The organism is Streptomyces sp. VTCC 41912 (genome assembly GCF_045799175.1).
In the GTDB taxonomy this organism is placed as follows: Bacteria; Actinomycetota; Actinomycetes; order Streptomycetales; family Streptomycetaceae; genus Streptomyces; species Streptomyces albulus_C.
The window spans coordinates 56,426-111,610 of sequence record NZ_JBJMAB010000013.1 but is presented as its reverse complement, the minus strand read 5'-3'; the positions used below and the strand labels follow the sequence as shown (position 1 = coordinate 111,610).

The window sequence follows — 55,185 nt, the reverse complement described above, 5'->3', positions numbered from 1 at the left end:
CAGGAGGGCCCGTGCGCGGTGGGGGACCTCGCCGCCGCCGTCGGCATGGAGCAGTCAGCCTGCTCCCACCAGCTCCGGCTGCTGCGCAACCTCGGCCTGGTCACCGGCGAACGCAACGGCCGCTCGATCGTCTACGCCCTCTACGACCACCACGTCGCGGAACTCCTCGACCAGGCCCTCTACCACGTCGAGCACCTCCGCCTCGGCCTGCGCGACGCGCCGTCGCCCAGCGCGGAGCCGCTGGCCGGATGAACGCCGCGGGCCCCGGCCGGAAGCTCCGACCGGGGCCCGTGCCGCCCGCTCACATCCGCCGGTTGTCCAACACGGCCACCGCCTGCCGGATCCGCTCGGTCTCCGCCGTGTCCACCTCGACCACCAGCAGCTCCGGCGCGTCGCCCAGCCGCGCCCGCACCGTGCCGTCCGGCCCGATCAGCGCGCTGTGCCCCACGCCGGTCGGTGCCTTGGTGGGGGCCTCAGGATCGGCGTCCTGGTCCGGTGCCGCCTGGTCCACCGCCGCCAACCAGACCGTCGCGTCCAGCGCCCGCGCCCGCACCAGCAGGTCCCACTGGTCCCGCTTGCCCGGGCCGGCGGCCCAGGACGCGGCCAGCACGGACACCGTCGCCCCGGCGTCCGCGTGCGCCCGGAAGAGCTCCGGGAACCGCAGGTCGTAGCAGGTCGCCAGGCCCACCCGGACGCCGTCCACGTCGACCGTCACCACCTGCTCGCCCGGCGCGACGGTCTCCGACTCGCGGAATCCGAAGGCGTCATAGAGGTGGATCTTGTCGTACGAGGTCTCCACGCCGGGCCCGGTGACCAGCAGGGTGTTGGCCACCCGGCCGTTCGGAGCCGGCGTGAACATCCCCACGACCACGGTCACCCCGGCCTCCCGGGCCACCGCCCGCACGCCCTCGGCCCACGGTCCGTCCAGCGGTTCGGCCAGCGGCCCCAGCGGCGCTCCGAAGCACACCATCGCCGCCTCCGGCAGCACCACCAGCCGTGCGCCCTCGGCGGCGGCCCGGCGCACCAGGTCCGCGACCTGCGCGAGGTTCTCCTTCGGCTCGGTCGAAGAGGTCATCTGGCACAGCGCGATACGCATCGGAGCCTTCTCCCGTCGTGTCCGGTCCCGCGGCCCGCGCGGGGATCGTGCGGGCCGCCCTGATCAGGACGGTACGCCGTACCGCGGCCGGACCACACCTTTCCTCCGCCGCGGACGCGGACCGGGGCCGTCGGGGCCGGTTCCGCCGGGGCCGGGGCGACGGACGGCCGCCCCGGCCCGCCCGGATCAGGCCGGTGCGCCGCCCGCGCCGGCGATCTCCTCCGGGCGCAGCAGCGCGGCGAGCCGCTCCTGGGGCAACAGCCCCCGCTCCAGGACCAGTTCGGCGACCCCGCGCCCGGTGGCCAGGGCTTCCTTGGCGATCGCGGTCGCCGCGGTGTAGCCGATGTGCGGATTGAGGGCGGTGACCAGGCCGATGGAGTTCTGCACGTTCGCCCGCAGGGCCTCGGTGTTGGCGGTGATGCCCCGGACGCAGCGTTCGGCGAGGGTGCGGCAGGCCGCCCCGAGGTGGGTGATGCTCTCCGACAGCGCGTGCAGGATGATCGGTTCGAAGGCGTTGAGTTGGAGCTGACCGGCCTCCGCGGCCATGGTGATGGTGACGTCGTTGCCGATCACCTCGAAGGCGACCTGGTTGACGACCTCCGGGATCACCGGGTTGACCTTCCCCGGCATGATGCTCGAACCGGCCTGCACCGGCGGCAGGTTGATCTCCGCGAGCCCGGCGCGCGGCCCGGAGGAGAGCAGCCGCAGGTCGTTGCAGCTCTTGGAGAGCTTGACCGCGATCCGCTTGAGGACACCGGACAGGTGGACGAACGCCCCGCAGTCCTGGGTGGCCTCCACGAGGTTGGCGGCGGTCACCAGCGGCAGTCCGGTGATCCGTGCCAGATGGCCGCGGGCCGCCTCGGCGTAGCCCTTCGGCGCGTTGAGGCCGGTCCCGATGGCGGTGGCCCCGAGGTTGATCTCGTGGATCAGGGTGACCGCCTCGGCCAGCCGGCTCTGGTCCTCCTCCAACATCACCGCGTACGCCGAGAACTCCTGGCCCAACGTCATCGGCACCGCGTCCTGGAGCTGGGTGCGGCCCATCTTCAGGACGTCCCGGAACTCCTCCGCCTTGTCGGCGAAGGCCTCGCGCAGCACCGTCATCGCGTCCAGCAGCTCGCGCACCGCGCTCACCGTCGCCACCTTGACCGCCGTCGGGTAGACGTCGTTGGTGGACTGGCTGAGGTTGACGTGCTCGTTGGGGTGCAGCCGGGCGTAGTCGCCCTTGGCGTGCCCCAGCAGCTCCAACGCCCGGTTGGCGATCACCTCGTTGGCGTTCATGTTGGTCGATGTGCCGGCGCCGCCCTGGATCACGTCGACGACGAACTGGTCGTGCAGGCGGCCGGCTTGGATCTCCCGGCAGGCGGCGACGATCGCGTCGGCCGACTCCGGGGCGAGCAGGCCCAGGCCCGCGTTGGCGCGGGCGGCGGCCTCCTTGACGGCGGCGAGCGCGTCGATCAGGTGCGGGTAGCCCGCGATCGAGGCGCCGGTGATCGGGAAGTTCTCCGTGGCGCGCAGGGTGTGCACGCCCCAGTAGGCGTCGGAGGGTATCTCGCGGTCGCCGAGCAGGTCGTGTTCGCGGCGGTGGCCGGACGTCATGACGGGAGGTTCCTTCGTGCGGTGGGATGCGGAGAGGGGTGCGGCGGGTGCCCCTGCGGTGGGGCGCCGGGGCCGGGGCGGTCGGCTACGGGCGGTCCGGCGGGGCCGCCGCCCGTGCCGGTCCGACGATGGTCGACAGCGTCGACTCGACCCGCGCGAGGTGGTGCTTCATCGCTTCGACGGCGTCGTGCTCGGACCGGTCCACGAGGGCCTCCACGATCGCCCGGTGTTCCCGGTTCGCCTGCTCGCGGCGGCCGCCGACGTCGTTGAGGAAGGCCGACTGGCGGGCCAGCGCGTCCCGGATCTCCTCGATCACCCGTCGGAAGACCGGGTTCCGGGCGGCCTCGGCGACCGCCAGGTGGAAGAGCGTGTCCATGGCGACCCAGGCGGTGGTGTCGGCCTCCCGCTCCATCCGTTCCAGCAGGTGTGCCAGGCGGTCGAGGTCCTCCGGCGTCCGGCGCAGCGCCGCGTACCCGGCGACCGGGACCTCGACGTGCCGCCGGACCTCCAGCAGGTCGCTGGCCGCGTAGTCGCCGAAGGTCGGGTCGGCGACCGCCCCGTCCGAGACGACGAAGGTGCCCTTGCCGGTGCGGGAGACGGTGAGCCCCATCGTCTGGAGCGCGCGCAGCGCCTCGCGGAGCACCGGCCGGCTGACTTCGAGGCGGCGGCACAGCTCGGCCTCGGAGGGGAGCTTGTCGCCGACGGCGTAGTCGCCCCGCTCGATGGCCCCGCGCAGATGGCTCAGCACCGCCTCCATCGCGCTCACGCGGCGCGGGACGGGGGAGAGCGGCGGGACACCGGCTGTCTGGCTGTCTGACAGGTTCACCTGGGGATCGTCGACCGACGGTGGGGGAGCTGTCAAGCGCGGGGCGCGTGGGGGCGCGGACGCCGGGTGTCGAGTGTTCTGCGCCACACCCGCTTCCCGGTCGCCGGCGTGCCGGGCGGACGTCGAGGTGCTGCCAACGGCCCTTGCTTTCCAGTGAGTTGAGGTGAAGGAGGATGTGGTGCGGGCCGCTCGGGACACCCCCTGAACGGCCGAAATCGGGTGGGGTTAGCATATGAGCACCGCCTAGCTCGATCGAGAGATAAGCCTGTGACTGTCAACGACGACTCGTTCACTAACTGGAAGAACCGCGAGGAGATCGCGGAGTCGATGATCCCGATCATCGGGAAGCTGCACCGGGAGCGGGACGTCACCGTTCTCCTCCACAGCCGCTCCTTGGTGAACAAGTCGGTGGTCAGCATCCTCAAGACGCACCGGTTCGCCCGGCAGATCGCAGGCGAGGAGCTGTCGGTCACCGAGACGCTGCCGTTCCTGGAGGCCCTCACCACGCTCGACCTCGGCCCCTCCCAGATCGACCTCGGGATGCTGGCCGCGACGTACCGGGCCGACGACCGCGGGCTCTCGATCGCGGACTTCACCGCCGAGGCCGTCGCCGGCGCCACCGGCGCCAACAAGATCGAGTGCCGCGAGGGGCGCGACGTCGTCCTCTACGGCTTCGGCCGGATCGGCCGCCTCGTGGCCCGCCTCCTCATAGAGAAGGCCGGCTCCGGCAACGGCCTGCGGCTGCGCGCCATCGTGGTCCGCGGCGGCGGCGAGCAGGACATCGTCAAGCGCGCCTCGCTGCTGCGCCGGGACTCCATCCACGGCCAGTTCCAGGGCACGATCACGGTCGACGAGGCGAACAGCACGATCGTCGCCAACGGCAACGAGATCAAGGTGATCTACGCCAACGACCCGAGCGAGGTCGACTACACGGCGTACGGGATCAAGAACGCCATCCTGATCGACAACACCGGCAAGTGGCGCGACCGCGAGGGCCTGTCGAAGCACCTCCGCCCCGGTGTCGACAAGGTGGTGCTGACCGCCCCGGGCAAGGGCGACGTGCCCAACATCGTGCACGGCGTCAACCACGACATGATCAAGCCGGACGAGCAGATCCTGTCCTGCGCCTCCTGCACCACCAACGCGATCGTCCCGCCGCTGAAGGCGATGGACGACGAGTACGGCGTCCTGCGCGGTCACGTGGAGACCGTCCACTCGTTCACCAACGACCAGAACCTGCTGGACAATTACCACAAGTCCGAGCGTCGCGGCCGTTCGGCGCCGCTCAACATGGTCATCACCGAGACCGGTGCCGCGTCCGCCGTCGCCAAGGCGCTGCCCGACCTCCAGGCGAAGATCACCGGCAGCTCGATCCGGGTGCCGGTGCCGGACGTCTCGATCGCCATCCTCAACCTCCAGCTGGCGCGCGAGACCAGCCGCGAGGAGGTCCTCGACTACCTGCGTGACGTGTCGCTGACCTCGCCGCTCAAGCGCCAGATCGACTTCACCAGCGCCCCCGACGCGGTCTCCAACGACTTCATCGGCTCGCGCCACGCGTCGATCGTCGACGCCGGCGCCACCAAGGTCGACGGGGACAACGCGATCCTCTACCTCTGGTACGACAACGAGTTCGGCTACTCCTGCCAGGTCATCCGGGTCGTCCAGTACGTCTCCGGCGTGGAGTACCCGACCTACCCGGCGCCGGTGGCCTGACCCCGGCGGTCCGCCGGGCCGTGGCCCGGCGGGGCCCGAGCGCCCGAGGGGCTGTCATCGATCCGATCGGGATCGGCGGCCGCCCCTTCGCCGTTCAGCTGTCGAGGAGCGGCGGGGGGTGGTCGAGGAGGGCGTCCGTGGGCTCCTCTGGGTCAGGCGGGACCGTGCCGACGAACCGCTCTCGAAGACGTCCGAGAAGCCGTCCGGCAGCTGGGGACGCCGAGCACGGTGCGAAACCGGCCAGCGTCCGGGCGATCGACGGCGTCGTGCCGGTCCTTCCCCCAACGGGTCGGCCGCCGGCAGTCGCCACTGCGCACCAGCCGCGGCCGGCGCCGCCGCCGGTGCCCATGGGCACCGGCGGCAACACCTGACGAAGGCCGCCCTCAAGGCCGCCCGGCCCGAAGGGAATTGAGGCGCGGCCGATCCGCACACGGTGCCGGACGGTCCCCGTCCGGGGGAATTGCCGAAAAGTGCCTCGCCAGAACTTTGCCGGACGGTGACGATGCGAACGTGAATCGTGATCATCGTCGTGCCACGCACCGTCGCCGGGTCCTCCGGACCGGTCTGGCCACCCTCAGCATGCTGTCGTTGATGTCCGCCCTGCCGGCCGCCGCGCAGTCACCCCGTACCCCCGCTCCCGCGTCGCCGTCGGCCCGTCCGCTGACCGCGGCCGAAACCCGCACCGCCGCCTACTTGGACTCCGTCCGCAAGGACCCGGCGCAACTGCGCGGCTTCTTCCGGCAGTTGCCCAAGGGCGGCGACCTGCACAACCACCTCTCCGGCGCGGTGCCGACCGAGTACCTGATCACCCTCGCCGCCGAGGACGACCTGTGCGTCGACGTGCAGACGATGACGGCCGTCCCGGGGCCGTGCGGACCGGGCAAGCGGCCGGCGGCGGACGCCCGGACCGACCGCGCCTTCCACGACGCGCTGGTGCGTGCCTGGTCGATGGAGGACTTCCCGTCGGGCACCTCGGGCCACGACCACTTCTTCGACACCTTCGGCAAGTTCGGCGAGGTGACCTGGCGCCACCGCGGCAAGCTGCTGTCGCGGGTCGCCGACGACATCGTCGGACAGAACCAGTTCTACCTGGAGACGCTGGTCACCCCCGCCTCCGAGGAGACCAAGAAGGTCGCCGACCAGGTCGGTTGGCTCGGCGACTTCGACCGCATGCACCGGGCGCTGGTCGCCGACGGCAAGCTGGACCGCCTGGTGGCCACCGCGCGCAAGGAAGCGGACGACGCCGACGCCGAGTTCCGCAAGACCTCCCGCTGCGGCACCGCCCGACCCGCGCCCGCCTGCCGGCTCACCGTGCGGTGGAACTCCCAGGTGTCCCGGGGCAGCAGCCCCGAGCGGGTGTTCGCGCAGATGGAGGTCGGACTGCGGCTGGCCGAACGGGACCCGCGCTTCACCGCCGTCAACCTCGTCCAGCCCGAGGACGGCGAGAGCGCGCTGCGCAACTACGGCCTCCAGATGAAGATGCTCGACTACCTGCACCGCACCTACCCGCGGGCCCACATCACCCTGCACGCCGGTGAGCTGTGGCCGGGCCTGGCCAAGCCGGAAGACCTGAAGTTCCACGTCAACGAGGCCGTCAACGTCGCGCACGCGGAACGCATCGGCCACGGCGTCGACCTCGTCCACGAGGACGGCTGGCAGCAGTTGGCCCGCACCATGGCCGCCCGCCAGGTCGCCGTCGAGGTCCCCTTCACCAGCAACGCCCAGATCCTCGGCGTCAAGGGCGCCGAGCACCCCTTCGCCACCTACCGGGCGTACGGCGTGCCGATCGTGCTGGCCACCGATGACCCGGGCGTCTCCCGCATCGACATCAGCCACGAGTACCAGTACGCGTCCACGACGTACCGCCTCGGCTACGGCGAGCTGAAGGACCTGGCCCGGGCCTCCCTCCAGTACTCCTTCCTCTCCGGCCGCAGCCTGTGGCAGGGCAACCCGACCCGGTCCGGCTACCACCCGGTCGCCGCCTGCCGCGGCCAGCTCCCCGGCAGCGGCACCCCCGGCGCCGCCTGCCGGCTGCTGCTCGCGTCCAGCCCCAAGGCGGCCGTCGAGTGGCGGCAGGAGGCGGCGTTCGCCGCCTTCGAGAAGAAGTTCGCCGCCCGACGCTGAGCGCGGACCGGCCCTCCCGGGCCCCGGGCCCCGTCCACGACGGAGCTCGGGGCCCGGCGCCGTCCGCTCAGCCGGCCGTTCCGGTGGGCTGCGCGCGGAAGTCCAGCAGGTAGAAGACCTTGTCCCAGCGGCGGTCGCCGAGCGCGACGAAGTCCGGGATCCGGCCGTACTCCCGGAAGCCCAACGACCGGTACATCCGCAGGGCGTGGGCGTTGTCGCCCCGGGCGTCCAGGGTGAGCACCTCGACGCCGGCCCGCCGGGCGTCGTCGACCAGCGCGCCGGTCAGCGCCCGTCCGATGCCGCGACCGTGCGCGGCGCCAGCCACCGCCAGCTTCTCCAGGTCGGCGTGCGGGCGGTGCGTCGGCCGGGTGTAGCGCAGCCAGTAGCCCAGGCCGAGCAGGGTCCGTCCGACGTACGCGGCCCGCAGCGCCCCGTCGCCGACAGTGGCCGCGGCCCACACCCGCTCGACGAGTTCGGCCACCTCCGCCCGCTCCGGGGGGTCCACCCAGCCCAGTGCCGCGCCCCCGGCGACCAGGTCGGCGAGGATCCGGTGCGCCGCCCCGACGAACCCGGCGGCGCGTTCGGGGTCGGCCAGCACCGCGCGGGCGTCGAGGAGGACGGGCTCCGAGGCGTCGTGGGGCTCGTCGGTCGTGAGGGGTCGCATGGGCGGCAGCCTAGCGCCGCATCAGACAACCTCTGCCGTGTAGTTGTGGTGCCGTGCCGGATCCTGGTCAGGGCAGTGTCGTGTCGCCGGGTGCGGTGCTCAGGTGCGTGGCGGGACGCTGGCGATCTCTCTCCTGGCACGGCGGCGGACCCCGATCGGCAGTTGCGGGGCCGACTGCTCGATCTCCTCCCACTCGGACGACGTGACGTCGACGTCTGTCTCGGTCATCTGGTCCCCGTTCGCCAACCGCAGTTCCACCTTCCGACGGAGGGCCGCGTAGCGCACAGCGGCGGCTCGGTGGCGCGAGGCGAGTTCCGGGTAGTTCCAGACGAGTTGGCCGGCACTGAGCGCGGCCGTCAGCAGGCTGGCGGCGCCGGCCACCACACGAACACCGGTGAGGCCGGAGGTCGAGAGCGAGGCGAAGAGCGTGGTGCCGACGACGGCGGACAGCATGGCTGTGGTGATGCCGCTGACGCGGTTCCAATGATCGAATCGCTCCGAGGCGATGTTGTGCGCCACATGGAGCATCTGTAAGCCCCGGCTCCAACGCTCCAGTATCTTGACGCAGTCCAGAGCGCCGCCATCTGCCACCGTCTGTACCCCCGACTCGACCACCACGCCCCCTGCGCAGGCACCATCTCGCCCGACTGTGAAGTCCCTGTCAAGTGCGCACCGTGATAGGGCACCAGGGGGGCGGTGGGGGGCCGGCGGCCGGTTAGTGGGCGGGCCGTGCGCGCACCGCCTCCTCCAGGGCCGCGGCGATCCGCCGGACGTCCTCGGCGGTGGTCCGCCAGTTGCTGAACGCGGCCCGCAGGGCGGGCAGTCCGGCATACACGGTGGGGGTCAGGAAGACCTCGCCGGCCAGTGCGTCGGCCAGCGCGGCGAGCCGGTCCGCGGTGGGGGCGTCGGCGAGGGTGAAGCAGACGACGTTCAGGCGGACCGGCGCGAGCAGCCGCAGTCCGTCGAGGGCGGCGATCGCCTCGCCCAGGGCGCGGGCGCCTTCCGCACACCGTTCCACGATCTCGCGGTGGCCCTCGCGCCCGTAGGCGCGCAGCGTGAACCAGGTGGACAGGGCTCGCAGCCGGCGGGAGTTCTCCGGGGTGAGGTGCACCAGGTCCGGGGCGTCGCCCAACGGACCCAGGTAGGCGGCGGCGTTCTGGAAGACCCGGGCCTGGAGGTCGCGGCGGCGGGTGAACTGGACCGCGCTGTCGTACGGGACGTTCAGCCACTTGTGCAGGTCGATGCAGAGCGAGTCGGCCAGGTCGAGGCCGTCGACCAGGTGGGCGTGGTCCGGGGAGAGCGCGGCGAAGGCGCCGAACGCGGCGTCCACGTGCAGCCAGCAGCCGTAGCGGTCGCGGAGCGCGGCGAGGGCGGGCAGGTCGTCGAAGTCGACGGTGTTGACGGTGCCGGCGTTGGCGACGATGACGCACGGCCCGTCCGCTTCCTGGAGGGCGCGCTCCAGGGCCGCCGGGTCCACCGCCTCCCGGTCGGGGAGGGTGGGGACGGTGACCAGCGCGGACCGGCCGAGGCCCAGCACCGACAGGGCCTTGGCCACGCTGGAGTGCGCGGCGCCGGACAGCACCCGCACCGGGCCCAGTGCCGCCACGCCGTCCTGCGCCGGCGAGACGCCCCGACGCTCCCCGAGCCATTCCCGGGCGATCGCCAGACCCACCGTGTTGGACATCGTCGCGCCGCTGACCAGCGTGCCGTCATGGGCGTCGGAGAGCCCGAAGAGCGTGCGCAGCCAGCGCACGGTCTCGTGTTCCAGGTGCTGTCCGGTGGCGTCCAGGGACGACATGGAGTTCTGGTCGACGGTGGCCGTCAGCCAGTCGCCCGCGAGGGCCGCCGGCGTCACGCCGCCGGTGACGAAGCCGAGGTAGCGCGGCCCGGCGCTCGCCGACAGCCCGGGCTGCCACCGCGCGGCGAACTCCCCGAGGGCGTCGCGCAGTCCGGTGCCGCGCTCGGGCAGCGGGGCCGGTTCCGGGGCCGGTCGGGCGGGGACGACCGGCGCCGCGGCGAGCCCGTCGAGGTGCGCGACGGCCTGCCGCCGGGTGGTGTCCAACAGGTCGGGCAGGGCGGCGAGGTCGGCGGCGAGCTGGGGGTGCACGGTGCGCTCCGTTCGTCGGTTCGAGCAGCGTTCCCGCCGACGCTAGCCGGGAGGGCCTCCCCGCCTCCTGGTCCAATGCGCGACAAGTGGACTGGAAAACGGGCCGGGTGAGCGCAGCGGCCGTGCCGGGCGGAGCGGCCGCCGGCGCGGGCCCTACGCCCGCGCCGCGACGGCCGGCCCGTCCGGGGCGCCCTGCGCGTCCCCCGTGGCGGACGCGTCCGCGGCGCGGCGCTCGTCCAGGAACCCGGCGATCAGCGCCGCGAATCCGGCCGGGTCCTCGCCCGGGGCCCCGTGCCCGGCGTCGATCTCCTGGTAGCGGCTGTCGCGGATGCCGGCGAGCAGCGCCCGCTGCTGGTCGGCGCCGATGATCTGGTCGTGGGCGCTGGCCAGCACCAGCGTCGGTGCCGTGATCCGACCGAGCACCGGGCGCAGGTCCACGGAGAGGTCCACCTCGGTCTGGCGGGCGGTCCCGGGCGCCAGCGTCGTGGCCAGTGCCTGCACCAACTCCTCGTTCGCCGCGGTGTCGGTGCGCTGCCAGTACCGCGGGCCCAGTGCGGCCAGCGGCAGCATCCGGGCGAAGTGCGCGGTGCCGTGCGCGGCGTCGGTGCGCAGCAGGTCGAGCCAGTGGGTGAACTCGGCCCGCATCCGGGTGTCGGTGTGCACCCATCCGGCGTGCAGCAGCAGTGAGCGGACCCGCTCGGGCCGGTGCGCGGCGAGGTGGGTGGCGATCGCGGCGCCCAGCGAGTGGCCGACCAGGTGGAAGCGGTCCAGCCCGGCGTGGTCGGCGGCGGCCAGCACCTCGTCGGCGAGGTCGGCCAGGGTGAGCGGTCCGCCGTGGTCGGTGGTGCCGCCGGAACCCGAGTAGTCCGGCGCGACCACCGTGAAGCGGTCGGCGACGGCGTCGGTCAGCGGCAGCCACTGTTCGCGGGTGGCGCCGGTGCCGTGCACCAGCACCACTCCGGGGCCGGTCCCGGTGCGGTCGTACTCGACGGCGGCCGGGCCGGCGCTGAGGGGGACGTGGACGACGGGCATGGAAGTCTCCTTGCTGGGTGGGAACGTGGCGGGAAGGGGCGCACGGCCGTGCGCCGGCCGGCCGGGTCGGCGGGCGGGCGTTTTCAGGCGGTGGCGCGGGCGGCCGGCACCATCCGGGCCAGGGCGGCGCGCAGTGCGGCGTTGAACTCGGCGGGCCGCTCCTGCTGCGGCATGTGGCCCGCGCCGGCGATCATGCTGAGCCCTGCGCCGGGCGTGAGCGCGGCGCAGCTCCGGGGCACCTCCAGCGGGATCTCGGTGTCCAACGCGCCGTGCAGGTAGTGGATCGGCACCCGGAGCGCGGGCAGGACCGGCCGCGGGTCGTAGGCGGCGGCCGCGGCGAAGTGCTCGTCGATGTGGACCCCGGAGTCCAGGATCTGCCGGACCGTCCAGTCGACCAGCGCGGGCGAGGTGCCCGGTGCGTACCACTGCGGTACCCACGCGGCCAGGGTGCCGGCCCGGTCGCGGCGCAGGCCGTCGGTCAGTTCGGCCAGCGGCATCCCGCTGGACGGCCAGTACGCCGGTCCGTCCACCGCGATCACCCCACTGGTCAACTCCGGTCGCCTGACGCCCAGTTCGGTGGCGAAGGTCGCGCCGATCGACGAGCCGACGACCACCGGCCGGTCCAGCCGCAGCGCGCCGATCAGCGCCACCAGGTCGCTGACGACCCCGGCGGTGGTGTTGCCCCGGAGGGGTCGGGCCGACCGCCCGCAGCCCCGCCAGTCGACGGTGACCACCCGGTGGTCCCGGGTGAGGTCGGCCAGCTGCGCGCCCCAGGTCCGGGCGCTGGTGCCCCAGCCGTGCAGGAGCAGCAGCGCGGGGCCGGTGCCCTCGTCCTCGTAGTAGAGGGTGGTGTCGTTGACGTCCAGCTGGGGCACGGCGGCTCCTCCTCGCTTCGTCGGGCCCCTGCGGGCCTGCGGTTCGTGGTGCCCTCAGCCAACCGCGATCACGTCCGCCGACCAATGGGTGATCCGCGCTTACACTGATCGCGAACGGTGATCAATGAGGGTCACGGCGAACGGGGGACCATGGAGATCCGACAGCTGCGCTACTTCCTCACCGTGGCGGAGGAACTGCACTTCGGCCGGGCCGCCGAACGGCTGCACATCGTGCAGTCCGCGGTGAGCCAGCAGCTCCGCCGGCTCGAACGCGAGCTGGGCACCGAACTGTTCACCCGCACCACCCGCACGGTCCGCCTCACCGAGGCCGGCGACCGGCTCCTGCCGTACGCCAGGGAGATGCTCGCCCTCCAGGCCCGCGCCCGCGAAGCGGTCGACGCACTGCGCGCCGAGCAGGCGGCGCGGGTGCGGCTCGGCACCAGCTCCGGACTGGGTGAGCGGCTGGACACCCTGCTGGCCGCGTTCGCCCGGTCCGCCGGCCACGCCCCGCTGGAACTCGTCACCGGCAGCACCGAGGAGCGCCTGGCGAAGGTGCGCACCGGCGAACTGGACGCCACCCTGCTGCGCGGCGAACGGATCCAACAGGGGCTGGAGTTCCTGCCCCTGTGGCAGGACGCGCTGCGGGTCGCGCTGCCCGCGCACCACCCGCTCGCGGCCCGGGAGGCCGTCGAACTGGCCCACCTCGCCGAGCTGCCGCTGCGGCTCTCCCCGCCCGCGCGCAACCCCGCGCTCCACGACCTGGTCCTGCGCTCCTGCCGGGAGGCCGGCTTCGAACCGGTCATGGGCCCGGAGTTCACCAACGCCCAGGACACCCTCGCCGCCATCGGCTACGGCACCCCGTCCTGGACGGTCTTCTACGCCCCGCACGCCGAACAACTCCCGATGCCGGGCGTGGTGTTCCGCCCCCTGTGCGAGCCCGAGCCGACCCTGCGGACCTACCTCGCGGTGCGGCCCGGACCGCCGCGGGCCGGCCTGCGCGCGCTGATCGACGCCTGCAACGCCGCGGCCGACGACGCCCCCGGTGCCCCGGCGGCAGCCCCGGACCCGCACCGCGCACCGAGTTCCGGATGAGCGGTGCTCACGCTCCGCCCGCCGTGGCGGACGGCTGGGCCGGGACCGCGGCGGCGACGAACTCCGCCACGTGGGAGGGAAGTTCCCGGTGCCGGTACCACGCCAGGCGCACCGGGACGGGCGGCAGGTCGGGGACGGGCACGACCCGGATGGCCGGCGGCGCCAGGTCCGCCAACGACGCGACCGAGAGGTGCACGGCGTCGGACTGCACCACCACGGCCATCATCTCCGCGATGTCGTCCACCCGGTGCCGCCGGTGGATCGGCCGGCCCTGCGGGGTCCGGTGGGGCACCAACTCGTCCCACAGGTAGGCGGGGAAGTCCCCCGGGCGGTCGAAGGCGTCGTACGCGGCGACCTCCTCGATGGAGACGGCGTCGCGCCCGGCCAACGGATGCCGCGCGCCCACCACGACGGCGCGGGATTCGAAGTGCAGCACCTCACTGGTGACGAGGTCCGGCTCCTGGATGCCGAACTTGACCACCAGCACGTCGAGTTCGTCGCGGCGCAGCGCGGAGAACGGGTCGGTGAGGTCGTAGGGGGCGAGCACGGCCCGGTCCTCGCCCCATCCCGCGGCGGCCAGGATCTCCCGGGCCGTCCGCGGCGAGCTGGGGTAGCCGAAGCGGATCGGACGGTCCGCGGGGGAGCGGGGCGGTTCAGGCATCGTGGATCTCCTCGGTGAGGGCGGTGTAGGCGCGGAGGTGGTCCGGGCGCTCGGACGTGCCGTCGATCCGCAGCGCGGCGAAGGGGCCGGCCGAGGCCGGCAGCCAGGGTGCCTGGCGGACCACCAACTCGTCCCCGGGGCCGACGATGCCGTCCGCCACGGCTTCGACCAACAAGTGGTTGAGGTGGACCAGGCAGTTGGCGATGGTCACCCCGGCCGTGGCCACGTGCAGCTCCCGCCGGACCGGGGCGCGGCCTCGCCGGTCCCGGTCGGCCAGCACCCGCACCACCGTGGAGGGACGGGTCGGCAGTTCGGCCGCCCCGTCGAAGAGCTTCAGCAGCCGGCGCAGTGCGGTGCTGGCCCCGGCGTCGGCCGGGCCCTGCCAGGCGGCCGAGCCGTCGTCGGCCACGTGGTCGAAGGCGAACCGGTCCGTGAGGTTGACCGGGTTCCCCGCGAGGAAGACCGTGCGGGTGAAGTCGCGGCGCCAGTTCGCGGCCGCGGACGGCTCGACCCGGGCGGCGAACGCGCACGTGGCCCGCACCCAGGCCGGCAGGTCGAAGTCGCGCAGCACGCAGACCGCCAACACCTTGGCGTCCGACGCGGCTCGGGTGATCTCCCGCCGCGCCGACAGCAGCCCGTCGGCGGTCAGCAGGTCGAAGCGCGCCGCCAGTTCGGGCCGGGCGGTCCGGATGCGCCGGGCCACCTGCGCACGGAACAGTTCCTGGGACGTCGTCATAGGTAGACCGCCGAGAGCAGTTCGGGACTCGGTGCCGGCCGGTGCCTGGCCAGCAGAGCGGAGGTCAGCCGGTAGGGGTTGACGTGGAGGTGGGCACCGCGGTGCCGGGAGAGGACCTCCGGCAGCGGCGCCGGATCGGTGGCCCTGTCGTGGGACAGCAGCCGGGCGGCACGCGCCAGGCTCTGCCGCAGCGCCTCATGGCGGAAGGACTGCTGTTGGCCCGGCCCCAGCCCGGCGATGAAGTACAGGCGCATGCCCAGCCGCAGCACCGCGTCGTCGAACTCGGCCCCGGCCCCGCGCAGCAGCGCGCCGGTGGTGTGGTCGTGCCAGTCACCGTGGCGCGCGGAGCGGATCTCCCCGTCGATGGGCACCCGGCCGAGGGTGACCCGGCGGACGGTCGCTCCGCATACGGACAGCGTGCGCTCCAGGAGCAGGTAGTCGGGTTCCAGCTCACGGTCGTACAGCAGCACCGTCTCGTCGAACCGCGGTGCCAGCGCCACGAGTTCCCGCAGGACGCAGGCCAGGTAGTTGGGCCGTCCCCCGGCGTCGACGATCTGGCGCAGCGGCAGCCCGTACCGGGTGGCGTCGAGGAAGACCGGGCCGCCGTAGGCGCGCTGGTCGAGACACATGCCGGCGGCGCCGAGGCGGTCGATCACCTCCTCCAGCCCCAGTTCCGGCGGCTGGTGCGCGAGCAGTCCGGCGTCGTGCATGCCGAGGCGCGCGTAGTGCGCCGCCCACATGTGCAGGATCCGGGCGCTCGCCGGGTGAACCCAGCCGTGCAGTTCGACCGCCTCCGCGTAGGGACGCAGCGCGGCCGGTCCGGCCCGTCGTCCTTCGGACCGGTAGCCGACGTAGAGCTCGCCGATGTCCTCCTCCGTGAGACCGGAGTAGTCGGTGTCCCCGACGGTGCGGTCGAGGTGTTCCCAGAACCCGAGGGTCTGCTCCGTGAGGTGGTAGGTGGTGGGGCTGTACCGGTAGGTCACCTCGGCCAGTTGCGCGGTGGCCCGGTACATCACGTCGGTCCACAGCAGCCCCTTGAGGTGGCTCGGCGTCAGGGGCTTGGACGGGGTCACGGTGATCGGGGCCAGCAGCACCCGGGGGCGCGCCGCTCCGGGGGGCACGGCGTCGGCGTGCGAGCGCCGTGCCGGGTCGGGAGCCGAGGCGGTGTGGAGACTGGTCTGCACTATGCCCCTTCCGCCGCTGCGATCAGGTGCAGGAACGCGTCCCGGTCCGGCGCCGCGGGCAGCAGCGCCGGATCGATCGGGGGTGCCTGTTCCACCCGGGCCCGGAACTTCTCGTCGCCGAACGCCGCGGCCGGCGTGCTCAGCCCCATCACCACGCGGACGACGGAACGCCAGACCAACCCGTCGGTCAGGGACGCCGCGCGCACCCGTGCGGGGCTGGGCCCGTTGCCGTGCTGCGGCTGCGGCTGCGGCTGCGGCTGCGGCTGCGCGGGCGCCCGGCCGACACCGGTCGCCGCCTGCCACTGGGCGGCCCGCTGCGCGTCCTCGGACGCCGCGAACGCGTACCAGGGCGCGTAGCACTGCTCCGCGAGCCGGCCGGCCGCCTGACCGAGCGCCAGGTCGGGGACCGCGTCGGTGAGCAGGTCGGCGAGCCGGAAGGCGTGGTCCAGCGCGAGCGAGAGACCGCGGCCGTACAGCGGGTTGGTGACGCAGGCCGCGTCTCCGACCGCGAACAGCCCTGCCACCGGCCGCTGCCGGGTCGTCACCGTGCCGCGCAGCGTGTTCGGCGGGCAGGTGATGACGTTGACCGGGGTGAGCGGGTCGCTGACACCGGGGGCGAGCCAGGCACCGATGCCGGGCGTGGCCCGGGCCGCGGCGGCGAACGCACCCGGTTCGCGCAGCCGTGCCGTCGCGCGGTCGCCGGTGGGCACCATCACCGCGACGGCGAAGGTGCGGTTGTCCGCCGGGTGCAGCGCGGCGGCGTAGTGGTCCCACACCCCGGCCGCCGCGTTGCCGCGGTTGAGCGGTCCGGGGCGCCCGCCGCCGCGCAACCGGTACTGGCGGCTGTAGCCGGTGAGGGCGGAGGGCCCCACCAGGTCCTCGGCGACCGGGACCCCTGCGGATGCCAGCCAGTCGCGCGAGGCGGCGCGCCGGCCGGTGGCGTCGATCACGACCGACGCCGGCAGCACCTCGCCGTCCGCGGTGTGCACCCCTCGGACCCGCTCGCCGGCGGAGTCGAGCGCCAGCCCGCGGACCACCGTCCCGTGCTCCAACCGGACCTGCGGCAGGTCCCGCACGAACCGGTACAGGAGCAGTTCGAGAACGGTGCGGCGGCAGGCCAGCGCCACGAGATCGTCGTCGCCGACCTCCCGGGCCCGGTCCTCGACCAGCGGCGGCAACGCCTCGATGAGGTCCAGTAGTTCGGCTCCGGCCGCCAGAAGCGCGTCGAAGAGCCGCGGGGCCCGGCGGCGCAGCGTCCGCACGCCGATCGAGGTCAGGGAGTGCGAGTGCACCGCCTGCGGAACGGTGGGCCGGTGCCAGGCCCGCACGGCCTGCTCGACGGGCCCCTCCGGAGGTGCGGCCGAGCGCTCCAGCACCCGCACCTCGTAGCCGGCGCCGCTGAGGGCGAGTGCGGTGGCCAGTCCGGCGACGCTCCCGCCGACTACTATCGCGGGCACCGTCTCAGCTCCGTCGTCCGTGGACGAAGAACACCCGGCGCACACCGGTCTCGGAACGGTCCGGCACCGGATCGGGCCACCGCCCGTAGTCGGCGGCCGGCTCGCCCGGCTGCGTGGCCTCGACGGTGAAGCCGTGGGCGTCGAACAGCGCTTCCGGCTCGTCGGTGCCGAACAGCCACGGGCAGCCCCAGCCGGCGAACACGTCGAGCAGGTCCCGCATGTTCGGCAGGGTCAGTGCGGCCGCGTTGACGATGTCCGCGGCGATCCGGCTGCCCGGTGTCATGAGCGCGGCCACCCGGTCGAGGATGCGGTGCGTGTCGTCGCCGGGAATGTAGTAGAGCAGCCCCTCCAGCAGCCAGGTGGACGGCTGCTCCGGATCGTAGCCGGCGGCCGTCAACTCGCGCTCCCAGTCGGGCGACGTGAGGTCGAGGGCGATCGAGCGGTGGTCGACCCGGGGCGGTACCCCCCGCAGCCGCTCCTCCTTGTAGGCCAGGACCGCGGGCCGGTCGGCCTCGAAGTAGCGCAGGTGCGCGGGCCAGTCGAGCCGGTAGGCGCGTGAGTCCATCCCGGCGGGTGCCAGCACGATCTGGTGCATCTCCGGGTCCTGGGCGGCCGACTGGAGGAAGTCGTCGAAGAACCGGGTGCGGATGGCGTTGTAGTCGGGGGTGCTCGGGACGGCGCTCCGCACCTTCTTGGGGAAGGTGACCTCGTGGATCTCGCGGAGCAGCTCCTTGCCGTCCTCGCCGGCCAGCCGGACGGCGTAGGGGTCGGTGTAGAGCCGGTCCTCGCGCGCGGTCTCCGCCGCGCGCAGCGCCGCCGTCAGAAGTGCGGTCCGCTCGACGGCGTCCAGTTGCTCGGTCATGCCGTGCCTTCCTCGCTGACGGGGTCAGCGCCGGTCAGCTGCCCCCAGAGTGTGTGGTCCTGTCGGAACATCCGGTCCTTGACCTGGGTCGGCCGGATGCCGGTGGCGACGCTGGTGTGCCAGTCCCGCAGGAAGGCGTCACCGTCCAGGCGCCGCACGGTCGCGGCGGTCAGCCGGCCGGCCGCACGCGCCGTCCGGTAGCCCGCGGCCTCCCGGCCGATGGCTGCGTCCAGTTCGACCGCGAAGCGCCGCGTCTCCTGCGCGCTCCACGCGTCGCGGGCCGCCACGGCGAACTCGTAGTGCGCGACGGCGCCTTCGGGCCGGTCCGCGACCCGGCAGGCGGCGTTGCGGACGTCGAAGCCGGTGGCCTGCGCGGCCGCCGCGAGCGCCCGGATGACCTGTGCGTCGCGCAGCCGCTCGCCGACCGCGTCCGACCGGGTGCTGCGGCCCGCGTACGCCACCCGCGGCACGCCGGCGACCCGGTCGACGACCCGGACCACGTCGCCGACCGCGTAGCGGTACAGACCGCCGAGGTGGCTGAAGATCACGTGGTAGTCCCGGCCCGGCTCCAGTTCGTGCAGGGTCAGGGTCGGGGAGTCGGGGCGGATGTCGGACTCGGCGTCCAGGAACTCGTAGGCCGACGCGGTCACCACCAGGGAGCCGGCGGAGCCGTGTCGGTCGAGCGCGACACCGGTGGGCCCCTCGGACGCGGCGACGGGCGCCGGGAGCGTGGCCACGCCGGGGCCGAACTCCTCGCTCAGCCGCGGCAGGTAGAGCGTCGCCATGCCTGTCGTCCAGAGGAACAGCGCCCGCATGTGCGGCCAGACGTGGGCCGGCCGGATCGTCCCGAAATGGTCGGCCAGTCGCTCCAGGGTGGCCGCCCGTTTCGGATGGGGACTGCCGTACGGCACCCCGCCGAGTGTGCCGTCGCGGATCTCCTTGACCAGCCGGGGCCACCAGAGGTTCAACTGGTAGGGCAGCGCGGCCACCATCGCCGGGTTGATCCCGATGACGCAACGGACGTCGCTCTCCACCGCGAGGCGCAGCCGCAGGTAGGTCTTCTCCAGGTGGTCGTCCTCGTCGACCGGCACCGGCAGGGTGCCCCACGGCGCGAACGTGCCGGGTTCGGCGGACAGCGGCTCGCCGAACCGCGTACCGAGGTCCACCTGACTGGCACCGACGTGGGGCCGGCCCGAGGCCGTGGTCGGGGGCGCGGGACGCGGGTCGTGCTTGAGGTTCAGCACCGCGTCCGGCCGGTCGAGCACGTCGGGGAAGTGCTCGATCAGCGGGGCCCAGGCGGCGAAGTAGAACGGGAAGAAGGCCCGGCGCATGAAGCCCTCGGTGACCGGGATCTTCTTGTGGGCGCCGGTGGTGCCGCTGCTGGTGAAGTACACCGCGGGGTCGTCGGCGCTCAGCAGGTTGCTCTCGCCCGCCGCCATCCGCTCGATCCAGGGCGCCAGCGCCGCGTAGTCGTTGATCGGCACCGCTTTGCGGAAGTCGGCCAGGGAACGGATCGCGCCGAAGGAGTGGGCGCGGCCGTACTCGGTACCCGCGTTGTGCTCCAACAGCTCGCTCAGCACGCGGTGTTGGTGACCGTCCGCGTCCGCGAGCGCGTCGTGGAGGCGTTCTCGTTCGCCGAGGACCCGCTCCCGGTAGCTGCGCATCCGGGCCGGATCAGCCCATGGATCAACCGATGTCACGGCCCATCACCTCTCCTAGTAACTGCACGGTCCGGGAGACCTCGTCCGGCTCCTCGACGACGGTGACCGGCAGGTGCCGGACCTCGTCCAGAAGGGCTTCGCGCAGGTCGGACTGGTACTTCTCGAACGACGCCCGGTCGGGCCGGTCGCCGTAGTGCTCAAGGGGGTTGGCCTCGGCTCCTTCGCCGCTGCGCTCCCAGGCGGAAGCCGTCGACACCTCGAGGAAGACCACCTGCCGAGGCTGGGGAAAACTGCGCCACCAGTCGAACAGGGGGTGACTGTCGACGCCGGCCAGCCGGCACTTGGCGAGGATCTTGTAGTAGTAGGAGTCCACCAGCACCGGTGCTCCGTGCGGACTGCGCTCGATGCTGTCGCGCAGATGGACCGTCGCCGTCTGCAGCAGGGTGACCATGAAGTCGAGGGAGTAGCCGTCGTGCAGATCCGGCAGGACGTCGGCGACCAGGTTGCGGCGCAGCCTTCCGATCAGGGAGTGGCCGGGCGCCAGGAACGCGTCGTCGAGGGAGACCATGTGCCAGGAGGGCGCCCGCTCGGCGAGTTCCGTCAACGCGGAGGACTTGCCGGCGTAGTCGGTGCCGAGGAGCACGACGAACGGGGGTGCGCTGCGCGGCGCACCGGTCTCGGTGCGGCCAGGGGCGGTCAGGCTCGTGGTGTCCCCGGTCATCGGAGTTTCTCCGCGCCGGGACGGGAATCCCCGGTGTCCCGGAAACCGCGCGGTGGCGGGCACTCGGACGCACTCACCGGCCGACGGGTCCGATGCCGGCGCCGTTTTCGTCCGGCGCCGCTCAACGGATCAGTGGGCCCGAAACCGTAACCTGCCGAAGTCGACACGCTTTTCCCTCGTTCCTGAAGTGCCCTGGCCCCCGGAAACGGTTCTTACTCGGGTTTCTGGGGTATATCGCCGCGAGAGGTAATGGCAGCACCGTAGTGGCCGTTATCTATGAATATCCGGAGTCTTTCGGTGGGGCGTCGGAGGCCCGCGCCTGGCTGAATCTGCGCCTGTTCAGCGTGCGTTGTGCACCTCATCGTGGGACGGGAAAGTAAGCTGCCAGGCCCCGCCCCGTCTCCACCGCAGAGAATTCGGAAGACGTAATTCCATATTCCTCGCCGCCCGGATTTCGCGTGGGGCGCGGGCGGCGTGGACCGTAAGCCGGAAATTCTTGGAACGGCCGGCATCATGGGCGTACTCCGCGGAAGCTGCCGCCACCGGCGCAGCCGACACCGCATCACCGCCCGGCCCGCCCCCGCCTAAGGAGAAGCAGCTCAGGCAGCGTTTTCTCGCCGGAATATCAGCTCGCCCGCGCCCAGGCGTACCGGTGTTCCGGGCGCCCGGTGTCGCCGTACTTCAGGGTGAGGCTGATGTGGCCGGCGCGTTCGAGGTGCTTGAGGTAGCGCTGCGCGGTGGAGCGGCTGACCCCGGCGCGCTCGGCGACCTCGTGGGCGGAGAGCGGCAGCCCGGCCTCGTCCAGGATGCGGCGGATCAGGTCCACGGTGGCCGCTGAGTGCCCCTTGGGCAGTTCGCGGTGCGGGGAGTCCGGGGTGCGGAGCGCCGCGAAGATCCGGTCCACCTGCTCCTGACCGGCCTCGCCCCGCCCGCCGACGCCCTCGACGGTGCGACGGAGCGCGGCATAGCCGTCCAGTTTGGCCCGCAGCCCCGAGAAGCCGAACGGCTTGACCAGGTACTGCAGGGCGCCGTACCGCATCGCCGCCTGCACCGTGGCCACGTCCCGGGCCGCGGTCACCATGATCACGTCGGAGTGGTGCCCCATCTGCCGCAGCCGCCGCACCAACGTCAGACCCGTCTCGTCCGGCAGGTAGTGGTCGAGCAGCACCAGGTCGACGTGGTGGCGCTCCAACGTGGCCAGCGCCTGGGCCGCGGTGTGCGCGCGCCCCACGACCCGGAAGCCGGGCACCTGCGACACGTAGGCGGCATTGATCTCCGCGACGCGGAAGTCGTCGTCCACGACAAGGACATCGATCACGGTGACTCTCCTGTGGCCGTGAGCTGACGGGGGGCGGACGACGGGAGGGCGGCGGGCGGGCCGCCGCGGCCCACGCGGTCGGGCGTCAGGGCTTCGGGCAGGACGACCGTGAAGACCGCGCCGCCGCCCGCGCGGGCGGTGACCCGGGCCATCCCGCCGTAGCGCTCGGACAGCCGCCGCACCAGCGCCAGACCGATGCCCCGGCCCCGGGACGCGACGGTGGCGGGCTTGGTGGACCAGCCCTCGGCGAAGATCCGCTCGCGCATCTCGGGCGGCACGCCGGGCCCGGTGTCGCTGACCCGGACGACCGCGGTGGTGCCCTCGGCGCGCAGCTCCACCTCGACGAACGGTTCGCCGTCGCGCCGCTCGACGGTGGCGTCCAGCGCGTTGTCGATGAGGTTGCCCAGGACGGTGACCAGGTCGCGCGGGTCCACCACCGCGTCCGGCAGCAACGTCGCGGGCGACATCCGCAGCGACACACCGCGTTCGGCCGCGATCGCCGCCTTGCCGACCAACAGCGCGGACAGCAGCGGGTCGTGCACCCGCTCGGCGATCTGTTCCGCGGACGCCCGGTGGGCGCTGGCCACCTCGGCGACGAACTCCACCGCCATGTCGTACCGGCCCAGTTCGAGCAGTCCGCGCACCGTGTGCAGCTGGTTGGCGTGCTCGTGGTCCTGGGCGCGCAGCGCGTCCAGCAGGCCCTGGGTGCTGTCCAGTTCCCGGCCCAACAGCTCCAGTTCGGTACGGTCCCGCAGGGTCACCACCGCACCGCCGTCCCGGGTCGGCACGCGGTTGGCGACCAGCACCCGGCCGCCGCTGACCGCCAGCAGGTCGCCGCCGGCGACCCGACCGGCCAGCACGTCGGTGGTGCGGCCCGGCGGCAGCACCTCGTCGAGATCGCGGCCCGCAGCACCCGGGCCGAGGCCCAGCAAACGCCCCGCCTCGTCGTTGACCAGCCGGATCCGGCCCCGCCCGTCGAAGGCCACCACGCCTTCCCGGATGCCGTGCAGCATCGCCTCCCGCTCGTCCAGCAGCGCCGAGATGTCGGCGGTGGCGACGCCGTGCGTGCGGCGCCGCAGGCTGCGGGCGACCACCACGGCCGCCAACACCCCGGCCGCCAGCGCCGCGCCCGCGTACCGCAGCAGGCCCGGGATGGCGCGCAGCAGCAGCCCGTGGACGCTGTCGTAGGCGATGCCGACCGAGACGGCCCCGACGATCGCGCCGCTGTCGTCGCGCAGCGGCACCTTCGCGCGGGCCGACCGGCCCAGCGTGCCGGTGTCGATCTGGCGGACCTCCGCACCGGCCAGGGTCCGGCTGGGGTCGGTGGAGACGTGGTGGCCGATCTCGGCGACGTTGGTGTGCGACCAGCGGACCCCGCGGGTGTCCATCACGACGATGTACAGCGCCCCCGTGGCCCGCCGGATCCGCTCCGCGGTGGACTGCACCGGGCCGCGGGCGGCCGGCGCGGTGGCCGTCACGTCGCGGGCCAGCTCGGGGTCGGCGGCGGCGGTCTCCGCGATGGCCAGGGCCCGGCGCATCGCCTGGTCGTCCAGGGAGTGGCTGAGCGGGGCCAGGAACAGGCCGGTGGCCAGCACCGTCACCCCGGTGGTGATGACCAGTTGCGCGGTGAGCACCTGCGCGAAGACACGACGGGGCCAGTGGATCCGCATGCGGTCCCCCTTGTCTCGGCCGCCCTCCGCACGCTGCGGAACCGACACTGCTGTGTGCTGACGTTCGTTGTTCATGACGCTCTTTGTTGATCTCGGGTAAACGCAACGTAAGCCGCCATGGCCCGGCTGCCCAGACCCCGTGGAACTTTTGTTGTTCTAGCGTGAGCAAAATGGGCACAACAGGGTTTGCGCGCAGAACGACTGCTTGCGCCCACAAGGCTGCCGCCCGGGCCCGGCTCGCTCCTAGCCTCCCGGTCCATGAACAGCCACACCAGCCCCGCCATCGAGCTACGGGGCGCGAGCAAAACCTTCCGCACCCCCTCGGGCGGACTGCACACCGCCGTCCGGGACCTGGACCTGACGGTCGGCCGCGGCGAGTTCGTCGCCGTGGTCGGGCCCACCGGATGCGGTAAGTCCACGACCCTGACCCTGGTCAGCGGCCTGGAGGAGCCCACCGAGGGCGATGTGCTGGTGGCCGGCGAGCCGGTCCGCGGCATCGGCGACAAGGTCGGCTTCGTCTTCCAGCAGGACGCCGTCTTCCCGTGGCGCACCGTGCTCTCCAACGTCATGGCCGGCCCCCGCTTCCGCGGCGTGCCCAAGGCCGAGGCCAAGGAGCGGGCCCGCGAATGGCTCGCCCGGGTCGGCCTGGCCGCGTTCGAGGACCGCTACCCGCACCAGCTCTCCGGCGGCCAGCGCAAGCGCGTCGCGCTCGCCGCGACCTTCGTCAACGACCCCGAGATCCTGCTGATGGACGAGCCGTTCTCCGCGCTCGACGTGCAGACCCGGGCGCTGATGTCCGACGAACTCCTCGACCTGTGGTCCGGCACCGGCGCCTCGGTCGTCTTCGTCACCCACGACCTGGAGGAGTCCATCGCGCTGGCCGACAAGGTCGTGGTGATGACCGCCGGCCCCGCCACCGTCAAGGAGGTCTTCACGATCGACCTCCCGCGGCCCCGCCGGGTCGAGTCGGTGCGGCTGGAGCCGCAGTTCATCGAGATCTACCGGGAGATCTGGTCCTCGCTCGGCGAAGAGGTCCGGATCACCCGCGAAAGGGGTGCCGCCGATGTCGCCTGAGACCGTCACCGCACCGGCCGCGACCACGTCCGGCACCACGGGGGAGCGCAGCGAGGCCCGCGCCCGCGCCGCCCGCAACCACAAGCTCCTCGTCTACGGGACCCGGGCCGCGCTCCTGGTCGGACTGCTCGGCCTGTGGGAGTGGCTGGCCCGCGCCGCGGTCATCGATCCGTTCAACTTCTCCATGCCGTCGAAGATCTGGGACCAGATCACCCAGTGGGCCGTCAACGGCACGCCGCAGGGCACCCTGTGGGAGCAGGTCTGGTACACGCTCTACGAGGCGCTGCTCGGCTGGGTCATCGGCGTCATCGGCGGCGTCGTCCTGGGCATCGCGCTCGGCCGGATCCGGTTCCTGGCCGATGTGCTCGGCCCGTACATCAAGGTGCTCAACGCGCTGCCGCGGATCGTGCTCGCGCCGATCTTCCTGATCTGGTTCGGTCTCGGTCCGGCCTCGAAGGTGGCCTCCGCCGTCGTCCTGGTCTTCTTCCCGGTGTTCTTCAACGCCTTCCAGGGCGCCCGCGAGGTCGACCGCAACCTGGTGGCCAACTCCCGGATCCTGGGCGCCAGCAACCGTCAGGTCACCCTCCAGGTCGTCATCCCCTCCGCCACGTCCTGGATCTTCACCAGCCTGCACGTCAGCTTCGGCTTCGCGCTGATCGGCGCCATCGTCGGCGAGTACATCGGCGCGACCAAGGGGCTGGGCCTGCTGGTCTCGGCCTCCCAGGGCACCTTCAACGCCGCCGGCGTCTACGCCGCCATGGTGATCCTCGCGGTCGTCGCCCTGCTCGCCGAAGGACTGCTGGCCTTCCTGGAGAGGCGCCTCTTCCGCTGGAAGCCGGCCGACGCCGGCGACGCCCGCTGACCCCACCGCCGCCCCCCCGCACCCGCACCGCCCCACCTCACAAGGACGTGACCATGCGCACCCACTTCAAGACCACGGCCGCGGCCGCCGCCGCGGTGCTCGCCCTGACCGCCCTGACCGGCTGCGGCGGCGGTTCCGCCGGCGGTTCCGCGGGCGCTGACGACGGCCGGATCCAGATCATGGTGGGCGGTCTGGACAAGGTCATCTACCTGCCGGCCCGCCTCACCCAACAGCTCGGCTACTTCAAGGCCGAGGGCCTCAACGTGACCCTGCTGACCGAACCCGCCGGCGTCCAGGCCACCACCTCCCTGGTCTCCGGCGACGTCCAGGGCGTCGTCGGCTTCTACGACCACACCCTCGACCTCCAGGCGAAGAACAAGCAGGTCGAGTCGGTGGTGCAGCTCGCCCACGCGCCCGGCGAGGTGGAGGTGGTCGCCAACAAGGCCGCGTCCGAGCTGACGTCGGCCAAGGACTTCAAGGGCAAGAAGCTGGGCGTCACCGGGCTGGGCTCGTCCACCGACTTCCTCACCAAGTACCTGGCGGTCAAGAACGGCGTCCAGGTCAACGAGTTCACCCCGGTCGCCGTCGGTGCCGGCCAGACCTTCCTGTCGGCGCTGGAGCAGGGCTCCATCCAGGGCGGCATGACGACCGACCCGACCGTCGCCCAGGTCGTCAACAAGAAGATCGGCAAGGTGCTCATCGACATGCGCACCCCGGAGGGCTCCAAGGAGGCGCTGGGCGGCCCCTACCCGTCCTCCAGCCTCTACATGAACACGGACTGGGTGAACAGCCACAAGGACACCGTCCAGAAGCTCGCCAACGCCTTCGTCAAGACCCTCAAGTGGATGTCCACGCACACCCCCGAGCAGATCGCGGAGAAGATGCCGGCGGACTACGCGCAGGGCGGCAAGGAGCTCTACGTGCAGGCCATCAAGGACACCCTGCCGATGTTCACCAAGGACGGGGTGATGCCGGCGGACGGCCCGGCCACCGTCGAGCGCGTCCTCAAGGCGTTCAACCCCACCCTCAAGAACGCCACCATCGACCTGAACAAGACCTACACCACCGAGTTCGTCAAGAAGTGACGGGGCATCAGGCAACGCCGTCGGGCTGACCCCCGCCGGGACCGGGCGCGCAGCGACGCACCCGGTCCCGGCGGCCCGTCGACGGCGCTCACACGAAGTTGACCCCGCCCCGCACCAACAGCGGATCCTCCACCAACTGCCACAGCGGCACCGCGTAGTTGCCCCGCCCGTAGCGACCGCCGCAGTGCAGCCCCAGCACGCGGTGGTCGACGAGGTCGATGACCGGCGCACCGCTGGTGTCGCCCAACGTGGAGCAGTCGTGCCGCAGCACGCTCCCGTCCGCCGCCAGACCGGTCGCCGTCCCCGGCTGGAGCCGCTTGACGCCGTAGACGTCCAGGAAGATCCGCCGCATGGGCTCCGGTTCGTTGCGGCGCCCGTCCCAGGCCGGATAGCCGACGCAGTACACCGGCCGCCCCGGCAGGTCCGGCGGCGCGTCCGCGGCGACCGCCAGGGGCGGGGGCAGCGCACTGCCGCCGAGGTACGGGGCGATCCGCAACAGGGCCAGATCGACCTCCTCGTGGATCCCCAGGACCTCGACGACCTCGTACGACGGACCGCCGTCGAGCGGCTCCGGACCGCCCGCGCACTCCTCGCCCACGTCGAGGGCGGCACCCAGGCCCTGCCGGAAGACCCAACTCCCGCCCGCGCGGCGGGCGAACTCCACGGCCACGTGCCGGTTGGTCATCACCGTCTCCGGCCCGACCAGGAAGCCCGTCCCCAGCCAGTCCAGACTCAGGTGCCCGGAGACCTCCACCCGGCCGACCCGGACCAGTGACTGCCGGATCGCCGCCCGGTGGACCTCCAGCACCGCCCAGTCACCCTCCTGCGGGGCGAAGTCCTGCCGCCGCACGGGGAGCGCCGGGCGCCCTTCGAGCAGGACCAGCGCCGCCATCCCGAACGACTCGTCGTCGCCGATGTCGTCGGCCCGTCCCCGGGCGAGCTTCTCCAGGCCGCCGGCGCCGGCCAACAGCACCCGGGTGCGCTCCTGCCGGGCGCACTGGGCGATCCGCCCGGCCGCCCGCTCCTCGGCGGGCAGCGCCACCGCGGACTCGGGCTCCTCCCAGGACAGCCGGTCCCGTACCCGCGCCGCCACCGCGCGCAGATCGGAGAAGACCCGCTCGGGCCCGGTCGCCACCGGTGAACGGCTGGGCTGGTCCATCTCGTCCTCCTCCGTCGCGTCGGCGGCGCGGTCAGCCCTCCGGGAGCCCGGCCGCCCCGCGGCACCGCTCGTCCCGGACCGGTTCCACCGTCGCGCACACAGGAGGCCCGGCGGGTCCCGTGCCCACCGGGACGGGACCGCGCCGGGCGACCGCTCACTGCGACGGGTAGATGTCGCCGCTCCGCATGGCGCTCTCCTGCTCGCTCCGGCTCTCCAGGCGGCGGGACTTCTCCTGGAGCCGCTGCCGTTCCTTGGGGTCACTGGTGCGCTCCGCGGCGTCGGCCAGTTCCCGGGCCTTCTCGCGCATGTGCTGAAGGCGTTCGCGTGTCTCGTCCGATCCCATGACCGTTCCTTCTCGTCCCGTGCCGATCCCCGGCGTCCCCGGTGGCGCGTCGAACCCGCCCGCCCGGTGAGCCGCTGCTACCAGCGAAACAGGGCCCGCGGCGGTCGGCACCTCGAAGCGCGTCGCGCTGCGCCGCCGGCCCGGAGAGGGTCCGGCGGCGGAAGCGCATAATGGGGGCCAGGTAGGGAACCAGCCCGTCCGGAGGTGGATCCCCGATGGCCCCTCTGCTCCTCGTCCTGCTCCTCGTGCTGCTCCTCGCGGGCGCCGGCCTGGCCGTGAAACTGCTCTGGCTCGTCGTGCTCGCCCTGGCGGCCGTCGCGCTGATCGGCTTCCTCCTCCGCCCGTCGGGCCCGCGCGGCACCCGGGGCCGCCGCCACCCCCGGTAGGGGCGCTCCGATGCCCGCCATCAAGGCCCGCAAAGCCCGCGACACCACCGCGACCATCGGTGGTGCACCGTGCTGGGTGAGCCTGATGACGCACGACGTGGCGGGCGCACAGGACTTCTACGGCAAGGTCCTGGGCTGGCAGTTCCGGCCCGGCAGCCTGGGGGCCGAATTCTGTTCCATCGCCCTGGCCGCGGGCCAGCCGGTCGCCGGGATCGGCACGCTGACGTCCCAGCGGCACGTCCCCGTCGCCTGGACCCCGTACTTCGCCGTGGACAACGCCAACGACACCGCCGCCCGGATCCGCGAGCGCGGTGCCACGCTCGCCGTCGGCCCCCTCGAAGTGGGCAAGGGGCGCGGCGCCCTCGCCGCCGACCGGGACGGTGCGGTGTTCGGACTCTGGGAGGGCCAGACGCTCTCCTGGTCCGTCGGGCAGGGCGGGGCACCCATGTGCCTGGAGCTGCGCACCCGCGACGCGTTCGAGTCGGCGATCTTCTACGGCGAGGTCTTCGGCTGGGCCCCCGACCGGCCCGGCGGCTGCGACATCAGCTACGAGCACGACGAGGTGATGGTCCGCGACGAGGGCGGGCACACCGTGGCCGCGCTGCGCGGCGGCGCCGTCGAAGCCGCCCCCGACCCGCACGTCCGCCCCCGCTGGCACGTGTACTTCCCCGTCCACGACATCGAGGAGGTCACCGCCGCCGCGGTGGCCGCGGGCGGGTTCGCGCTGCCGGTGACCCCGATGGTCGACGGCGGCGGCTGCGAGGCCGTGATCCGCGATCCCCAGGGCGGGCTCTTCACCGTCGCCACCTTGCAGGCCGCCCCGGGCGTCCGCTAGCCCCCGGCGAACGGCCCGGCGCGGGGCCGCCCCGCCCCGCCGACACGCCCGGTCGTTCCCCTGCCCCGCGGCGTGTCTCCACCAGATGGCCCGCCTGCATTGGCGCGCGCGGCCAAGAGGGACGTTGGCTGAACCACAACAGACACAACCGGCACGTAACAACGCGCCATGACCACGCCCGATGAGCGCCGGCACCTCCGGTGCGGACGCTCCCACCCCGTTCAGTGGAGTAGCTACATGTCACCTGAACCAGCTCCTCGTGGGGGCCAAGCCGATCTGTCCCCGACGGAACACGGCGAACACGTTCCGCCCACCCGCCAGGAGAACGTCTCGTTCCGCACCCTCGTGTGGACGGCCGCCACCACGAGACCCGTGGAGGAAGTCGCCGCTCTCGTGGAACTGCTCAAGCGCAGCGGCGACGACCCCAACCCCGGCGACGAAGCGTTGCGGGTGGCGGCGATGACCCGCCCGGTGAGCGAGGTCGGGCCGCTGCTCGCCCTGCTCGGTGAGGCCCCGCACACCGCGGAGGCGAGCTACGAGGCCCTGCGCGCGGCCGCCGTGGGCCGTTCCGTCGACGAGGTCGCCCAGCTGATCAAGCTGTTCGACCGGGCCCAGGACGGCCAGGTTCCCAGCCCGGAACCTTCGGACGGCGACCCGTACCACGACAGCCACGCCGACACCGCGAGCATGGCCACCACGTCCCTGCCGGTCCACAACGACCCCTACGCGGACCCCTACGGCGACCCGTACTCCGACCCGTACGGCCACCCGGGCTCCGACCACGGCTACGGGGCCCAGGGCTCCGACCACGGCTACGCAGCCCAGGGCTCCGACCACGGCTACGCAGCCCAGGGCCCCGGCGGGGGCGAGTCGGCGATGCAGGACACCCCGCCGCGGCCCCAGCGCGCCCCCTGGCCGGGCGCCAACGCGCCGCACGGCGGCTGGCCGGGGCACGGGGCTCCCACCCAGCACGGGCCGGCGGTCGGCGGCGTGCTGCGGTCCGTCCTGCGCTGGCCGGCCGCCGCGGCACTGGCCCTGTGCGGGCTGAGCCACCTCCCGCTCGGCGCGGCGGAGACCCAGGGCGGTGCGTCGGACGCCCTCTCCATGGCCATCGCCGTGGTCTACCTGCTGCTGGCCGGCTTCCTGGCGGTGCGCGACACGTCCGCCGTGTGGATCGCCAGCGCCGCGGCCGCGGTCACCGTGATCGTCCTGCACGCGCTGTCCCGTGCCGGTGTCCTGGTGCCGCTGCGCAGCAGCCTGGGCAACGCCTCTACGTGGCCGGAGCTGTTGGCCGTCGCGCTCGCGATCGTCAGCGCCGGCCTGGCCGGCGCCGCGCTGCTGCTGCGGCCCCGTCGGGTGAGCCCCGCGACGGCCGGTGTGTGAGCGGCGCGCGGATGCGGCGGCCGTCCCCCCGGGGGGGACGGCCGCCGCATCGTGGGTCCGAGCCGACGGCGGGCCGGTGCGCCCCCGGCTACCCGGCCCGCTTCCCGACCGCGCCCGCCAGACCGTCCAGCACGCGGTCCAGCCCATAGGCGAACTTCTCGTCGCGGACGGTGCGCAGGTCCGTCCCGCGCAGCGCCGCGTACCGCTCGCGCAGCCCGGGGTGGGCTGCGGCGGCGGCCTCCGCGGCCGGCCACAGATCCGCCGTCCAGTCCTGCTCGCTGCGGCCGCTGCGGGCGAGCGTGGTCAGCCAGGACGCCTCGCTGATGCTCACCCCGATGACGTACCCGGTGAGGGTGGAGACCGCGAGGTCGGCCTCGTCCGCGGGCAGTCCGGCGGTCTGGAAGAGGCCCAGCATCCCCTCGGAGACCCGCATCACGTTCGGCCCTAGCTGCGACATCCCGACCTCGCCGAGCACCGAGGCCATCCACGGGTGTGCGAGGAGGGTGGCCCGCAGGCTCTCCGCGCACCGGGCGGCGTGGGCGCGCCAGTCGGCGGGGGCGCCGGCCTCCGGCACCACGATTTCGCCGTAGACCTCGTCCACGACCAGTTCGATCAGCTCGTCCTTGTTGGCGACGTGGGAGTAGAACGAGGTGGCCCCGGCGTTCAGCCGGGTCCCCAGACGCCGCAGGCTCAGGGCGCCGATCCCCTCCTCGTCGAGCAGGCGGACGGCCTCCGCCACGATCTGACTCCGGCTCAGTGCGGGCTGGTCGCGCTTCCGCCGTTCCGGCCGGGTCCACACCGACGCGATGGGCTGCTTGTCGTTGGCCTTGCTGGCCGCCATGACCGGCTCCTCTCTTCCCGCCTCAGGGTAGCCCGATCCGTACGCCGTGCGTGCTTGCGAACAGTGTGCGGCCTCCGTACAGTGTTCGGCATAGCGCACGGCGTGCGGAAAGGGTGGAGCATCGTCACCGCACCGCCGGCACACCGACGTCACAGTGGGGGAGAGACCATGAACGAGAACCTGGGCCGCGAGGGGGCCGCGCGCACGGAGGCCGGGGAGCCGACGCCGGACGCGGCGACGTTCGACCGCGTCCGCTGGCAGGCCCGCCTCGACGCACTGCTGCGGCGCCACCGCGTCCCCGGTGCCGCCCTCGCCGTCCTCGTCGACGGGGAGGTCCACGAGGTGGCGAGCGGGATCCTGCACCGCGAGACCGGCGTGCCGACGACCACGGACTCCGTCTTCCAGATCGGCTCCGTCAGCAAGGGCTACACCGCCGCACTGGTGATGCAGCTGGCGGACGCCGGGAAACTGGACCTGGACGCCCCCGTGATCGACGTGCTGCCGGAGTTCGCCGTCGCCGACCCGGAGGTCACCCGCACGGTCACCGTCCGGCAGTTGCTCAACCACACCAGCGGCATCCAAGGCGACCACGTCAACGACACCGGCCGGGGCGACGACTGCCTCGCCCGCTACGTGGCGAGCGCCCGGACCGTGGGGATGACCAACCCGCCCGGCGCCACCATGTCCTACTCCAGCACCGGCTACAACGTCCTGGGCCGCATCGTGGAGGTGCTCACCGGCAGCACCTTCGACGACGCGCTGAAGGACATGATCTGCACCCCCCTCGGGCTGACGCACACCATGACCCTGCCCGAGGAGGTACTGCGCTTCCGCGCCGCCATGGGGCACATGGGCGAACCGGGCGAGGACCCGGTGCCGACCCCGCGGTGGGACATGCTGCCCCGCTCGGCCGGCCCGTACGGGGGGATCAGCGCCACCGCCGCCGACGTGGCCCGCTTCGCCCGGCTCTTCCTCGACGGCGGCACCGCACCGGACGGCACGCGGGTGCTCTCGACCGAGGCCGTCGAGGCCATGCTGACGCGCGAGGTCGAGATGCCCGACCAGTGGTTCCTCGGCGCGCACTGGGGCCTGGGCTGGGGCCTGTTCGAGTGGGACGGCGTCCGCGGCTTCGGCCATGACGGCAGCACCTTCGGGCAACTGGCCTATGTGCGCGCGCTCCCCGAGAAGGGCCTGGCGATCGCCCTGCTGACCAACGGAGGGGCGGCCGCGCCCAAGGTCTTCGACGCGCTCTGCCGCGAGCTGACCGCCGAGCTCGCCGGGCTGGCCGTGCCGGAGTTCGCCCCGCCGGAGCAGCAACCGACCGTCGACCCGCGGCCGTTCACCGGCAGCTACCCCCGCGAGGGGTTCCTCATGACCGTCACCGACCGCCCCGACGGCGAAGGCGTGCTCCGGCTGACATACGAGGGCGCCGACGGCCTGGCGGGCACCTTCGACCCGCTCCACTGGAACCTCGTCCCCGTCTCGGACACTCCGGCGAAGACCGTCTTCGCCGGCCGCCGCAATGCCGACGACGGGTGGATACCGGTGGTCTTCTACGCCCTCGCGGACGGCTCCCGCTACGTGCACTTCGGCGTGCGGGCCACGGCCAAGGCCGGGTGACCCGCCCGGGACGGGATGCCGGGTCCGGGCGGCGACCGTCCGGACCCGGCGGACCTCACGCCACGCTGTCGGCCAGCTCGCGGACGCCCCGGGTCCGTGCGCAGTGCGCGCAGCAGAAGAAGCGGCCGCCCGCCTCCAGCCCGTGCCCGAGGATCCGGCACCGGCAGTTCTCGCAGGTCGGCGCGAGCAGGTGCGCGGCGCACTCCACGCAGTCGAAGGAGTGCACCGCGCCGTCGATGTGCACGTCGAACCCTCGCGCGTAGTCGTTCCCGCAGACCTCGCAGACGGTCATGGCGGTCCTCCGTTCCGCGGCTCCGTCGAAGGCGCCGGGACCGCGGAGCCGCCGCCGGCCACCGGCGTGCCGCACCCCTCCTCCATCGTCGCACCGCCCCCGGTGGCCCGCAGGGGCCCCGCACGGGCCTCATTCCGACGACGAGTAGCGGTGCAGCACCCATGCGGGCAGCACGAACCAACACACCACGAACCACAGGACCAGGCCCGCCACCACCCACGGCGCGGCGCTCTCGTTCAGCGCCAGCCGCAGGATCAGCAGCAGCGCCGAGGCGACCGTGCCGAGCAGCAGCACCACCCCGACCAGCGCCAACCGCGACGCCCACAGCACGGTCTGCGGCTTCAGGCGGTGGCCGGTCACCAACCGGTGGAAGGTCACCGTCCCCACCAGCGCACCGGTGGTCGCCGCGCCCAGGAGGACGGTGGTCACGTAGATGGTCCGGTCCGTCGCGTCGAGCACGGCGAACCGCGGGGTGAAGACGACGGTGAGCAGGAAGCCGAACAGGATCTGCACGCCGGTCTGAATGACCCGCACCTCCTGGAGCAGCTCGCTCCACCGACGGTCGGCGCGCTGCTCCGGCGTCTCGCTGCGGCCCCGCCCCCGGTCCGGCTCGGGACCGCTCGCGTCCTGACGTCGACCGTTCAGCGCGACTCCTCCGCGTCCGCCGCGGCGGTGGCGCTCACACCGTTCGCTCCGCCGGGCTGGCCTGGAAGGCCAGCTCGCCGTCCGTGACGTCCACCCGCACCCGGTCGCCGGCGGACAGCGCCCCGTCGAGCAGCATCCGCGACAGCCGGTTGTCGATCTCGCGCTGGATGGTGCGGCGCAGCGGCCGGGCCCCGTACTCGGGTTGGTGGCCGCGGCGGGTGAGCCAGTCCACGGCGGCGGGGGAGAAGTCCACGGCGATGCCCTGGGCGTGCAGCCGCTGGGCGGTGCCCTCCAGGAGCAGGCCGGTGATCTGGTGCAGCTGCTCGTCGGTCAGCTGGCGGAAGACGATGATCTCGTCGAGCCGGTTGAGGAACTCGGGCCGGAAGTGCGCGCGCAGCGCGCCCAGCGCCCGCTCCCGTGCACCGTCGTCCGCGCCCGTCTCCGCCGAGCCGAAGCCGAGCACGCCCCGCCCGCCGCTGAGCGCCTCCGAACCGAGGTTGCTGGTCATCACGATCACGGTGTTCTTGAAGTCGACCGTACGTCCCTGAGAGTCCGTCAGATGCCCGTCGTCCAGGACCTGCAGCAGCATGTTGAAGACGTCCGGGTGCGCCTTCTCCACCTCGTCCAGCAACAGCAGCGAGTACGGGTGGTGCCGGACCGCCTCGGTGAGTTGGCCCGCGTCCTCATGGCCCACGTATCCGGGCGGGGCGCCGATCAACCGGCTGACCGTGTGCCGCTCCTGGTACTCGCTCATGTCGAGCCGCACCATCCGGTCCTCGCTGCCGAACAGCGCCTCGGCCAGGGCCCGCGCCAGTTCGGTCTTGCCCACCCCGGTCGGGCCGAGGAAGAGGAAGCTGCCGATCGGCCGGTTCGGGTCGGCCAGCCCCGCCCGCGAGCGCAGCACCGCCTCCGACACCGCCGCCACCGCGTCCTGCTGCCCGATCACCCGGTCCTTGAGGCGTCCCTCCAGCCCCAGCAACCGGTCCTTCTCCTCCTCCGTCAGGCTGCTGACCGGCACCCCGGTCTGCCGCGACACGATCTCCGCGACGTCCTCGGCGGTGACCTCCACGATCCGCCCGTCGCCGCCCACCGGCCGCTCGTCCTGGGTGTCCTGGACGGTGCGGATCCGCTCGGTGAGCGCGGCGATCCGGTCCCGCAGCTCGGTCGCCCGCTCGTACTGCTCGGAGTGGACCGCCTGGTCCTTGTCCCGGACCAGCTGCTCCACCTCGCGCTCCATGTCGCGCACGCTGGGCGTCTTCGTCGCCGACCGCAGCCGGACCCGGGCGCCCGCCTGGTCGAGCAGGTCGATCGCCTTGTCCGGCAGGAACCGGTCGGTGACGTACCGGTCCGACAGCTCCACGGCCGCCAGCACCGCCTCGTGGGTGTACCGCACCTGGTGGTGCGCCTCGTAGCGGTCCTGCAACCCGCGCAGGATCTGCACCGTGTCGGGCACCGTCGGCTCCGGCACCAGGATCGGCTGGAAGCGCCGGGCCAGCGCGGCGTCCTTCTCGATGTACCGCCGGTACTCCTCCAGCGTGCTGGCCCCGATGACGTGCAACTCCCCGCGCGCCAGCGCCGGTTTGAGCATGTTGCTGGCCTCCAGGGCGCCGCCGTCGCCGGTGCCGCCGCCGGCCCCCACCACGGTGTGCAGCTCGTCGATGAAGACGATCAGTGCGTCCGAGTGCGCCCGGACCTCCTCGATGATGTTGTTCATCCGCTCCTCGAAGTCGCCGCGGTACCGCGTCCCGGCCACCACCGCGGTCAGGTCCAGCGCCACGATCCGCCGGCCGGCCAACGTGTCGGGGACCTCCCCGTCGGCGAGCCGTTGCGCCAGCCCCTCCACGATCGCGGTCTTCCCCACGCCCGCGTCGCCGACCAGCACCGGGTTGTTCTTGCCGCGCCGCGACAGCACCTCGATGGTCTGCTCGATCTGCTCCTCCCGCCCGATGACCGGATCGATCCGGCCGGCCCGGGCCAGGTCCGTCAGGTCCCGGCTGTACTTGTCCAGCGTCGGGGTGTCGTGGTGCGGCACCGCACCGTGCTCGGCGCTCGATCCGGACGGCTGGTGCGGCCCCACGCCGCCGGGCCCGGTGGCCGCCGCCTGCGGGTCGAAGTGGGCGAGGTGCAGGATCCGCCCGGCCGCCGAATCCGGATTGGCGGCCAGCGCTTCGAGCACGTGCTCCGGCCCGATGTACGACGCCCCCGTGCCGCGTGCCAGCTCGTGCGCCCCCAGCAGCGCCCGTTTGACCGCCGGGGTCACCGCGACGCTCTTCTGGAGCGGCCCGGACCCCGCGTTGCGGTCGATCTCGGCGGCCAGCGCGTCCGGGTCGGCCCCCGACTGCTGCATCAGACTCCGGGTCGGCTCCGTGCTGAGTGCCGCCCGCAGCAGGTGCTCGGTGCCCAGCTCGGGGCTGCCGTGTTCGGCGGCGTACGCGGCTGCGGAGGTCACCAGGTCCCGGGCCGGCCCGCTCATCAGCCGGGCGATGTCGGCCTGCCGCGGCATCGGGGAGCCGCCCTCCTCACCCGGCGACTGCGCGGAACGCCCGAAGAACCGGGCGAGAAAGTCACCAAACGAGTCCGGGCCGTAACCCTCCGGACCCATGAATCCGTTGCCCATGTGCGTCCGTTCCGCTGTCACGACGGTGCCGCGACACGCTGCCTGTGTGCGGGTGCGTAGTGCTCGTTCCCTGTGCTGTCGTCCGCTGCGTGGTCGCCGCGACGTGCGACTCCTGGCTTCAGGATCGACGCCACCGGTGCCGTTCGCACTCCGGCGCGTCGCCGCCGGGTGCCCGGGGGCCCGCTCCCGTGGCCGACGCCCCGGCGGCCGCGGGAGCGGGCCCCCGGCGCACCTCCTCCCCCGAATGGCGGTCCCGCGGCCGTCCCCGGCCGACCCGCACCTGCCGGGGACCGGCCGCCCGGACCCGTTCCGCACCGGCCCGCAACCCGGCGCGTCCCGGTCCTCGGCGGGACGTCCCCGGGGGCGCCGCGGCGACCCGGTGCGGGACCCGCGTGCCTCGGGACGTCCGCCGCCCGTCCGGACCGGCTCGCAGCGCGCGGCGTCCGCCCGCAGCCGCCCCGGCCGTTCCACCGCGGTGCCCCTCTTCGGGTTGCGGCGGACGGCAGGGCGTTCAAGGAGCCGCCCGGACCGCTATCTTGGACAGCTTCACCCTGCGGGACCGGGAGGAAGGTATGAGCACCGTGCCATGGACCATCGAGCGTATTCGTGAGGCGCTAGCCAGCCCGTCCCTCGCCCGGCGGTTCGACGCCGAACTGGATCGGGCACCGGCCGACGAACTGCTGGCGGTCTTCGCGAAGTGGCAGCGGATCGCGGGCGGCCTGCGGGCGCCGGCGACCACCGACGCCTGAGGGACGGGTTGTCCGCGGGGGCCCTCGGCGTCCGCGGACACGATGCGGCCCGCCGCACCTGACGTCCGTCGGGGACGCACGCCGGGCCCAACCACGGCGACGCGCGCCCCCGACCCCACCCACCGGCCTCCGGGACCGGCCGGTTTCCAGGACCAACGCCGCGCCACCCGATTGGTCACCGCGAACGCCCGTCACCGGGACGCGCAGTCGAGCCGCCCCCGCACCGCGCCCACGGCCCTGAGCAGCGGAACCGCCGTCCCCACCACGAAGAGCCCGAAGAGCGTGATCGGGAGCAACCCCACCGGGCGCCACACCCAGGTCGGATCCGCCATCAGCAGCGGCCAGTTGACGCACCAGTTCGCGGCGACGTCCAACGCCATCACGACGGCCGCCCACCGGATTCCCGCCGGACGCACCAGCCCCACCCACGCGACCGTCAGCGGATCCAGCACCGCCAGGCCCACGAAGAACACCTGCAACGGGACCGTGGCGAACGCCGCGTAGACGTGGATGCCCCCGCGCGCCAGATCCAGCCAGTGCGCGGCGGTCCCCTCGGCGAACCCGATCACGTACACCGCACCGGTCCAGCGCGCCCACCGCGGGAGCGCCCGCCACCGCGCCCGCACGTCACCCGCCCGTCCAGCCCGTTTCCCACCCCGCATCGGACCAACCTAGACCAGCCGGCCGACGGCGGTCCCGGAGCCGTCGTCCTCGTAGCCCCCGTCGCGCGCGGAGTCCCCGCGGTGGGGCGGGAGTTGGTCCGAGGGGCTGGGCACGATCAGGGCGGCAGTGGTCCACTGGGTCCGCCGGTTTTCCGGACCCGGACGACGAGGCGGTCGCCGACCGCCGCTGCGAGGGGAGTCGAGGGTGACCTCTGGAACGGGCCGTCAAACGGGCGGGGCGGCCAGGGCCCTGCCCGGCCCCGAGCCACGGGCGGACGGCGGGGCCGGCGCCATCGCGGCGGCCGGCGGACTGCACGCCTACCAGCTGCGGCTGCACGACGCGTACGGACCGGTCGTGCGCTTCCAACTGCCGGGAACGGAGCTGGCGGTGTCGATCTCCGACCCGGTCCTGCTGGAGGCCACGGCCGGCCTCGACGAGCGGCCGGTGCGACCGTTCGCCTTCTTGGAGCCGCTGTGCGAGGCGGGCAACCTCCAGGTGCTGCCGGCCGCCGAACACGGGCCCTGGCGCCACCTGCTGCTGTCGGTGCTGGCCGGACGCCCGTCCCACGAGCGGCACTTCGGGCAGTTCACCGCGCTGACCACGGCGCTCGCGGACCGTTGGGCCGAGCAGGCCGACCGGACGCCCGTCGCGTTGCAGCGGGACCTCACCGCGCTGTCCCTGCGGATGATCTGTGCGTACGCGTTCGGCGGTGAGGTGACGGACCCGGAGGGCGTCGTCACCGCGTTCGAGGAGGTGCTCACCGAGCACCTGGGACGGCTCTACGAGGTGCCCGGCGCGGTCGGGCCGGCGGAGCGCGCCGAACGGGCCGAGCGGGCGGCGGTGGCCCTCGCCCGACTGCGGGCCACCGTCGACCGGGTCGTCGCGGCCCACCGCCGTGCCGGCCGGACCGACCGGAGCGATCTGATCGGCGCGCTGGTGGCGGCCGGCGAACGGCCCGCGCGGATCCGCGACACGGTCATGATGATCATGCTCGCGGCCCACCACACGACCGGGGTCGCCGTCTCCTGGACGCTGTACCTGCTGGGGCGGCACCCCGAGGTGGCGGCCCGCGTCACCGAGGAGGTGGACCGGGTGCTCGGCGACCGGGCGGCGCCGGAGTACGCCGACCTCCGGCGCCTGACGTACCTCGGCATGACCCTCAAGGAAGCGATGCGGCGCTACCCGCCGGGCCCGTACGGCGCCCGGGAGACGGCCGAGGACCTGGCCGTGGGCGACTACCTCATCCCGGCCGGGGCCACAGTCTTCTACCCGTTCTGGGCCGTGCACATGAACCCCCAGCACTGGCCGGAGCCCGAGAAGTTCGTGCCCGAGCGGTTCACCCCGGAGGCGGCGGCCGGCCGTCCGAAACTGGCCCACGTCCCCTTCGGGTTCGGACCGCGCAGCTGCGAGGGCGCCGCCCTGGCCGTCGTCGAGGCCGAGTTGGTGCTGGCGGTGCTGCTCAAGCGGTTCCGGTTCCGCCCGGTGGCGGGGCACGAGGTGACCCCCGTCGAACGGTTCGTCCTCTGGGCCGCCGACGACATCCGCATGCTCGTCAGCCCACGGACCGCCGGGTAGTTCCGGCCGACCACGGCGCGGGGGCTCCGGTGTCCGGTCGCACCGTGCGGTGCCGGACCCAGACGTTCGGTTCGACGTAGACGGCGTGGTCGTGCGCGGTGTCGCAGTGCACCGGGACGAGGGCGCCCGGCACGTCGATCCGGCCGTCCCGGTCGAAGGGCAGGCCGGTCCACCCCCGCCACTGGTCCAGGGAGCCGCTGACCGTCATCGACGCCGCAGCGATCCGCCCGACCGTCCCACCGGCCCGGACGTGGACCCGCAGCCACGGGTCGGTCGGCAACCCGTCGGCACGCCGCCGACGGACGTAGTCGGCCATCGGTACATGCGGTTCGCGGTGCTTGGCGGTGGGCCGCACGGGCGCCCACAGGACGTCGTGCCCCTGCTGGCCGGCGGCGCTCCGCAGCGCGCCCAGCAGCTGGGCGGAGAGCCCGCGCCGGAGGTACCCGGTGTCCACCGTGACCTCCAGCGCGCCGGCCGTCGCGGGAGTGCCGGGGAGCCCCCGGTCCCGATCGCGGTAGGCCCAGGTCAGCACCTGGTCCCACCCGCGGTCGGGCATCTCCTCGCGGCCGGCGAGCGTGGCGTCGAACGGCACGCTCAGCCCGCGGGCCACGACCCGGTCGCCGTCGGTCGCCACGACGCAGTGCGCGGGGAAGTCCTCGGCCACCCGGCCCAGGAACGCGGTCGCGACCGGATCGTGCGGGACGAAGGCCGGCCAGGTCTCCGCGATCTCGTAGATCCGGGGGAGCAGCGCCGGCCGCTCGGCGAGCGTGCTGATCCGGAGGGCGTCGACGTCCGTCATGACCGGAGACCCTGCCAGCGGGCGGCTCCACGGGCCAGCGGTTTTTGTCCCGCGAGTCCGTTGGCCCGGCGGCCTGTTGGTCCATGGGCACGAGCGCGGTGCGGCCGGCGGCCGAGCGGTTCGGCCTTGTCCGGCGGCCGCCGGCCACGCCTGTGAATATTCCGGTCGGGGACGCCCGCCGTGCCCGCCCCGTCCGTCCGGCGCCCGCAGGCCGGGCCCACCGGGCGCTCCGCATTCACAACCGCCCGCCGGATTCACACGGTGGCCCTCCCGCGCGTGGCCCCCCGGCCCGGGACGGGTTTCCCGTGCCATCGTTGCCTCGCGTCCGGTCGGGTGCACCCAACCCCCCACCTCATAGGAGCACTTCGTGCACATATCGATGCGTCGCAGCGGTCGGCTGGGTGCCGTCGCCGCGGCTTGTGCGCTCGCCTTCGCGAGCCTGACCGCCCCCGCCGGGGCCGCGCCCGACCCCCGGGTCCGGGTGGAGGTCCCCGGCCCCGCCGGCGGTGCGGCGGGCGCCGGCTACCGCAACGTCCCCCGGACCTTCCCGACCGCCCCGGGCACCGCCCCGAAGGCGCTCGCGGGCGGCGCCGACGGCCGGGTCACGAAGGTGATCGACAACGGCGACACCAAGGACCGGCTCGACGTCGTCGTCATCGGTGACGGCTACACCGCCGGGGAGTTGGACCGGTTCCACACCGACGCCAAGGAGAAGTGGAACGACTTCCTGGGCGTGGAGCCCTACCGCACCTACCAGAAGCTCTTCAACGTCTGGACCGTCGACGCCGTCTCCGCGGAGAGCGGGGTCAGCGGCGACCCCGGCAAGGACGTCACCCGCAACACCGCCCTCGGCGCGCACTTCTGGTGCGACGGCACCGAACGCCTGCTCTGCATCGACCAGCAGAAGGTGGACGCCTACGTGGCCAAGGCACCGCAGGCCGATCTGGTGCTGGTGCTCGCCAACAGCAGCAAGTACGGCGGCGCCGGCTACAACGAGGCCAGTCCCACCCTCGGCTACGAGGGGATCGCCACCGCCTCCGCGCACGACCGGGACTCCAGCCAGGTCGCCGTCCACGAGACCGGGCACTCCCTCGGCAAGCTCGCCGACGAGTACGCCTACCCGGGCGTCCCCGAGTACGAGCAGTACAGCGGCCCCGAGAAGCCCGAGGCCAACTCGTCGGTGCTGGACGCGGCGGCCATGGGCGGCGCCCGCACCAAGTGGTACCGCTGGCTCGGCGAGACCTCGCCGGACGGGGGCGCCGTCGGCGCGTACGAGGGCGGCAACTACTACGTCAAGGGGCTCTTCCGCCCCACCGAGGACTCCCTGATGCGCACCCTCGGCAAGCCGTTCAACCTGCCGGGCGCGGAGGCCATGGTCGCCGGGTTCTACCGGCACGCCACCCCCGCAGCGCCGGCCGACCGCTCCCGCACCTGGCAGACCACGGCCCGGCTCGCCCTGCCCCGCACGCCCGACGCCGGCCACGGCCCGCTGACCGTGCGGTGGTACCTCGACGGGCGCGAACTGCCCGGCCAACGCAACCGCGACCGGGTGGCGCTCCGCGAGGTGGCGCTGGGCCGCGGCGACCACCGTCTGACGGCGACCGTCACCGACGGCACCACCGCCGTGCGCGACCCCGCCCTGCGCGCCGCGCTGACCGGCTCCACCGGTTGGACGGTGCGGCGCGGCGCCGGCTCCGCCGCGGACCGCCGCGCCCCGGTCGTGGCGCGCCCGGACGCCGCACCGGTGCGGAGCGCGGTCACCACGGAAGGGGACCGCTGACGTCGAAGTAGCCGCCGGTGGGTCCGTCCGAGCCCACCTGCGCCATCCGGACGATGATCTCGGCGCCCTCCTCGACGGTCTGGGTACCCGTGTGCGCGTTCAGGTCGGTGGCGGTGTAGCCGGGCTCCACGGCGTTGATCCGGATGTTCGGGAACGCCTTCGCGTACTGCACGGTGAGCATGTTGACCGCGGCCTTCGACGCCGGATAGGCGACCCCCGGGTACCCGTAGGCGGGGGAGTCCGGATCGCTGACGTGGGAGAGCGAGGCCAGGCCGCTGCTGACGTTGACCACGACCGGCGCGGCCGACCGTTGCAGCAGCGGCAGGAACGCATGGCTGACCCGCACCACGCCGAAGACGTTCGTCTCGAACACCCACCGCACCGCGTCGGCGGTCGCGTCCGCGGCCCCGATCACGCCGGCGTCCCCGGTCCGCCCTTCGACGCCGGCGTTGTTGATCAGTACGTCCAGTCCGCCGTCCGCCGCCACGGTCCGCGCCGCGGCGGCGACGGACGCATCGTCGGTCACGTCCAGGAGGACCGTCCGGGCCCCCAGTCGCTCGGCGGCCAGGCGTCCGCGCTCGGCGTCCCGGCTGCCCACGTAGACGGTGTGCCCGGCGGCGACCAGCCGCCGGGCGGTCTCGAACCCGAGACCCTTGTTCGCTCCGGTGATCAGTGTTGTCGTCATGCCCTCAGACTCCTCCCGGGCCGTGCGGGCAGCCAGCCGTCCCGCCTTCCTGGGACCGGCAGTACCAGGAAGGCGGGTGCGCGACCGGGCACAATGGTGGGCATGGCGACGGCGGAGTTCGGACGGGCGGTGCGCCGCTGGCGCGACCGCATCCCGCCCGGTACGGCCGGCCTGCCCGCCGGCGGCCACCGCCGCGCGGCCGGTCTGCGCCGGGAGGAACTGGCGCTGCTCGCCGGGATCTCGGTCGACTACGTCACCCGGCTCGAACAGGGCCGGGCCGCCCACCCGTCCACCCAGGTCGTCGAAGCCCTCGCCAGGGCCCTGCGGCTGTCCGAGGCCGAACGCGGGCACCTGTTCCGGCTGGCCGGACTGGCACCCCCGGGCCCGGAGGCGGTCCCCACCCACCTCACCCCCGGCGTGCGGCGGCTGCTGGACCGGCTCACCGGGACGCCCGTCGCGGTCTACGACGCGACGTGGACGCTGCTGGTGGCCAACCCGCCCTACGCGGCCCTGATGGGCGACCCCTCCGGGTGGCGCGGACACCAACGCAACGGCGTGTGGCGGCACTTCCTCGGTCCGGGCACCCGGGCCCGGCACACTCCGGAATCCCGGCGCGCCTTCGAGGCGGCGCTCGTCGGCGACCTGCGCGCGGCGGCCGCCCGCTATCCGTCCGACCGGACCCTGCGGCGCCTGGTCGCGGAACTCCGGGCGGACAGCGACCGGTTCGCCGAGCTGTGGGACTCCGGTGCGGTCGGCCACCACGACGCCGCGCGCAAGACCATCGACCATCCGCACGTCGGCGCCGTGACGTTGGACTGCGACGTGCTCACGGTGGCGGGCAGTGACCTGCGGATCATGCTCTACACGGCCGAGCCCGGCACCGAGGACGCCGAACGCCTCGCCCTGCTGACCGTTCTCGGCACCCAGTCGCTGGTGGGCTGACCGGCCGTCGCGCCGTGGGTCGTGCCCGGCGGCGTCGGCGTCACGGAACGGGGGAGAAGTCGGTCGGCGCGAGGATCCGGTTCTCCGCGCTCAGCAGCAGGCCCTCCCGCTTCATCTCGGCGAGGTACGCCTGCCATTCCGGGTCCGCGTAGAGCGCGGCCCGGCGCCGCTCCCGGTCGGCCTGGTCCTCGTAGGCCCACAGGTGGACGACCTGGTCCAGTCGGCCCTCCACCGGGACGTACCAGCCCACGCAGCGGCCCAGGTGCCGCGCCTGGAGCGGGTAGCCCTTCTCCCGGTAGAGCGCCACCCAGTCCGCGACGCGGGTCGGTTGGACGGTGTAGACGCGGTGGTCGACGATCATGACGTTCCCCTGTCGTCGTGTTCGGTCTCGGGCGAAGCCCGGGGGCTCCGTCGCCTTTCACAATACATCGATGTTCGTCGAACATCGATGGACTGTCTACACTGGCGCCATGCGCTCCCTCGACCATCCGCAGCTCTCCTCGGTGTCGCTGTCCGACGCCCTCGCGGCCCTGGCCGACCCGACCCGCCGCGCCGTCGTGCGGGTGCTGACCGACGGCCGGGAACACCTCGCCGGCGACTTCGACCTCGGCGTCGCCCAGTCCACGCTCAGCCACCACATGAAGAGGCTCCGGCAGGGCGGCATCACCCACAGCCGACCGGACGGCACCCGCTGCTGGGTCTCGCTGCGCCCGGAATTCGACGCGCGCTTCCCCGGCCTGCTGCGGACCGTCCTCGGCCTCGACACCGAGGAGACCCGAAGCTGATCGGGAAACCCACCCGATGCACCGGAACCAGCCCGCGCCCGCTCCGCCACGCCGAGCCGACCAGGAACCGCCCGAAGGAGCCGGACGGCGGACCGGCCCCCGCTCCCGATCTTCCGGGTGGGCCGATGACGTGCACGGCGACGCGTGCCGCCGCTACCCTCGGACGCAGGTCAGTTGCGGAAGAGGAGCGTGGATGCCGTCGGCGATCGTCGAGCCTGCCGAAGTCTGGATGTTGGCGCGGGAGCACCCGGCGCCCCTGATGCGGGCGACCCGCGCACTCAGCCAGGCACTGGAGCGGGTCCACGGCCCGCGGTTCGCCGTCTGGCACTCCGACGAACTCCTCTTCGGCGTCCGCGACGGCCGGTTGGTGTTGCAGACGCTGGGCGGTCAGGACGTGCCGCCGCCCAAGGTCGTCCTGGTGCGGCAGACGCCCGGCTCGATGTCCGAGCACCGTGAACTGACCCTGCTCCGGCACCTGGAACGCCTCGGCGCGGTGCTGATCAACCCCGCCGCCGCCCACCACCGGTGCGGCAACAAGCTCTGGCAGTTGCAGGAGTTGGCCGCGGCCGGCCTCCCGGTGCCCGACACCCTCTCGTACGCCACCGCACCGCTCGCCGGCGTGGTGCGCAGCCCGCAGGTGCGGACGCCATGCGTGGTCAAGCCCGTCAACGGCCGGAACGGCTCCTCGGTCTTCCTCGCCCCCGACACCGAGCTGCTGCGGGCGCTGTCGGGCAGCCTCGCCCAAGAGGTGCCGCTGCTCCTCCAGGAGTACGTCGCCGCCTCCCACGGCCGGGACCTGCGCGTGGTCGTCGTCGACGGCGAGCCGGTGGCGGCCCAGATCCGCAGCTCCCGCGACGGGGCGCTGGCCTCCAACCTCGCCCAGGGCGCCACCGCCGAACTCTGCCTGGGCCGCTATCCGGAGGGCGAGGCCCTGGCGGTGCGGGCGGCAGCGGCGCTCGGCCTGTCCGTCGCCGGGGTCGACCTGCTCTTCACCGCCGACGGCGGCCACACCCTCTGCGAGGTCAACGCCGTGCCCGGCTGGCGCCCCCGCATGACCACGGTCATCCCGGCGATCACCGCGTACGTCGACCGGATCCTGGCCGGCGCGGGTGCCCCCGCCGCCGAGGGACGCCGCGTGCCCGTTCCCGGCAACGGGGCGATGTCCTGACCCGCCGCCCGGCCCCCGCGCGCAGGCGCCCGCGGGGGCCGGGGCCCGGGGCGGCCGGGGCCGACGGCGTCACCGGTGCCACAGGTAGCGTCCGAGGGCCCGTCGCAGCGGTCGGGGGGTGAGCGTGAGCAGCGTCGTCGCGGCCTTGTAGGGCACACCGGGCACGCACCGCCGGGTGCCGGCCGCGACGGCCTTGAGCGCGGCGGCGGCGACCTGGTCCGCCTCCAGCCAGAAGAACCCGGGCACCCAGGCCGGGGCGAGGCCGTTCGCGGCGAAGTAGTCGGTCTTGGTCAGCCCCGGCAGCACCACGGTGACGTGGACGCCGGAGCCGCGGTTCTCGATGGCCAGGTCCTCCGAGAAGTGGGTGAGGAACGCCTTGGTCGCGGCGTAGGTGGCGAGCGACGGCGACGGCAACTCGCCGGTCAGGGACGACACGTTGAGGACGCCGCCGTGTCCAGCGGCCCGCATCCGGGACAGCACGGACCTGGACAGACGCACCACGGCCTGGTTGTTCAGCTGGACCGTGGCCTCTTCGAGGTCCACCGGGAGGTTGGCGAAGACGCCGGACCCGCCGGAACCGGCGTTGTTGACCAGGAGCTCGATCGGGCGGTCCGGATCGGTGAGGCGGGCGGTCACCCGCGCCGTCTGCTTGGCGTCGGTGAGGTCGGCCGGCAGCGCTTCCACCTCGATGCCGTGGGCGTGCCGCAGCTCCTCGGCGAGGTCCCGCAGGAGCGGTTCCCGGCGCGCGACGAGCACCAGGGAGACGCCCCGGGCCGCCAGTTGCCGTGCCATGGCCGTGCCGATGCCACTGGAGGCGCCGGTGATCAGCGCGGATCGGTAGGGATAGGGTCGGTCAGCCAAGGGAGGTCTCCCCACGCGCGGGACTTCGGTCCTGACGCGGCGCCCGTCGTGCGGGCCGGAGCACTGCACACAGTGCGTCGGTCGAACGACGAACGTACCTCGCCGGACGGCACCCACGGCAGGGCGTACGGAAGCACGGCACGCCCCGGGGCGTGCGCCTCGATGCCCGCACCCGGCTCCCGCCACGGGGTTGAGGACCCGCGGCCGGTGGTACCGGGCGGCGCCGCAGCCACCGGGAAGCGACAGGTCCTAGGGTTGCCCCATGTACGCGACAGAGGTGTCCCGTTACGTCAGCGCCCCGCCCGCCGCCGTCTACCGGGCGCTGCTCGACGCCCGGGCGGTCGCCAACTGGCGGGTCCCGGACGGCATGACCGGCCGGGTGCACGAGTTCGACGTCCGGGTCGGCGGCGCCTTCCGGGTCTCGCTCACCTACGACGACGGGCGGCCGGGCGTCGGGAAGTCCGCGGACCGCACCGACACCTACCACGGCCGCTTCGTGGAACTCGTGCCCTTCGAGAAGGTCGTCGAGGTGGTGCGGTTCGACACCGACGACCCGCGCTTCGCCGGCACCATGACGCTCACCACCACGCTCGTGCCCGCCGGCGCGGGCACCACCGTCGTCCTCGTCCACGCGGGCGTCCCGGACGCCGTCCCGGCGGACGCCAACGAGGCCGGTGCGCGCACGGCGTTGGCGAACCTCGCGCGCTGGGTCGAGGCCGCGGGGTGAGCCGCCGGCGCCGGTGCGGCCGCACGCCCGCGCGGCGACCGACCCCGGCGCGTCAGTCGCCGCGCCAGATGTTGTCGAAGGCGGCCTGCTCGATGGCCCGGCGTTGGCGCAGGGCCTCCAACTGCAGCAGCGCTTCGTGGACCGCGGCGAGCACGGTGTCCACGCCGTCGTCGTCCACGCTCGGTGAGGTGGTGTCGCCGCTCCCGCCCGCGCCGCGGAGTCCCAGGACCGCCCCCAGGAAGGCCAGGACGGGCTCGTCCGAGGCCCAGCGGTCGGCCGCGGCGCGCCGGTCCGGGGAGTCCGCCAGCACGACGTTCCCGGCCCGGAAGCGCATCCCGCGGCGCGGCTGCCGAGTGACCAGCCCGTCCGTTTCGAGGGCCGCCAGGTAGGCGGCGGACAGGCCGCGTCCCCGGCGCCACAGCCAGTCGTCGACCGACTCGTACGGCGACTCGCGGATCAGCGACGCCGCGGCCCTGGCCAGCAGCGGATCGGTGTGGGTGGGGCGGTAGCCGGGCACGATGCGGTCGTCGTCCAACCTGACGGCCTCGGCGGCGAGGAGGTCGATCACCTCGGCCCCGGCGAGCGCGAGCGACAGGTCGCCCTGCTCCACCGGGCGGCCGGGCGCCACGTCCAGCGCGGTGATCATCAGGTCCCGTGATGTGGTCATGGCTCTGGTCCGCCTCGTTCGGGAGGGTCCGCCGGGAGCGCCGTCCCCGGCGCGCCCGGCGCACTCGGACGTCGGGCGCGCCGGCCCTCAGCCTCCAGCAGACCAGTTCCGGGCGGATCGTGCGCGCCGGGGAGCGACCTCGGCGCGCGGCGCCGGGCCCTTCGGGCTGTACTGGGGGAAGGGCACGCCGAACGCGTGCGCTCGGAGGACGGGGGAACGTCGCACAGTGTGGAGGCACCGTGGAACTGGCCTTCCTGAATGCGGTGTACGCGAGCGGGGGACCGTACGTCTGCGCCTACCTCGACACCTCACGGGACACCGCCCAGCCGGACCGGGAGATGGCCCACCGCCGACGCCGGGTCCGGGTGGCACTCGCGGAACAGGGCGCCGACGACGCCACCGTGGCCGCGGTCGTCGCCGTCGCGGGCCGTGACCGGGAGGTCGCCGGCCGGCACGGACAGGCGATCGTCGCCAGTCGGGGGCGGGTGGTCCTGACCGAGGAACTGCCCGAGCCGCCGGCGCGCGACGAGACGGCCTACACCGCGCTGCCCGACCTGTTGCCGCTGGCGGTGCAGCACGCGCCGGACATCCGCTACGTCGCCGCCACCGTGCACGGCCGGCCGCGCCCGGAAGCCGCGCTGCCGGGCGAGTTGGAGCTGGCGTTCCAGGCCGGGACGTGGCCGAGCAGTGCGGTCGCGCCCGGCGTCTGCCACCGGGAGCGCGGCCCCGCCGGGCGCTGGCACGACGGCGCCGGGCCGGCCGCCGACCGGATCGTCGACCTGGCCCGGCGGACCGGCGCCGAGACGATCGTGCTCGGCGGGGTCACCTGGGCCCGCGAGGCGCTGGCCGACCACCTGTCGGTGCGCTGGCGCAAGCGCCTGGTCACCGGCAGCGGGAACGGCCACCCGGTCCCCGAGGGCCGGGCCCTGATGGAGGACGACCTCGCCGCGGCGTTCCAGGGGCAACTGCGCCTCGCCGACCGGGCCCGCCTCGACATGTTCCGGGCCCGCCGGAACAGTCGGCACGGCGCCGTCGAGGGCCTGTCGGACGTCGTGACCGCACTGCGTCGGGCCCAGGTGGGCACCGTGCTGCTCAACGTCCCGCTGGGCTTCCCGGAGCGGCTTCCGGTGCCGGACGAGGCCCCGTCATCCGACCCGTCCGACGCGGACCTGGAGCCCTACGGCGCGCTCGGCTTCCGCGGCGGACCGGCCCGGGCCGCGCTGCTCGGGGCCGCGGTGCGCACCGGCGCGGAACTCGTCGTCGTGCCGCAGCGGCAGCTGCCGTTGGCGGACGGCCTGGGCGCGCTGCTGCGGTACGCCGGACCGGAGCGCACCGCCTACTTCACCCGCCTGCTCCGCCGCTGAGGCGGCGGTGCGGGCGGGTGGTCGGCCCGTGCGTCAGTGCAGGATCTTCTCCTTGGCGCGGGCGAACTCCTCGTCGCTGATGTCGCCGCGGGCGCGGATCTCGGAGAGCTTGGCGAGCTGGTCCACCGCGCTGGTGCCGGCGCCGGCGGTGTCGCGGATGTACCGCTCGACGTCCTCGCGCTGGGCCCGGACGTGCTGCTGTTCGCGGCGGCCCATGCCCCGGCCGCGGGCGACGACGTACACGAAGACGCCGAGGAACGGCAGCACCAGGACGAAGACCAGCCAACCGGCCTTGGCCCAGCCGTTCATCGTGTCGTCGCGGAAGACGTCCAGCACGACCCGGAACAGCAGGATGACCCACATGATCCACAGGAAGACCCACATCGCGGTCCAGAAGGCACCGAGCACCGGGTAGTCGTAGGCGAGGTTCACGTGACCGGCCATGGCTCTCTCCTCCTCGGGACGGTCGTCACCTCCCAGCCTGGCAAGGCCGGCCCGGCACTGCCACACGAGTTCCGCGCCCTTGCGGCGGGGCCGCCCGGGTGCTCACCCGAGTGGCCCGGGCGAACCGGTGCGGGGCGCCGCCCGGTCGTAGAACTGGCAGTCAGGCGCCTGCCGCAACCGCCGGTGGACCGGCCGGTCCGGGCCCGCCGCGCGGTCGTCGGACGGCGGGCGTGACGAGCAGCGGGAGAACGCGATGCGAACGACCGACGGGACCACGGCAACGGCCCGCGTGCTGCGGACACCCCGGGTCGCGGCGGTGGCCGGGATGGTCTCCGCGGTGCTGCTGGGGGTCGCCGTCCTCCTCGTGCGCCTGGCGGTCCCCGAGCACTCCGAGGACGCCGCCGACTGGATCCGCGACACCTCCCAGCGGGGCTTCCTGCACACCGCACTGATGCTGTTGCCGTTCGCCGGGATCTTCTTCCTGTGGTTCATGGGCGCGGTGCGGGACTTCGTCGGCGCCGCCGAGGACCGGTTCTTCTCGACGCTGTTCCTCGGCAGCGGACTGCTCTTCGTGGCGATGCTGTTCGTGCTCGCGGCGACGACCGGCAGCCTGCTGGCCGTGACGGACGCGTCGCCCTCGGCGTCGGCGGGGGAGCGGGTGCTCTGGCAGTACGGGCGCCACCTCGTCCTGGAGCTGCTGACCAGCTACGCGACGCGGATGGCCGCCGTGTTCGTGGTGTCGACCACCACCATCGGGCACCGGCTCGGCATCTTCCCCCGCTGGCTGGTATGGCTGGGCTACCTCGTCGCGCTGGTGCTGCTCTTCGCCGTCGGCGGCGAGGGCCACGTCGAACTCGTCTTCCCGCTGTGGATGCTGGCCGTCAGCAGCCACGTCTTCGTGATCACCCTGCGCCGCCACCGGAGCGGCGGCCGGCCGGGCCCCACCGGGGCGGACGCGGCCTGAGCTTCGCACCGTCCGGCCCCGGCCGCCGCTTTCGCGCGCCCGTCGGCGCGGGCGGACAGTGGAGGTACACGCCCCACGGAAGCGGGATGATCATGGAACGGTACCCAGCCATCGCGGACCACGGCGTCGTAGGCGACCTCCAGACCGCGGCGTTGGTCTCGTCCGAAGGGGTCGTCGACTGGTTCCCGGCGCCCCGGTTCGACTCGCCCAGCGTCTTCGCCGCCCTCCTCGACCACGAGCGCGGGGGCCACTTCCGCTTCGCCCCCGAGGGCCGGGGCAGCACCTGCAAGCAGCTCTACTACCCGGACACCGCGGTGCTCGTGACCCGCTTCATGTCCCCCGACGGCGTCGGCGAGGTCTTCGACTGCATGCCCCCGGACCGCACCGGCACGCCGTCCGCCCGGCACGTGCTGCTCCGCGGCGCCCGGGCGGTCCGCGGCACGGTCCGCTTCGACCTGGAATGCCGGCCGCGCTTCGACTACGCGCGGGCCGCCCACACCTGCGACCTGCACGACGGCACCGCCACCTTCCGGGCGCCCGGCGCCACCGCGCACCTGCAGAGCACCTTCCCGCTGGACCGCGACGGCGACGACGCGGTGGGCACCGTCACGCTGCGCACCGGACAGGTGGCCGGGGCCGTCCTCACCGTCGACGCCGCACCCGACGCGCCCGCCCCGCCGCCACTGACCCCGGACGCCGTGGCGGAGCGCTTCTGGGAGGTCGTGGACTTCTGGCAGCGCTGGGTGCGCACCTCCCACTACCGGGGGCGGTGGCCGGGGGCCGTGCACCGCTCGGCGATCACCCTCAAACTGCTCACCTACGCCCCCACCGGCGCACCGGTCGCCGCCGCCACCATGGGACTGCCGGAACAGGTCGGCGGCGAACGCAACTGGGACTACCGCTACACCTGGGTCCGCGACGCGTCGCTGTCCGTCCGGGCCCTGCTCGACCTGGGGTTCGCCGAGGAGGCGGCGCAGTTCACCCGCTGGCTGGGAAACCGCCTCCAGCCCGCGGCGGACGAGGGGCACGAACCGCTCCAGATCATGTACCGGGTGGACGGCGACCCCGACCTCCCGGAGGAGGTGCTGTCCCATCTGGAGGGCTACCGCGGTTCGGCCCCGGTGCGCGTCGGCAACGCCGCCACCGACCAGTTGCAGCTGGACATCTACGGCGAGGCGCTCTACGCCCTGTCGGAGGGGCGCGAGATCGCCATGCGGGCCGGCTACCACGGCTGGAAGAACCTCGCCCGCACCCTGGACTGGCTCGCCGACTCCTGGGACCGGCCCGACGAGGGCATCTGGGAGACCCGCGGCGGACGCAAGGAGTTCACCTTCAGCCGGATGATGTCGTGGGTGGCCTTCGACCGGGGCCTGCGCCTGGCCGCCGCGTACAGCCGCCCCGCCGACACCGTCCGGTGGACCGCGGCCCGCGACGCCATCCTCGAACAGGTCATGCAGCGCGGCTGGGACGCCGAGCAGCGGGCGCTCGTCCAGCACTACGACGGCGCGGTGCTCGACGCGTCGCTGCTGCTCCTGCCGCGCGTGGGCTTCCTGGCGCCCCAGACGGAGAGTTGGCTCTCCACCCTGGACGCGATCGAGCGCACCCTGGTGTCGGACAGCCTCGTCTACCGCTACGACCCGCTCGCCTCGCCCGACGGCCTGCGCGGCTCCGAAGGCACCTTCAGCCTGTGCACCTTCCTCTACGTCGACGCCCTGGCCCGGGCCGGCCGCCTCCGACCGGCCCGCTACGCCTTCGAGAAGATGCAGACCTACGCCAACCACGTCGGCCTGTTCGCGGAGGAAATCGGCCCCGGCGGCGAGCAGTTGGGCAACTTCCCGCAGGCGTTCACCCACCTGTCGCTCATCATGGCCGCCACCACCCTGGACGACGCCCTCGACCGGCAGCGGGACGACGAGCCGTGGCGGGACGGTCCGCCCGGCCGCCTCAGTCCCTGATCCCGCCGATGGTCAGCGGCAGGTGCCGGGGGCCGCGCAGCACCGCGTTCTGCCGGTACGGCGGCGGGTCCTCGACCAACTGCGGGGCGTCGAGCCGGCGGACGAGTTCGGTCAGCGCGAGCTGCGCCTCCAACCGGGCGAGCGGCGCACCGAAGCAGCTGTGCAGACCGTGGCCAAAACCGAGGTGCTGGTTGTCGGGGCGGTCGGGGACGAACCGGTCCGGGTCGGTGAAGCGCTGCGGGTCCCGGTTGCCGGACGCCACCATCAGGTAGACGGACGCCCCCTTGGGGATGACCGTGCCGGCGACCTCGATCTCGGCCAGTGTCGTGCGCTGCGGCAGCATCTGCACGGGCGGCTCGAACCGCAGCAACTCCTCGACCAGCGGCACCGCCAGAGCGGGGTCGGTGCGCAACCGCTGGAGCACGTCCGGGTGGCGCAGCAGGGTGAGCATCCCGTTGGTGATGAGGTTGACCGTGGTCTCGTGGCCGGCGATCAGCAGCAGCACCGAGGTGGTGATCATCTCCACCGGGGACATCTGCCCGTCCGGGCCGTGCTCGGTGGCCAGGGCGGACAGCATGTCGTCCCGGGGAGAGCGCCGGCGCTCCTCGATCAGCCCGGCCAGATACATGGCGAGGTCGCGCCGGGCCTGCTGCACGTCCTGCATCTTGGCCGCGCGCTCCTCGGGCGTGCCGACCGGGTCGAGGCCGGCGGCGATCGTGTCGGCCCACTCGTGGAAGTGCGTCTCGTCCTCGCGCGGCACGCCCAGGATCCGGCAGATCACGGTGACCGGGAACGGATAGGACACGTCGTCGACGAGGTCGATGGCGTCGCGTCCGCGCAGGCCGTCGATGAGCCCGGTGACGATCCCGGCCAGCTCGCCGTGCATCTCGAACACCCGGCGCGGGGTGTGCGGCGGCCCGAACGGGCGCATGGCCAGCCGGCGCAGCCGGTCGTGCTCCGGCGGGTCGAGCCGGAGGAACGACGGCGGCAGGTTGGGGTCCTGCTCCTGGCCGGTGGCCTCGGCCGCCTCGGGCGTCAGGTTCCGGGCGTCGGAGCTGATCCGCGGGTCGTGCAGCAGCCCCTTGACCGCCCAGTACGTGCTGACCAGATAGGGCCCCGCCTCGTCGCGCACCACCGGCGTCCTGCGCAGCTCGGCGTAGAGCGGGTACGGGTCGGGGCGGTTGGCGTAGTCCAGGACCTGGCGCAGGAGGGCGACCGACGTCATGGGTGTGTCCTTCCAGGGTGCTGCGGCCGGGGACGACCGGTCGGCGTACTCGGGTCAGGCGCGTCGCGGGGTGAACGAGACGCGCCGGTCGGTCGGGGAGTACCCGCTGAGGGTGACGGTGGGGCCGTGGCTGGGCTGCGAGGGGTCCGGGAAGCCGGCCGCGACCGGTTGCCGGCCCTCGGGGCGCCGGTCGACGGTGGTGAACTCCGGCGGGAACGACGCGGCCCGCTCGATCTGCCGCTCGTAGAAGTCCAGCCACTTCGCCTGGTCGAAGGTGACCGCGGCGATGACCCGGCCCTGGAAGCCGTAGGCCGCGGTGAAGCGCTGCTCGGCGAGCGACCCTTGGGTGACCATGATCTGGTCGGCCATCGGCGGCACGCCGACGGACTTGATGTTCACGCCGAACTGCGCCGACCAGAACGACGGCATCCACAGGTGCGGCCGCCGCTCGGCACTGGCACTGACCATGTTGTGGGCCGCGACCTCGGCCTGCGCCACCGCGTTGCCCCAGTGCTCCAACGACAGGAACTGGTAGCCGAAGAGCGGATGCGGCGAACGGGCCACGTCACCGGCGACGAAGACGTCGTCCGTGACGATGCCCCGGACGTCGAACGCGCGGCACCCCGCGTCGCAGGCGATGCCGCGCGGGCCGGCGCCCAGCCCGGAGTCCGCGAGCCATTCGGTGTTGCGGGTGGCGCCCAGCGCGACGACCACCACGTCGCACGCGACCGCGGTGCCGTCCGAGAAGTGCGCCGTGCGCACCCGGCCGGCGGAGTCCCCTTCCAGCCCGGTGACCTGCACCCCGCACCGCAGGTCGACGCCGTGCGCGCGCTGGAGTTCCGCGGCCACCTCGCCGACCACCCCGCCGAGCGCGCCCACCAGCGGCGCCCCGCCGCGTTCGGCCACGGTGACCGGCACGTCCCGCTCGCGGCAGGCGGAGGCGATCTCCGAGCCGGTGAAGCCGGCCCCGATCACCAGCACCCGCCGCGGCCCGGAGGCCAGCCGGTGGTGCAGCTGCACGGCGTCGTCCTGCGTGCGCAGCACGAACACCCCGTCGAGTTCGGCCTCCAGCTCGTGGGGCCACGGACGGGCCCGCACCCCGGTCGTGATCAGCAGCCGGTCGTAGTCGAGCACGTCGCCGTCGGCCAGCCGCACCCGCTTGGCCGCCAGGTCCAGCCCGGTGGCCGCGGACCCGAGCCGCCACTGCGCGTCGAGGGGACGCACCCTGGGCAGCCGCGTGTGGTCCGCCGGCACCTTGCCCAACAGGACCTGCTTGGACAGCGGCGGCCGGTCGT

Annotated in this window: 53 protein-coding genes (2 of these 53 only partly in view); 21 read left to right on the top strand and 32 right to left on the bottom strand. The window is 73.5% G+C overall.

Features of this window, described 5'->3' with window-relative positions:
• Positions 1–252, top strand: the 3' portion of a protein-coding gene (locus tag ACJ6WD_RS20355; protein ID WP_233657538.1) for a helix-turn-helix transcriptional regulator. It extends 132 nt beyond the left edge of the window; the window shows 252 of its 384 coding nt (coding positions 133–384); its start codon lies off the left edge, out of view; it ends in the stop codon at positions 250–252.
• Positions 253–301: 49 nt separating this feature from the next.
• Here ACJ6WD_RS20355 and ACJ6WD_RS20350 read toward each other — a convergent pair whose 3' ends face one another.
• The 3 genes from ACJ6WD_RS20350 to ACJ6WD_RS20340 form a co-directional block, all read right to left on the bottom strand.
• Positions 302–1,096 carry a carbon-nitrogen hydrolase family protein gene (locus tag ACJ6WD_RS20350; RefSeq protein WP_016573942.1) on the bottom strand — a complete coding sequence of 265 codons (795 nt, stop codon included), beginning with the start codon at positions 1,094–1,096 and terminating at the stop codon, positions 302–304.
• A gap of 186 nt (positions 1,097–1,282) precedes the next feature.
• A complete protein-coding gene (gene aspA / locus ACJ6WD_RS20345; RefSeq protein WP_407616298.1) occupies positions 1,283–2,692 on the bottom strand; it encodes an aspartate ammonia-lyase in 1,410 nt (469 codons plus the stop codon).
• An 85-nt stretch (positions 2,693–2,777) separates the two neighbouring features.
• On the bottom strand, positions 2,778–3,518 hold the full coding sequence (locus tag ACJ6WD_RS20340) for a FadR/GntR family transcriptional regulator (RefSeq protein WP_331246345.1): 741 nt from the start codon (positions 3,516–3,518) through the stop codon (positions 2,778–2,780).
• Between the two features lie 267 nt (positions 3,519–3,785).
• On the opposite strand from ACJ6WD_RS20340, the gene ACJ6WD_RS20335 reads away from it, so the two are divergent.
• Positions 3,786–5,231 (top strand): glyceraldehyde-3-phosphate dehydrogenase, encoded by a 1,446-nt coding sequence (locus tag ACJ6WD_RS20335; RefSeq protein WP_016576644.1) that lies wholly within the window; start codon positions 3,786–3,788, stop codon positions 5,229–5,231.
• 579 nt (positions 5,232–5,810) lie between these two features.
• Positions 5,811–7,355 carry an adenosine deaminase gene (locus ACJ6WD_RS20330; RefSeq protein WP_407616312.1) on the top strand — a complete coding sequence of 515 codons (1,545 nt, stop codon included), beginning with the start codon at positions 5,811–5,813 and terminating at the stop codon, positions 7,353–7,355.
• Positions 7,356–7,422: 67 nt separating this feature from the next.
• On the opposite strand, the gene ACJ6WD_RS20325 is transcribed toward ACJ6WD_RS20330, so the two are convergent.
• From ACJ6WD_RS20325 to ACJ6WD_RS20305, 5 genes are all read right to left on the bottom strand, one after another.
• Positions 7,423–8,019, bottom strand: coding sequence for a GNAT family N-acetyltransferase (locus tag ACJ6WD_RS20325; protein WP_407616297.1), 597 nt, complete (start codon positions 8,017–8,019; stop codon positions 7,423–7,425).
• A gap of 99 nt (positions 8,020–8,118) precedes the next feature.
• Entirely contained in the window at positions 8,119–8,610 is a 492-nt protein-coding gene (locus tag ACJ6WD_RS20320; RefSeq protein WP_407616296.1) for an SLATT domain-containing protein, read from the bottom strand.
• A 124-nt stretch (positions 8,611–8,734) separates the two neighbouring features.
• The gene (locus ACJ6WD_RS20315; protein WP_407616295.1) at positions 8,735–10,126 is read right to left on the bottom strand and encodes a pyridoxal phosphate-dependent decarboxylase family protein; all 1,392 of its coding nucleotides are present in this window, start codon (positions 10,124–10,126) and stop codon (positions 8,735–8,737) included.
• Positions 10,127–10,279: 153 nt separating this feature from the next.
• A complete protein-coding gene (locus tag ACJ6WD_RS20310) occupies positions 10,280–11,158 on the bottom strand; it encodes an alpha/beta fold hydrolase (protein ID WP_407616294.1) in 879 nt (292 codons plus the stop codon).
• 83 nt (positions 11,159–11,241) lie between these two features.
• A complete protein-coding gene (locus ACJ6WD_RS20305; protein WP_407616293.1) occupies positions 11,242–12,033 on the bottom strand; it encodes an alpha/beta fold hydrolase in 792 nt (263 codons plus the stop codon).
• Between the two features lie 150 nt (positions 12,034–12,183).
• On the opposite strand from ACJ6WD_RS20305, the gene ACJ6WD_RS20300 reads away from it, so the two are divergent.
• Positions 12,184–13,125: a LysR substrate-binding domain-containing protein gene (locus ACJ6WD_RS20300; protein ID WP_407616292.1), complete on the top strand. Its 942-nt coding sequence runs from the start codon at positions 12,184–12,186 to the stop codon at positions 13,123–13,125.
• 7 nt (positions 13,126–13,132) lie between these two features.
• Here ACJ6WD_RS20300 and ACJ6WD_RS20295 read toward each other — a convergent pair whose 3' ends face one another.
• The 9 genes from ACJ6WD_RS20295 to ACJ6WD_RS20255 all read right to left on the bottom strand — a co-directional run bounded on the left by ACJ6WD_RS20295 (position 13,133) and on the right by ACJ6WD_RS20255 (position 23,395).
• The gene (locus tag ACJ6WD_RS20295) at positions 13,133–13,786 is read right to left on the bottom strand and encodes a LysR family transcriptional regulator substrate-binding protein (RefSeq protein WP_233657529.1); all 654 of its coding nucleotides are present in this window, start codon (positions 13,784–13,786) and stop codon (positions 13,133–13,135) included.
• Positions 13,779–14,522, bottom strand: coding sequence for a DUF6182 family protein (locus ACJ6WD_RS20290; RefSeq protein WP_376558662.1), 744 nt, complete (start codon positions 14,520–14,522; stop codon positions 13,779–13,781). The genes ACJ6WD_RS20295 and ACJ6WD_RS20290 overlap by 8 nt, the downstream gene beginning before the upstream one ends.
• Complete coding sequence (locus tag ACJ6WD_RS20285; RefSeq protein WP_331246352.1) at positions 14,519–15,706, bottom strand: hypothetical protein; 1,188 nt, start codon at positions 15,704–15,706, stop codon at positions 14,519–14,521. The genes ACJ6WD_RS20290 and ACJ6WD_RS20285 overlap by 4 nt, the downstream gene beginning before the upstream one ends.
• Positions 15,706–17,163, bottom strand: a complete 1,458-nt coding sequence (locus tag ACJ6WD_RS20280) for an FAD-dependent oxidoreductase (protein ID WP_407616291.1) — start codon at positions 17,161–17,163, stop codon at positions 15,706–15,708. Before ACJ6WD_RS20280 ends, ACJ6WD_RS20285 begins: the two co-directional genes overlap by 1 nt.
• A gap of 4 nt (positions 17,164–17,167) precedes the next feature.
• On the bottom strand, positions 17,168–18,025 hold the full coding sequence (locus ACJ6WD_RS20275; protein ID WP_376558656.1) for a class I SAM-dependent methyltransferase: 858 nt from the start codon (positions 18,023–18,025) through the stop codon (positions 17,168–17,170).
• Positions 18,022–19,725, bottom strand: a complete 1,704-nt coding sequence (locus tag ACJ6WD_RS20270; RefSeq protein WP_407616290.1) for a GH3 auxin-responsive promoter family protein — start codon at positions 19,723–19,725, stop codon at positions 18,022–18,024. Before ACJ6WD_RS20270 ends, ACJ6WD_RS20275 begins: the two co-directional genes overlap by 4 nt.
• Entirely contained in the window at positions 19,712–20,407 is a 696-nt protein-coding gene (locus ACJ6WD_RS20265; RefSeq protein WP_407616289.1) for a hypothetical protein, read from the bottom strand. Before ACJ6WD_RS20265 ends, ACJ6WD_RS20270 begins: the two co-directional genes overlap by 14 nt.
• A gap of 625 nt (positions 20,408–21,032) precedes the next feature.
• Entirely contained in the window at positions 21,033–21,725 is a 693-nt protein-coding gene (locus ACJ6WD_RS20260) for a response regulator (RefSeq protein WP_233657523.1), read from the bottom strand.
• Positions 21,722–23,395: an ATP-binding protein gene (locus ACJ6WD_RS20255; RefSeq protein WP_407616288.1), complete on the bottom strand. Its 1,674-nt coding sequence runs from the start codon at positions 23,393–23,395 to the stop codon at positions 21,722–21,724. Before ACJ6WD_RS20255 ends, ACJ6WD_RS20260 begins: the two co-directional genes overlap by 4 nt.
• Positions 23,396–23,653: 258 nt before the next feature.
• Here ACJ6WD_RS20255 and ACJ6WD_RS20250 point away from each other — a divergent pair, with 258 nt between their 5' ends.
• The 3 genes from ACJ6WD_RS20250 to ACJ6WD_RS20240 are packed head-to-tail and all read left to right on the top strand — an operon-like array spanning position 23,654 to position 26,416.
• Positions 23,654–24,469: an ABC transporter ATP-binding protein gene (locus ACJ6WD_RS20250; RefSeq protein WP_016578249.1), complete on the top strand. Its 816-nt coding sequence runs from the start codon at positions 23,654–23,656 to the stop codon at positions 24,467–24,469.
• Positions 24,459–25,331, top strand: a complete 873-nt coding sequence (locus ACJ6WD_RS20245; protein WP_016578250.1) for an ABC transporter permease — start codon at positions 24,459–24,461, stop codon at positions 25,329–25,331. The genes ACJ6WD_RS20250 and ACJ6WD_RS20245 overlap by 11 nt, the downstream gene beginning before the upstream one ends.
• Before the next feature lie 53 nt (positions 25,332–25,384).
• Complete coding sequence (locus tag ACJ6WD_RS20240) at positions 25,385–26,416, top strand: ABC transporter substrate-binding protein (RefSeq protein ID WP_233657521.1); 1,032 nt, start codon at positions 25,385–25,387, stop codon at positions 26,414–26,416.
• Between the two features lie 88 nt (positions 26,417–26,504).
• Here ACJ6WD_RS20240 and ACJ6WD_RS20235 read toward each other — a convergent pair whose 3' ends face one another.
• Entirely contained in the window at positions 26,505–27,575 is a 1,071-nt protein-coding gene (locus tag ACJ6WD_RS20235) for a serine protease (protein WP_331246356.1), read from the bottom strand.
• A gap of 154 nt (positions 27,576–27,729) precedes the next feature.
• Positions 27,730–27,918 (bottom strand): DUF6381 family protein, encoded by a 189-nt coding sequence (locus tag ACJ6WD_RS20230; RefSeq protein WP_016578226.1) that lies wholly within the window; start codon positions 27,916–27,918, stop codon positions 27,730–27,732.
• Positions 27,919–28,133: 215 nt separating this feature from the next.
• Here ACJ6WD_RS20230 and ACJ6WD_RS20225 point away from each other — a divergent pair, with 215 nt between their 5' ends.
• The 3 genes from ACJ6WD_RS20225 (at position 28,134) to ACJ6WD_RS20215 (ending at position 30,522) form a co-directional block, all read left to right on the top strand.
• On the top strand, positions 28,134–28,304 hold the full coding sequence (locus ACJ6WD_RS20225) for a hypothetical protein (protein WP_038517599.1): 171 nt from the start codon (positions 28,134–28,136) through the stop codon (positions 28,302–28,304).
• Between the two features lie 10 nt (positions 28,305–28,314).
• Entirely contained in the window at positions 28,315–29,139 is an 825-nt protein-coding gene (locus ACJ6WD_RS20220) for a VOC family protein (RefSeq protein WP_233657518.1), read from the top strand.
• A gap of 237 nt (positions 29,140–29,376) precedes the next feature.
• Positions 29,377–30,522 (top strand): hypothetical protein, encoded by a 1,146-nt coding sequence (locus tag ACJ6WD_RS20215; RefSeq protein WP_407616287.1) that lies wholly within the window; start codon positions 29,377–29,379, stop codon positions 30,520–30,522.
• An 88-nt stretch (positions 30,523–30,610) separates the two neighbouring features.
• On the opposite strand, the gene ACJ6WD_RS20210 is transcribed toward ACJ6WD_RS20215, so the two are convergent.
• Positions 30,611–31,363 (bottom strand): TetR/AcrR family transcriptional regulator, encoded by a 753-nt coding sequence (locus ACJ6WD_RS20210; RefSeq protein WP_016573665.1) that lies wholly within the window; start codon positions 31,361–31,363, stop codon positions 30,611–30,613.
• A gap of 168 nt (positions 31,364–31,531) precedes the next feature.
• Between ACJ6WD_RS20210 and ACJ6WD_RS20205 the strand changes: the two genes are divergently transcribed.
• Positions 31,532–32,983 carry a serine hydrolase domain-containing protein gene (locus ACJ6WD_RS20205; RefSeq protein WP_407616286.1) on the top strand — a complete coding sequence of 484 codons (1,452 nt, stop codon included), beginning with the start codon at positions 31,532–31,534 and terminating at the stop codon, positions 32,981–32,983.
• A gap of 55 nt (positions 32,984–33,038) precedes the next feature.
• Here the strand turns inward: ACJ6WD_RS20205 and ACJ6WD_RS20200 are convergent, their stop codons facing one another.
• The 3 genes from ACJ6WD_RS20200 to ACJ6WD_RS20190 all read right to left on the bottom strand — a co-directional run bounded on the left by ACJ6WD_RS20200 (position 33,039) and on the right by ACJ6WD_RS20190 (position 36,537).
• The gene (locus ACJ6WD_RS20200) at positions 33,039–33,275 is read right to left on the bottom strand and encodes a hypothetical protein (protein ID WP_037632079.1); all 237 of its coding nucleotides are present in this window, start codon (positions 33,273–33,275) and stop codon (positions 33,039–33,041) included.
• Between the two features lie 129 nt (positions 33,276–33,404).
• Complete coding sequence (locus ACJ6WD_RS20195) at positions 33,405–33,920, bottom strand: DUF6328 family protein (protein ID WP_233657587.1); 516 nt, start codon at positions 33,918–33,920, stop codon at positions 33,405–33,407.
• Positions 33,921–33,954: 34 nt separating this feature from the next.
• Positions 33,955–36,537, bottom strand: coding sequence for an ATP-dependent Clp protease ATP-binding subunit (locus ACJ6WD_RS20190; protein ID WP_407616285.1), 2,583 nt, complete (start codon positions 36,535–36,537; stop codon positions 33,955–33,957).
• 572 nt (positions 36,538–37,109) lie between these two features.
• On the opposite strand from ACJ6WD_RS20190, the gene ACJ6WD_RS20185 reads away from it, so the two are divergent.
• On the top strand, positions 37,110–37,286 hold the full coding sequence (locus tag ACJ6WD_RS20185; RefSeq protein ID WP_165479631.1) for a hypothetical protein: 177 nt from the start codon (positions 37,110–37,112) through the stop codon (positions 37,284–37,286).
• Between the two features lie 191 nt (positions 37,287–37,477).
• On the opposite strand, the gene ACJ6WD_RS20180 is transcribed toward ACJ6WD_RS20185, so the two are convergent.
• Entirely contained in the window at positions 37,478–37,948 is a 471-nt protein-coding gene (locus ACJ6WD_RS20180; protein ID WP_376558133.1) for a hypothetical protein, read from the bottom strand.
• Positions 37,949–38,153: 205 nt separating this feature from the next.
• Between ACJ6WD_RS20180 and ACJ6WD_RS20175 the strand changes: the two genes are divergently transcribed.
• Positions 38,154–39,524 carry a cytochrome P450 gene (locus ACJ6WD_RS20175; protein WP_407616284.1) on the top strand — a complete coding sequence of 457 codons (1,371 nt, stop codon included), beginning with the start codon at positions 38,154–38,156 and terminating at the stop codon, positions 39,522–39,524.
• Here ACJ6WD_RS20175 and ACJ6WD_RS20170 read toward each other — a convergent pair.
• Entirely contained in the window at positions 39,502–40,323 is an 822-nt protein-coding gene (locus ACJ6WD_RS20170) for an N-acetyltransferase (protein ID WP_407616283.1), read from the bottom strand. The two genes, ACJ6WD_RS20175 and ACJ6WD_RS20170, sit on opposite strands and share 23 nt — an antisense overlap.
• A 367-nt stretch (positions 40,324–40,690) precedes the next feature.
• On the opposite strand from ACJ6WD_RS20170, the gene ACJ6WD_RS20165 reads away from it, so the two are divergent.
• Complete coding sequence (locus tag ACJ6WD_RS20165) at positions 40,691–42,103, top strand: M64 family metallopeptidase (RefSeq protein ID WP_407616282.1); 1,413 nt, start codon at positions 40,691–40,693, stop codon at positions 42,101–42,103.
• Here the strand turns inward: ACJ6WD_RS20165 and ACJ6WD_RS20160 are convergent.
• Positions 42,081–42,788: an SDR family NAD(P)-dependent oxidoreductase gene (locus ACJ6WD_RS20160; RefSeq protein ID WP_407616281.1), complete on the bottom strand. Its 708-nt coding sequence runs from the start codon at positions 42,786–42,788 to the stop codon at positions 42,081–42,083. The two genes, ACJ6WD_RS20165 and ACJ6WD_RS20160, sit on opposite strands and share 23 nt — an antisense overlap.
• A 102-nt stretch (positions 42,789–42,890) precedes the next feature.
• Here ACJ6WD_RS20160 and ACJ6WD_RS20155 point away from each other — a divergent pair, with 102 nt between their 5' ends.
• Positions 42,891–43,730, top strand: a complete 840-nt coding sequence (locus ACJ6WD_RS20155) for a helix-turn-helix transcriptional regulator (protein WP_233657508.1) — start codon at positions 42,891–42,893, stop codon at positions 43,728–43,730.
• 40 nt (positions 43,731–43,770) lie between these two features.
• On the opposite strand, the gene ACJ6WD_RS20150 is transcribed toward ACJ6WD_RS20155, so the two are convergent.
• Entirely contained in the window at positions 43,771–44,091 is a 321-nt protein-coding gene (locus ACJ6WD_RS20150) for an NIPSNAP family protein (RefSeq protein ID WP_016574943.1), read from the bottom strand.
• A 109-nt stretch (positions 44,092–44,200) separates the two neighbouring features.
• Here ACJ6WD_RS20150 and ACJ6WD_RS20145 point away from each other — a divergent pair, with 109 nt between their 5' ends.
• Positions 44,201–44,515 (top strand): helix-turn-helix transcriptional regulator, encoded by a 315-nt coding sequence (locus tag ACJ6WD_RS20145; RefSeq protein ID WP_016574942.1) that lies wholly within the window; start codon positions 44,201–44,203, stop codon positions 44,513–44,515.
• A 193-nt stretch (positions 44,516–44,708) separates the two neighbouring features.
• The gene (locus ACJ6WD_RS20140; RefSeq protein WP_407616280.1) at positions 44,709–45,683 is read left to right on the top strand and encodes a RimK family alpha-L-glutamate ligase; all 975 of its coding nucleotides are present in this window, start codon (positions 44,709–44,711) and stop codon (positions 45,681–45,683) included.
• A 69-nt stretch (positions 45,684–45,752) separates the two neighbouring features.
• Here the strand turns inward: ACJ6WD_RS20140 and ACJ6WD_RS20135 are convergent, their stop codons facing one another.
• Positions 45,753–46,544: an SDR family oxidoreductase gene (locus ACJ6WD_RS20135; RefSeq protein WP_016574940.1), complete on the bottom strand. Its 792-nt coding sequence runs from the start codon at positions 46,542–46,544 to the stop codon at positions 45,753–45,755.
• A 262-nt stretch (positions 46,545–46,806) separates the two neighbouring features.
• Here ACJ6WD_RS20135 and ACJ6WD_RS20130 point away from each other — a divergent pair, with 262 nt between their 5' ends.
• Positions 46,807–47,271: an SRPBCC family protein gene (locus ACJ6WD_RS20130; RefSeq protein ID WP_016574939.1), complete on the top strand. Its 465-nt coding sequence runs from the start codon at positions 46,807–46,809 to the stop codon at positions 47,269–47,271.
• A gap of 52 nt (positions 47,272–47,323) precedes the next feature.
• On the opposite strand, the gene ACJ6WD_RS20125 is transcribed toward ACJ6WD_RS20130, so the two are convergent.
• Entirely contained in the window at positions 47,324–47,938 is a 615-nt protein-coding gene (locus ACJ6WD_RS20125) for a GPP34 family phosphoprotein (protein WP_016574938.1), read from the bottom strand.
• Between the two features lie 239 nt (positions 47,939–48,177).
• Between ACJ6WD_RS20125 and ACJ6WD_RS20120 the strand changes: the two genes are divergently transcribed.
• A complete protein-coding gene (locus tag ACJ6WD_RS20120) occupies positions 48,178–49,302 on the top strand; it encodes a hypothetical protein (protein WP_407616279.1) in 1,125 nt (374 codons plus the stop codon).
• A gap of 33 nt (positions 49,303–49,335) precedes the next feature.
• On the opposite strand, the gene ACJ6WD_RS20115 is transcribed toward ACJ6WD_RS20120, so the two are convergent.
• Entirely contained in the window at positions 49,336–49,746 is a 411-nt protein-coding gene (locus ACJ6WD_RS20115) for an SHOCT domain-containing protein (RefSeq protein WP_233657504.1), read from the bottom strand.
• A 253-nt stretch (positions 49,747–49,999) separates the two neighbouring features.
• Between ACJ6WD_RS20115 and ACJ6WD_RS20110 the strand changes: the two genes are divergently transcribed.
• Together ACJ6WD_RS20110 and ACJ6WD_RS20105 are read left to right on the top strand one after the other, a co-directional pair.
• Entirely contained in the window at positions 50,000–50,710 is a 711-nt protein-coding gene (locus ACJ6WD_RS20110) for a hypothetical protein (RefSeq protein ID WP_038517588.1), read from the top strand.
• 92 nt (positions 50,711–50,802) lie between these two features.
• A complete protein-coding gene (locus ACJ6WD_RS20105) occupies positions 50,803–52,665 on the top strand; it encodes a glycoside hydrolase family 15 protein (protein ID WP_233657502.1) in 1,863 nt (620 codons plus the stop codon).
• Here ACJ6WD_RS20105 and ACJ6WD_RS20100 read toward each other — a convergent pair.
• Positions 52,655–53,890, bottom strand: a complete 1,236-nt coding sequence (locus ACJ6WD_RS20100) for a cytochrome P450 (protein ID WP_233657501.1) — start codon at positions 53,888–53,890, stop codon at positions 52,655–52,657. The genes ACJ6WD_RS20105 and ACJ6WD_RS20100 overlap by 11 nt on opposite strands.
• A gap of 54 nt (positions 53,891–53,944) precedes the next feature.
• Positions 53,945–55,185 carry the 3' portion of an NAD(P)/FAD-dependent oxidoreductase gene (locus ACJ6WD_RS20095; RefSeq protein WP_233657500.1) on the bottom strand. 154 nt of this gene lie beyond the right edge of the window, so the window shows 1,241 of its 1,395 coding nt (coding positions 155–1,395); the start codon falls outside the window, past its right edge; its stop codon occupies positions 53,945–53,947.

Bases quoted from the DNA above. Each gene is read 5' to 3' on its own strand.
- ACJ6WD_RS20350 (WP_016573942.1), bottom strand. From the start codon at position 1,096: ATGCGTATCGCGCTGTGCCAGATGACCTCTTCGACCGAGCCGAAGGAG.
- aspA (WP_407616298.1), bottom strand. From the start codon at position 2,692: ATGACGTCCGGCCACCGCCGCGAACACGACCTGCTCGGCGACCGCGAG.
- ACJ6WD_RS20330 (WP_407616312.1), top strand. From the start codon at position 5,811: ATGCTGTCGTTGATGTCCGCCCTGCCGGCCGCCGCGCAGTCACCCCGT.
- ACJ6WD_RS20325 (WP_407616297.1), bottom strand. From the start codon at position 8,019: ATGCGACCCCTCACGACCGACGAGCCCCACGACGCCTCGGAGCCCGTC.
- ACJ6WD_RS20310 (WP_407616294.1), bottom strand. From the start codon at position 11,158: ATGCCCGTCGTCCACGTCCCCCTCAGCGCCGGCCCGGCCGCCGTCGAG.
- ACJ6WD_RS20300 (WP_407616292.1), top strand. From the start codon at position 12,184: ATGGAGATCCGACAGCTGCGCTACTTCCTCACCGTGGCGGAGGAACTG.
- ACJ6WD_RS20295 (WP_233657529.1), bottom strand. From the start codon at position 13,786: ATGCCTGAACCGCCCCGCTCCCCCGCGGACCGTCCGATCCGCTTCGGC.
- ACJ6WD_RS20290 (WP_376558662.1), bottom strand. From the start codon at position 14,522: ATGACGACGTCCCAGGAACTGTTCCGTGCGCAGGTGGCCCGGCGCATC.
- ACJ6WD_RS20275 (WP_376558656.1), bottom strand. From the start codon at position 18,025: ATGACCGAGCAACTGGACGCCGTCGAGCGGACCGCACTTCTGACGGCG.
- ACJ6WD_RS20265 (WP_407616289.1), bottom strand. From the start codon at position 20,407: ATGACCGGGGACACCACGAGCCTGACCGCCCCTGGCCGCACCGAGACC.
- ACJ6WD_RS20255 (WP_407616288.1), bottom strand. From the start codon at position 23,395: ATGCGGATCCACTGGCCCCGTCGTGTCTTCGCGCAGGTGCTCACCGCG.
- ACJ6WD_RS20250 (WP_016578249.1), top strand. From the start codon at position 23,654: ATGAACAGCCACACCAGCCCCGCCATCGAGCTACGGGGCGCGAGCAAA.
- ACJ6WD_RS20245 (WP_016578250.1), top strand. From the start codon at position 24,459: ATGTCGCCTGAGACCGTCACCGCACCGGCCGCGACCACGTCCGGCACC.
- ACJ6WD_RS20240 (WP_233657521.1), top strand. From the start codon at position 25,385: ATGCGCACCCACTTCAAGACCACGGCCGCGGCCGCCGCCGCGGTGCTC.
- ACJ6WD_RS20235 (WP_331246356.1), bottom strand. From the start codon at position 27,575: ATGGACCAGCCCAGCCGTTCACCGGTGGCGACCGGGCCCGAGCGGGTC.
- ACJ6WD_RS20230 (WP_016578226.1), bottom strand. From the start codon at position 27,918: ATGGGATCGGACGAGACACGCGAACGCCTTCAGCACATGCGCGAGAAG.
- ACJ6WD_RS20225 (WP_038517599.1), top strand. From the start codon at position 28,134: ATGGCCCCTCTGCTCCTCGTCCTGCTCCTCGTGCTGCTCCTCGCGGGC.
- ACJ6WD_RS20220 (WP_233657518.1), top strand. From the start codon at position 28,315: ATGCCCGCCATCAAGGCCCGCAAAGCCCGCGACACCACCGCGACCATC.
- ACJ6WD_RS20215 (WP_407616287.1), top strand. From the start codon at position 29,377: ATGTCACCTGAACCAGCTCCTCGTGGGGGCCAAGCCGATCTGTCCCCG.
- ACJ6WD_RS20210 (WP_016573665.1), bottom strand. From the start codon at position 31,363: ATGGCGGCCAGCAAGGCCAACGACAAGCAGCCCATCGCGTCGGTGTGG.
- ACJ6WD_RS20205 (WP_407616286.1), top strand. From the start codon at position 31,532: ATGAACGAGAACCTGGGCCGCGAGGGGGCCGCGCGCACGGAGGCCGGG.
- ACJ6WD_RS20200 (WP_037632079.1), bottom strand. From the start codon at position 33,275: ATGACCGTCTGCGAGGTCTGCGGGAACGACTACGCGCGAGGGTTCGAC.
- ACJ6WD_RS20190 (WP_407616285.1), bottom strand. From the start codon at position 36,537: ATGGGCAACGGATTCATGGGTCCGGAGGGTTACGGCCCGGACTCGTTT.
- ACJ6WD_RS20185 (WP_165479631.1), top strand. From the start codon at position 37,110: ATGAGCACCGTGCCATGGACCATCGAGCGTATTCGTGAGGCGCTAGCC.
- ACJ6WD_RS20180 (WP_376558133.1), bottom strand. From the start codon at position 37,948: ATGCGGGGTGGGAAACGGGCTGGACGGGCGGGTGACGTGCGGGCGCGG.
- ACJ6WD_RS20170 (WP_407616283.1), bottom strand. From the start codon at position 40,323: ATGACGGACGTCGACGCCCTCCGGATCAGCACGCTCGCCGAGCGGCCG.
- ACJ6WD_RS20160 (WP_407616281.1), bottom strand. From the start codon at position 42,788: ATGACGACAACACTGATCACCGGAGCGAACAAGGGTCTCGGGTTCGAG.
- ACJ6WD_RS20155 (WP_233657508.1), top strand. From the start codon at position 42,891: ATGGCGACGGCGGAGTTCGGACGGGCGGTGCGCCGCTGGCGCGACCGC.
- ACJ6WD_RS20150 (WP_016574943.1), bottom strand. From the start codon at position 44,091: ATGATCGTCGACCACCGCGTCTACACCGTCCAACCGACCCGCGTCGCG.
- ACJ6WD_RS20145 (WP_016574942.1), top strand. From the start codon at position 44,201: ATGCGCTCCCTCGACCATCCGCAGCTCTCCTCGGTGTCGCTGTCCGAC.
- ACJ6WD_RS20140 (WP_407616280.1), top strand. From the start codon at position 44,709: ATGCCGTCGGCGATCGTCGAGCCTGCCGAAGTCTGGATGTTGGCGCGG.
- ACJ6WD_RS20130 (WP_016574939.1), top strand. From the start codon at position 46,807: ATGTACGCGACAGAGGTGTCCCGTTACGTCAGCGCCCCGCCCGCCGCC.
- ACJ6WD_RS20125 (WP_016574938.1), bottom strand. From the start codon at position 47,938: ATGACCACATCACGGGACCTGATGATCACCGCGCTGGACGTGGCGCCC.
- ACJ6WD_RS20115 (WP_233657504.1), bottom strand. From the start codon at position 49,746: ATGGCCGGTCACGTGAACCTCGCCTACGACTACCCGGTGCTCGGTGCC.
- ACJ6WD_RS20110 (WP_038517588.1), top strand. From the start codon at position 50,000: ATGCGAACGACCGACGGGACCACGGCAACGGCCCGCGTGCTGCGGACA.
- ACJ6WD_RS20105 (WP_233657502.1), top strand. From the start codon at position 50,803: ATGGAACGGTACCCAGCCATCGCGGACCACGGCGTCGTAGGCGACCTC.
- ACJ6WD_RS20100 (WP_233657501.1), bottom strand. From the start codon at position 53,890: ATGACGTCGGTCGCCCTCCTGCGCCAGGTCCTGGACTACGCCAACCGC.